The organism is Mesorhizobium sp. M5C.F.Ca.ET.164.01.1.1 (assembly GCF_004792125.1).
GTDB classification, from domain to species: Bacteria; Pseudomonadota; Alphaproteobacteria; order Rhizobiales; family Rhizobiaceae; genus Mesorhizobium; species Mesorhizobium wenxiniae.
In genome coordinates, this window is sequence record NZ_SRTG01000001.1 from 3,244,613 (window position 1) to 3,301,394 (window position 56,782).

51 protein-coding genes, 1 other RNA gene and 1 pseudogene (2 of these 53 cut by a window edge) are annotated in these 56,782 nt (G+C 63.0%); 39 read left to right on the forward strand and 14 right to left on the reverse strand.

Translation table 11 applies throughout. From position 1 onward, the window contains the following. Positions 1–365: the 3' portion of an MOSC domain-containing protein gene (locus tag EN807_RS16000; RefSeq protein WP_135935629.1), read on the forward strand. The gene continues 253 nt to the left of window position 1, outside the view; 365 of the gene's 618 nt are visible here — the last part of the coding sequence; its start codon lies beyond the left edge, outside the window; the stop codon is at positions 363–365. An 11-nt stretch (positions 366–376) separates the two neighbouring features. On the opposite strand, the gene EN807_RS16005 is transcribed toward EN807_RS16000, so the two are convergent. The 3 genes from EN807_RS16005 to tsaA all read right to left on the reverse strand — a co-directional run bounded on the left by EN807_RS16005 (position 377) and on the right by tsaA (position 2,289). Then, complete coding sequence (locus EN807_RS16005; protein WP_135935630.1) at positions 377–1,336, reverse strand: D-amino acid aminotransferase; 960 nt, start codon at positions 1,334–1,336, stop codon at positions 377–379. A gap of 102 nt (positions 1,337–1,438) precedes the next feature. Then, positions 1,439–1,750 carry a DUF2293 domain-containing protein gene (locus EN807_RS16010; protein ID WP_065010335.1) on the reverse strand — a complete coding sequence of 104 codons (312 nt, stop codon included), beginning with the start codon at positions 1,748–1,750 and terminating at the stop codon, positions 1,439–1,441. Then, a complete protein-coding gene (gene tsaA / locus EN807_RS16015; RefSeq protein ID WP_135935631.1) occupies positions 1,747–2,289 on the reverse strand; it encodes a tRNA (N6-threonylcarbamoyladenosine(37)-N6)-methyltransferase TrmO in 543 nt (180 codons plus the stop codon). The genes EN807_RS16010 and tsaA overlap by 4 nt, the downstream gene beginning before the upstream one ends. Before the next feature lie 141 nt (positions 2,290–2,430). Between tsaA and EN807_RS16020 the strand changes: the two genes are divergently transcribed. Then, positions 2,431–3,453: a metalloregulator ArsR/SmtB family transcription factor gene (locus EN807_RS16020; protein WP_135935632.1), complete on the forward strand. Its 1,023-nt coding sequence runs from the start codon at positions 2,431–2,433 to the stop codon at positions 3,451–3,453. Next, entirely contained in the window at positions 3,453–4,370 is a 918-nt protein-coding gene (metF, locus tag EN807_RS16025) for a methylenetetrahydrofolate reductase [NAD(P)H] (protein ID WP_135935633.1), read from the forward strand. The genes EN807_RS16020 and metF overlap by 1 nt, the downstream gene beginning before the upstream one ends. A 482-nt stretch (positions 4,371–4,852) precedes the next feature. Here metF and EN807_RS16030 read toward each other — a convergent pair whose 3' ends face one another. Then, positions 4,853–5,773 carry a DMT family transporter gene (locus tag EN807_RS16030; protein ID WP_135935634.1) on the reverse strand — a complete coding sequence of 307 codons (921 nt, stop codon included), beginning with the start codon at positions 5,771–5,773 and terminating at the stop codon, positions 4,853–4,855. A 230-nt stretch (positions 5,774–6,003) separates the two neighbouring features. Here EN807_RS16030 and EN807_RS16035 point away from each other — a divergent pair, with 230 nt between their 5' ends. Beyond that, positions 6,004–7,224: an alanine racemase gene (locus EN807_RS16035; protein WP_135935635.1), complete on the forward strand. Its 1,221-nt coding sequence runs from the start codon at positions 6,004–6,006 to the stop codon at positions 7,222–7,224. A gap of 12 nt (positions 7,225–7,236) precedes the next feature. Here the strand turns inward: EN807_RS16035 and EN807_RS16040 are convergent, their stop codons facing one another. Continuing rightward, positions 7,237–7,968 (reverse strand): SDR family oxidoreductase, encoded by a 732-nt coding sequence (locus EN807_RS16040; protein WP_135935636.1) that lies wholly within the window; start codon positions 7,966–7,968, stop codon positions 7,237–7,239. Between the two features lie 131 nt (positions 7,969–8,099). Between EN807_RS16040 and EN807_RS16045 the strand changes: the two genes are divergently transcribed. Beyond that, positions 8,100–8,993: a LysR family transcriptional regulator gene (locus EN807_RS16045; RefSeq protein ID WP_135935637.1), complete on the forward strand. Its 894-nt coding sequence runs from the start codon at positions 8,100–8,102 to the stop codon at positions 8,991–8,993. Between the two features lie 6 nt (positions 8,994–8,999). Here EN807_RS16045 and EN807_RS16050 read toward each other — a convergent pair whose 3' ends face one another. Together EN807_RS16050 and EN807_RS16055 are read right to left on the reverse strand one after the other, a co-directional pair. Continuing rightward, complete coding sequence (locus EN807_RS16050; RefSeq protein ID WP_135935638.1) at positions 9,000–10,178, reverse strand: lytic murein transglycosylase; 1,179 nt, start codon at positions 10,176–10,178, stop codon at positions 9,000–9,002. A gap of 80 nt (positions 10,179–10,258) precedes the next feature. After that, positions 10,259–11,050: a GH25 family lysozyme gene (locus EN807_RS16055; protein WP_135935639.1), complete on the reverse strand. Its 792-nt coding sequence runs from the start codon at positions 11,048–11,050 to the stop codon at positions 10,259–10,261. 309 nt (positions 11,051–11,359) lie between these two features. Here EN807_RS16055 and EN807_RS16060 point away from each other — a divergent pair, with 309 nt between their 5' ends. Then, a complete protein-coding gene (locus EN807_RS16060; protein WP_135935640.1) occupies positions 11,360–12,739 on the forward strand; it encodes a serine hydrolase in 1,380 nt (459 codons plus the stop codon). 4 nt (positions 12,740–12,743) lie between these two features. Here the strand turns inward: EN807_RS16060 and EN807_RS16065 are convergent, their stop codons facing one another. The 3 genes from EN807_RS16065 to EN807_RS16075 form a co-directional block, all read right to left on the reverse strand. Beyond that, positions 12,744–13,430 (reverse strand): class I SAM-dependent methyltransferase, encoded by a 687-nt coding sequence (locus tag EN807_RS16065; protein ID WP_135935641.1) that lies wholly within the window; start codon positions 13,428–13,430, stop codon positions 12,744–12,746. Then, positions 13,427–14,725, reverse strand: coding sequence for a DUF3419 family protein (locus EN807_RS16070; RefSeq protein ID WP_135935642.1), 1,299 nt, complete (start codon positions 14,723–14,725; stop codon positions 13,427–13,429). Before EN807_RS16070 ends, EN807_RS16065 begins: the two co-directional genes overlap by 4 nt. Before the next feature lie 157 nt (positions 14,726–14,882). Next, a complete protein-coding gene (locus EN807_RS16075; protein ID WP_135935643.1) occupies positions 14,883–18,758 on the reverse strand; it encodes a hydantoinase B/oxoprolinase family protein in 3,876 nt (1,291 codons plus the stop codon). 200 nt (positions 18,759–18,958) lie between these two features. Here EN807_RS16075 and EN807_RS16080 point away from each other — a divergent pair, with 200 nt between their 5' ends. The 7 genes from EN807_RS16080 to EN807_RS36585 all read left to right on the forward strand — a co-directional run bounded on the left by EN807_RS16080 (position 18,959) and on the right by EN807_RS36585 (position 23,094). Next, on the forward strand, positions 18,959–19,156 hold the full coding sequence (locus EN807_RS16080) for a hypothetical protein (RefSeq protein ID WP_127318891.1): 198 nt from the start codon (positions 18,959–18,961) through the stop codon (positions 19,154–19,156). Between the two features lie 293 nt (positions 19,157–19,449). Then, positions 19,450–20,169: a DnaJ family molecular chaperone gene (locus EN807_RS16085; RefSeq protein ID WP_127318893.1), complete on the forward strand. Its 720-nt coding sequence runs from the start codon at positions 19,450–19,452 to the stop codon at positions 20,167–20,169. Beyond that, on the forward strand, positions 20,166–20,927 hold the full coding sequence (locus EN807_RS16090) for an N-acetylmuramoyl-L-alanine amidase (protein WP_135935644.1): 762 nt from the start codon (positions 20,166–20,168) through the stop codon (positions 20,925–20,927). The genes EN807_RS16085 and EN807_RS16090 overlap by 4 nt, the downstream gene beginning before the upstream one ends. 183 nt (positions 20,928–21,110) lie before the next feature. Next, positions 21,111–21,890 (forward strand): transglycosylase SLT domain-containing protein, encoded by a 780-nt coding sequence (locus tag EN807_RS16095; RefSeq protein WP_135935645.1) that lies wholly within the window; start codon positions 21,111–21,113, stop codon positions 21,888–21,890. A gap of 58 nt (positions 21,891–21,948) precedes the next feature. After that, positions 21,949–22,345: RNase P RNA component class A (gene rnpB, locus EN807_RS16100), an RNA gene on the forward strand. 175 nt (positions 22,346–22,520) lie between these two features. Further along, a complete protein-coding gene (locus tag EN807_RS16105) occupies positions 22,521–22,805 on the forward strand; it encodes a type II toxin-antitoxin system ParD family antitoxin (RefSeq protein WP_135935646.1) in 285 nt (94 codons plus the stop codon). Between the two features lie 109 nt (positions 22,806–22,914). Next, entirely contained in the window at positions 22,915–23,094 is a 180-nt protein-coding gene (locus tag EN807_RS36585; RefSeq protein WP_246684120.1) for a type II toxin-antitoxin system RelE/ParE family toxin, read from the forward strand. Between the two features lie 9 nt (positions 23,095–23,103). Here EN807_RS36585 and EN807_RS16115 read toward each other — a convergent pair whose 3' ends face one another. Continuing rightward, complete coding sequence (locus EN807_RS16115; protein ID WP_135935647.1) at positions 23,104–24,219, reverse strand: cystathionine gamma-lyase; 1,116 nt, start codon at positions 24,217–24,219, stop codon at positions 23,104–23,106. Between the two features lie 407 nt (positions 24,220–24,626). On the opposite strand from EN807_RS16115, the gene mraZ reads away from it, so the two are divergent. The 23 genes from mraZ (at position 24,627) to EN807_RS16230 (ending at position 51,663) form a co-directional block, all read left to right on the forward strand. After that, positions 24,627–25,085: a division/cell wall cluster transcriptional repressor MraZ gene (gene mraZ / locus EN807_RS16120; protein ID WP_135935648.1), complete on the forward strand. Its 459-nt coding sequence runs from the start codon at positions 24,627–24,629 to the stop codon at positions 25,083–25,085. Further along, complete coding sequence (gene rsmH / locus EN807_RS16125) at positions 25,082–26,113, forward strand: 16S rRNA (cytosine(1402)-N(4))-methyltransferase RsmH (RefSeq protein ID WP_135935649.1); 1,032 nt, start codon at positions 25,082–25,084, stop codon at positions 26,111–26,113. Before mraZ ends, rsmH begins: the two co-directional genes overlap by 4 nt. Positions 26,114–26,117: 4 nt before the next feature. Next, complete coding sequence (locus tag EN807_RS16130; protein ID WP_065010317.1) at positions 26,118–26,513, forward strand: hypothetical protein; 396 nt, start codon at positions 26,118–26,120, stop codon at positions 26,511–26,513. After that, the gene (locus EN807_RS16135; RefSeq protein ID WP_189522428.1) at positions 26,510–28,234 is read left to right on the forward strand and encodes a penicillin-binding protein 2; all 1,725 of its coding nucleotides are present in this window, start codon (positions 26,510–26,512) and stop codon (positions 28,232–28,234) included. Before EN807_RS16130 ends, EN807_RS16135 begins: the two co-directional genes overlap by 4 nt. A gap of 54 nt (positions 28,235–28,288) precedes the next feature. After that, positions 28,289–29,743, forward strand: coding sequence for a UDP-N-acetylmuramoyl-L-alanyl-D-glutamate--2,6-diaminopimelate ligase (locus tag EN807_RS16140; RefSeq protein ID WP_135935650.1), 1,455 nt, complete (start codon positions 28,289–28,291; stop codon positions 29,741–29,743). Further along, a complete protein-coding gene (locus EN807_RS16145; RefSeq protein WP_135935651.1) occupies positions 29,740–31,173 on the forward strand; it encodes a UDP-N-acetylmuramoylalanyl-D-glutamyl-2,6-diaminopimelate--D-alanyl-D-alanine ligase in 1,434 nt (477 codons plus the stop codon). Before EN807_RS16140 ends, EN807_RS16145 begins: the two co-directional genes overlap by 4 nt. Before the next feature lie 24 nt (positions 31,174–31,197). Beyond that, on the forward strand, positions 31,198–32,280 hold the full coding sequence (mraY, locus tag EN807_RS16150) for a phospho-N-acetylmuramoyl-pentapeptide-transferase (protein ID WP_127318909.1): 1,083 nt from the start codon (positions 31,198–31,200) through the stop codon (positions 32,278–32,280). 8 nt (positions 32,281–32,288) lie between these two features. Continuing rightward, complete coding sequence (gene murD, locus EN807_RS16155) at positions 32,289–33,692, forward strand: UDP-N-acetylmuramoyl-L-alanine--D-glutamate ligase (RefSeq protein ID WP_135935652.1); 1,404 nt, start codon at positions 32,289–32,291, stop codon at positions 33,690–33,692. Beyond that, positions 33,692–34,843 carry a putative lipid II flippase FtsW gene (gene ftsW / locus EN807_RS16160; protein WP_029351459.1) on the forward strand — a complete coding sequence of 384 codons (1,152 nt, stop codon included), beginning with the start codon at positions 33,692–33,694 and terminating at the stop codon, positions 34,841–34,843. The genes murD and ftsW overlap by 1 nt, the downstream gene beginning before the upstream one ends. A gap of 1 nt (position 34,844) precedes the next feature. Next, complete coding sequence (gene murG, locus EN807_RS16165) at positions 34,845–35,972, forward strand: undecaprenyldiphospho-muramoylpentapeptide beta-N-acetylglucosaminyltransferase (protein ID WP_135935653.1); 1,128 nt, start codon at positions 34,845–34,847, stop codon at positions 35,970–35,972. Continuing rightward, complete coding sequence (murC, locus tag EN807_RS16170) at positions 35,969–37,375, forward strand: UDP-N-acetylmuramate--L-alanine ligase (protein ID WP_135935654.1); 1,407 nt, start codon at positions 35,969–35,971, stop codon at positions 37,373–37,375. Before murG ends, murC begins: the two co-directional genes overlap by 4 nt. Beyond that, complete coding sequence (gene murB, locus EN807_RS16175; RefSeq protein ID WP_135935655.1) at positions 37,372–38,337, forward strand: UDP-N-acetylmuramate dehydrogenase; 966 nt, start codon at positions 37,372–37,374, stop codon at positions 38,335–38,337. Before murC ends, murB begins: the two co-directional genes overlap by 4 nt. 300 nt (positions 38,338–38,637) lie before the next feature. Continuing rightward, positions 38,638–39,564 (forward strand): D-alanine--D-alanine ligase, encoded by a 927-nt coding sequence (locus EN807_RS16180; protein ID WP_135935656.1) that lies wholly within the window; start codon positions 38,638–38,640, stop codon positions 39,562–39,564. After that, a complete protein-coding gene (locus EN807_RS16185) occupies positions 39,552–40,493 on the forward strand; it encodes a cell division protein FtsQ/DivIB (RefSeq protein WP_135935657.1) in 942 nt (313 codons plus the stop codon). The genes EN807_RS16180 and EN807_RS16185 overlap by 13 nt, the downstream gene beginning before the upstream one ends. After that, positions 40,490–41,797, forward strand: coding sequence for a cell division protein FtsA (ftsA, locus tag EN807_RS16190; protein WP_135935658.1), 1,308 nt, complete (start codon positions 40,490–40,492; stop codon positions 41,795–41,797). The genes EN807_RS16185 and ftsA overlap by 4 nt, the downstream gene beginning before the upstream one ends. A gap of 67 nt (positions 41,798–41,864) precedes the next feature. Then, positions 41,865–43,529, forward strand: coding sequence for a cell division protein FtsZ (gene ftsZ, locus EN807_RS16195; protein WP_135935659.1), 1,665 nt, complete (start codon positions 41,865–41,867; stop codon positions 43,527–43,529). A gap of 272 nt (positions 43,530–43,801) precedes the next feature. Then, positions 43,802–44,749 carry a UDP-3-O-acyl-N-acetylglucosamine deacetylase gene (gene lpxC, locus EN807_RS16200; protein ID WP_135935660.1) on the forward strand — a complete coding sequence of 316 codons (948 nt, stop codon included), beginning with the start codon at positions 43,802–43,804 and terminating at the stop codon, positions 44,747–44,749. A gap of 202 nt (positions 44,750–44,951) precedes the next feature. After that, positions 44,952–45,821, forward strand: coding sequence for an outer membrane protein assembly factor BamD (locus tag EN807_RS16205; protein WP_135935661.1), 870 nt, complete (start codon positions 44,952–44,954; stop codon positions 45,819–45,821). A gap of 13 nt (positions 45,822–45,834) precedes the next feature. Then, positions 45,835–47,505, forward strand: coding sequence for a DNA repair protein RecN (gene recN / locus EN807_RS16210; protein ID WP_135935662.1), 1,671 nt, complete (start codon positions 45,835–45,837; stop codon positions 47,503–47,505). A gap of 140 nt (positions 47,506–47,645) precedes the next feature. After that, positions 47,646–49,850, forward strand: a complete 2,205-nt coding sequence (gene ligA / locus EN807_RS16215; protein ID WP_135935663.1) for an NAD-dependent DNA ligase LigA — start codon at positions 47,646–47,648, stop codon at positions 49,848–49,850. Next, on the forward strand, positions 49,850–50,542 hold the full coding sequence (locus EN807_RS16220) for a TIGR02453 family protein (protein WP_135935664.1): 693 nt from the start codon (positions 49,850–49,852) through the stop codon (positions 50,540–50,542). Before ligA ends, EN807_RS16220 begins: the two co-directional genes overlap by 1 nt. 99 nt (positions 50,543–50,641) lie before the next feature. Then, on the forward strand, positions 50,642–51,370 hold the full coding sequence (locus tag EN807_RS16225; protein WP_135935665.1) for an AzlC family ABC transporter permease: 729 nt from the start codon (positions 50,642–50,644) through the stop codon (positions 51,368–51,370). Next, positions 51,367–51,663, forward strand: coding sequence for an AzlD family protein (locus tag EN807_RS16230; RefSeq protein ID WP_135935666.1), 297 nt, complete (start codon positions 51,367–51,369; stop codon positions 51,661–51,663). Before EN807_RS16225 ends, EN807_RS16230 begins: the two co-directional genes overlap by 4 nt. A gap of 30 nt (positions 51,664–51,693) precedes the next feature. Here the strand turns inward: EN807_RS16230 and EN807_RS16235 are convergent, their stop codons facing one another. Continuing rightward, positions 51,694–53,538, reverse strand: a complete 1,845-nt coding sequence (locus tag EN807_RS16235) for an aminopeptidase P family protein (protein WP_135935667.1) — start codon at positions 53,536–53,538, stop codon at positions 51,694–51,696. Positions 53,539–53,808: 270 nt separating this feature from the next. Here EN807_RS16235 and EN807_RS16240 point away from each other — a divergent pair, with 270 nt between their 5' ends. Continuing rightward, positions 53,809–53,994 carry a hypothetical protein gene (locus tag EN807_RS16240; RefSeq protein ID WP_135935668.1) on the forward strand — a complete coding sequence of 62 codons (186 nt, stop codon included), beginning with the start codon at positions 53,809–53,811 and terminating at the stop codon, positions 53,992–53,994. A gap of 35 nt (positions 53,995–54,029) precedes the next feature. Here EN807_RS16240 and EN807_RS16245 read toward each other — a convergent pair whose 3' ends face one another. Together EN807_RS16245 and EN807_RS16250 are read right to left on the reverse strand one after the other, a co-directional pair. Continuing rightward, a complete protein-coding gene (locus tag EN807_RS16245) occupies positions 54,030–54,902 on the reverse strand; it encodes a 50S ribosomal protein L11 methyltransferase (RefSeq protein ID WP_135935899.1) in 873 nt (290 codons plus the stop codon). 65 nt (positions 54,903–54,967) lie between these two features. Beyond that, positions 54,968–55,546: an SCO family protein gene (locus tag EN807_RS16250; RefSeq protein WP_135935669.1), complete on the reverse strand. Its 579-nt coding sequence runs from the start codon at positions 55,544–55,546 to the stop codon at positions 54,968–54,970. A gap of 204 nt (positions 55,547–55,750) precedes the next feature. Here EN807_RS16250 and EN807_RS16255 point away from each other — a divergent pair. Together EN807_RS16255 and EN807_RS16260 are read left to right on the forward strand one after the other, a co-directional pair. Continuing rightward, positions 55,751–56,253: pseudogene (locus EN807_RS16255) on the forward strand (CreA family protein). 70 nt (positions 56,254–56,323) lie between these two features. Further along, on the forward strand, positions 56,324–56,782 hold the 5' portion of the coding sequence (locus tag EN807_RS16260) for a DapH/DapD/GlmU-related protein (protein WP_135935670.1). 183 nt of this gene lie beyond the right edge of the window; the window shows 459 of its 642 coding nt (coding positions 1–459); the start codon lies at positions 56,324–56,326; its stop codon lies off the right edge, out of view.

The window sequence follows — 56,782 nt, forward strand, 5'->3', positions numbered from 1 at the left end:
CGGCGGGCGAGCTGGCGATCGTCGCCCAGCGGATGGGCATCGCCGAGATCAAGCCGGAGTGGATCGGCGCCAATCTGTTGATCGAAGGCCTGCCGCATCTCTCCATGCTGCCGTCCGGCACGCTGCTGTTCTTCAAAGGCGGCGTCACCATCAAGGTCGACGCGCAGAACGGGCCTTGCCGCATCGCCGGGCGATCGGTCGCCGAAAATGCCGGAATGGCCGACCGCGAGGGCGGCGCTTTGCTGTTCCCGAAGGCGGCAAAGCGGTTGCGCGGCCTCGTCGCCTGGGTCGAAAGACCAGGCCGCATCACGACCGGCGAGGAGATTTCGGTGCGTGTGCCCGAGCAGTGGATTTACCGCGCGTAGCCACCCTCGGGTCAGGGATAGCGCACCAAGCTGGACCAGGCCTGGTCTTCGTGCTTTTGCCAATAGATCGCCATGAGGCGTGTGGTAATCGCACCGACCTTGCCGTCCGCGACCGGAACACCGTCAATCATTGTCACCGGCATGATGCCGCCGGCAGTCGAGGTGATGAAGACCTCGTCGGACTGACGCAGCGCAGCAACGCTGACATCGGCCGCTGTGACGGCAAGCCCTGCCTCCGCGCAGAGATCGAAGACGGTGCGACGGGTGATGCCGGGCAGCACGCCGACAGCAGGCGTCGACAGTTTGCCGTCAATCACGCAAAAGACGTTGAAGCCGGGGCCTTCCGCGACATTGCCGTTGAAATCGAGGACCAGCGCGGTCTCGGCGCCGCGGTCATAGGCGTCGTAGAGACCTCGCACCAGATCAAGCCAATGATAGTTCTTGATCGCCGGGTCGATCGAAGCCGGTGGGATGCGCACCTTGTCGCTGATCGCCACATGCAGGCCGCGCTGCAATTGCTCGGCATTGGCGACCGAGCCGAAGCGAACGGCGAAAGCCATGAAGCGGTTGATTGCTTCGCGCGGGTCGCGGCTGAAGGTCGGCGAGGCCCCGCGCGTGCACAGCATCTCGACATAAGCGGCGCGATAGCCCGACAGCGCCACGCAATTGTGGAGGATTTCGGCCACGCCCTCGCGCCCGAATGGGATTGTCATGCGCAGCTTTTCCAGCCCGCCGAAGAAGCGATCGAGATGCAGATCTAGGCGGAAGAAGCGGCCGTCCCAGACATGCACCGTGTCGTAGGTGGCGTCGGAATGCAGGAAGCCCCAATCCAGCACCGAGATCTTGGCTTGCGACATCGGCAGGTATTGCCCGTCTAGGAAGGCAACACCTTCCGGATAGGAGTGCGGGTCTATGTGATGGGCGGAGAGCGAGGGCAGTGGTTTAGTGTGCCGATCGGCCGGCTTGCTCATCACGTCCTCCGTCGGATCGTTTTTCGCCGATCAGATGGCGGGATAGAGCGGCAGAGTACAAGACACAGGCTGGGCTTGCCGCTGGGCCATCGAGAGAAGTTGTTAGTCCTCATCGTCATCCTCGAGCAGACGCGTGGCGCGCCAGCGGGTCAGCACGATGTTGGTCTGTTCCATGACGAAGAAACGCGCCGAGTCGCGGTCGTAGCCTTCGGCCAGCAGTTTTTCGTAGTCGGTGTGCACATGACGGATATGAGCTGTCGTCGCCAGCCACACGGCGATCGTCGGCGGCAAGCTCTTCATATGCACCGCGCCGGCGTCGGCGCGGATCTTTTCCATGTCAGCATAGGGCGCCAACGGCAAAAGTGCTGTCAGCGCCTTGGCGATGGCGCGGCGACGGCCGGTTGGCGCGCTCATTGCCCGTTCTGTCCCGGGGGCCCGTCCCGTCCGGGGGGCTCGTCCCGCCCGGCCATGGTCGCCTCGGCAAAGGCATCGGTCGAAGCGAAATAAGGCTTGATGTCGATGACCGGCGTGCCGTCGAGCACGTCGATCGCATCGATATCGATACGGCCCGTGTCGATGTCGAGGGAGACGAGCTTGGCGATATGCAACCCGACAGGGTTCGGCCGGGCAGGGGAGCGCAACGAAAAAACGCCTTTCGGTTCAGCCGCATGGCGGGGTTTCTGAACAATCAGGGTCCGCGGTGCGTGGTGCAGCCAGGACAGGATGATGACGTGGCTGGCGCGTTCCAGCCCGAGCAGGCCGTTACGATAGCGCTGGTCGATCGTGAGAACCGCCGGCTGTCCCGTTTCCCGCGCGGCTTTCATGTTCTTGGGGCAAGTTTCCCGCGTGGTCCAGAGCGAGGCGATGCGGCCGATGAAGACGACATGGCCGTCCGGCGGCATAACAGCCGGATCGGTTTCCAGAAGCTTTTCGCCGTTGCGCGTTTCGAACATGGTTGTCCCCGATCATGCTTCCGGCTTTGCGCGATCCACCACGCATGCGTCATTTTCTTGTCCGGAAGCGACATAGCGCTTGCAAGGCAATCAAAATCGACATAAACATATGTTTATATCTTTTTCAAAGAGAATGCTCACATGCATGTCGCACTCGATACCATGGTAGATACATTGAAGGCGGCGGCCGAATCCAGCCGGTTGCGCATCCTGGCGTTGCTGTCGCGCGGCGACCTGACCGTTTCCGATCTCACCGAAATCCTCGGCCAGTCACAGCCGCGCGTCTCGCGCCACCTGAAGCTTTTGCTGGAGGCGGGACTGATCGGCCGTTACCAGGAGGGCTCATGGGCCTTCTTCCGGCTGTCGGATTCGGATGCGGCGCGGGATTTCGTGCTCAGGCTGGTCTCCGGCATCCGGGCTGCCGATCCGCAGGTCGAGCGTGACCTCGAGCGATTGGCGGCGGTCAAGCGCAAGCGGCAGGATCGCGCCGCCGAATATTTCTCGATAAACGCCGCGAGCTGGGACCATATCCGCTCGCTGCATGTGCCGGACCGCGCGGTGGAGGCGGCGCTGCTCAAGCTCGTCGGCAAGCGGCCGTTCCAGTCGATGCTCGATCTCGGCACCGGCACTGGGCGGCTGCTCGAGATCTTTTCGCCGCTCTACCGGCGCGGCATCGGCATCGACATGTCGCGCGAGATGCTGACGGTGGCGCGCGCCAATCTCGACAAAGCCGGCGTTTCGAATGCGCAGGTGCGCCAGGGCGACATTTTTGCGCCGCCGGTCGAGCGCGACGCCTTCGATCTCGTCACCATGCACCAGGTGCTGCACTATCTCGACGATCCCGCCCGCGCCATCCGCGAGGCAGCAAGGCTGCTGCGCCCGGCAGGCCGGCTGGTGATCGTCGATTTCGCTCCGCACGCGCTGGAATTCCTGCGCGACGCGCACGCGCATGTGCGGCTCGGCTTTTCCGACCGGCAGATCACCGAGTGGTTTTCCGATGCCGGGCTCGACCTCGAGGACAGCCAGGAATTCGAGCCGCGCGGCGGCAACGAGGCCAGCCTCACCGTAAAACTGTGGCTCGGCCGTGACCAGCGCATGCTGATCGCCGATCCTTCCAACCACGCACAACCGGCCAATGCCTATCCGATAGGGGAAACCGCCTGATGAACCAGTTCCGCTTTTCCCGCCGCCCTGACATTGGCGACAAGATCCGGGTTTCGTTCGAGTTCTTCCCACCGAAGAGCGATGAAATGGAAGCACGGCTGTGGGACACAGTTACCCGGCTGCAGCCGCTCAAGCCGAAATTCGTCTCCGTCACCTATGGCGCCGGCGGTTCGACCCGCGAGCGCACGGCACGCACGGTCAAGCGCATCCTCAACGAAACGGCGCTGACGCCGGCGGCGCACATGACGTGCGTCGATGCGGCGCGTCACGAGGTCGATGAGGTCATTCAGGAATTCGCCGAGATGGGTGTCACTCGCTTCGTCGCCTTGCGCGGCGACCCGGCCGAGGGCGTCGGTGCAGCCTATCGTCCGCATCCGGACGGCTATGCCAATGGCGCCGAACTGGTGGGGGCGCTGAAAGGCGTTGGCGATTTCGACATCTCGGTCTCCGCCTATCCGGAAAAGCATCCGGAGAGCCCGGATTTCGCCACCGACATCGACATGCTGAAGCGCAAGGTCGACAATGGCGCGACGCGGGCGATCACCCAGTTCTTCTTCGACAACGACCTCTACGAGCGCTATGTCGAGCGGGCACGGCGGGCCGGCATCTACATCCCGATCGTGCCGGGCATATTGCCGGTCCACAATTTCACCCAGGTCGCCAATTTCTCGTCGCGCTGCGGCGCGCTGTTGCCGGCATGGCTGGCCGAGCGCTTCGACGGGCTGCAGAAGGACCCGCAGACGCATGCGCTGGTGGCGTCCGCGGTGGCGGCCGAGCAGGTGCTGGACCTTGTCGAGCGCGGCGTCGGCGATTTCCATTTCTACACCATGAACCGGGCCGATCTGGTCTTCGCCGTCTGCCACATGATCGGCATCCGCTCGCATGAGGCTGAAGCTGCGGGGTCTGCTGCGGCGTAAGTCTCGGTCGAGTCTATGGAAATGCAAAAAAGGCCGGGTAAAAACCCGGCCTTTTCAATGACTTGGACTATTCGGTGCGGATCTTCCGTTGCTTTGGCGGGTCTACGGAAGAAAGCCCATAATGAGGGCTCCGATGAATGCAAACGCAGCACAAATCATCAATGCGTTGATTGGCCTCGTGAGTCCCATGTCATAGCCTCCTCTTAAAGAGCTATGGCCAGAGTCTAGGGTCATTTGTGCCACAGGCAAGCGGAAAATATGTTGCAATGCGACGACATTGTGGAATTTACGACCGGCTCTTTGCCGTTAGGCATTGAAACTCTTCGGCAAAATCCCGCTTCGGACCTGTGCATAAAATGTGACGAAGCTGGGGCAGCGATGGATTATGGCAGCGCTGCCGCCGCCGAAAATCGGAATCGATTTTCGGGTCGATGCGAAGATTCAACGAGTTAGAGCTTCGTTTGCGCCTCCAATACGAAGCTCTAACGCTGGCGGCCGAACAGGCGGCCGTCGATGGTGACGAGGCCGAGCGCGATCAGTGCCATGCCGCCGAGCTCGAACAATTCGAGCCGTTCGCCCAGGAACAGAAAGCCGAGCAGGATGGCACTGGCCGGCACGATCAGCGTGACCAGCGAGGCGTTGGTGGCGCCGGCCGAGGCGACGAGGTTGAAATAGAGGATGTAGGCGAAGGCGGTGGACAGCAGGGCCAGCGCCAACACCGCTGTCCACACCGGCGGCGAGGCCGAAAACAGGTTGGCAGTGCCGTGGCTAAGCAGCACGATCGGAATCATGATGATGGTCGAGGCGGTCAATTGTCCCGTGGCGATGACCGGTGAAGGCACGCCCTTGAAGCGGCGGGCAATCATCAGGGCGACCGCATAGGACAGCGACGCACCGACCAGCGCGAATTTCGCCCAGACCGGTCCGCCCAGCCCGGCAAGCAGGCCGGGACCGATCATCACCGCCGTGCCGACGATGCCGAGCGCGATCCCGGCAAGCTTGTTCCAGGAGAGTTTTTCGTCTGATGTCAGCGCGTTGGCGAGGATCAACGTCCAGAACGGCGTCGTCGAATTGAGCACCGAGGCGACACCGGCGCCAAGTTCAGTCTGGCCGGCGAAGATCAGCGAGAAGGGAATGACGTTGTTGACGAGCGCCAGCAGGAAGAACAGACCGGCATGCGGCAAGGCGAGGCGGAACGACGGACCGCGCAGGCCGAGATAGAGATGCAGCGCCAGCGCCGCGATGGCGACGCGGAACAGCACCAGCACCAGCGGCGGAATCTCGGCAACCGCAATGCGGGCAAAGAAGAACGAGCCACCCCAGATCGCGCCGAGCAGCAGAAGCTGTGCCCAGTCTTTCAGGGCCATGGGTCCGCGCATTGCAGTCGTGGTTGTGATCGCCATGGATTGTCCTCCCAGATAGCTCTGAATGCCAAGCCAATCAGGCGTCTGTTCAGGCCATATCCTGTTCAATGGCAAGGGCCACCCGAAACCAGATAGGTAGGCTAGCTTTCCTGTCCTCTGGCCTGTCATCTGGCGTAGCGCCGTGGCGTTTGGGCCGCGAGACACAGAATTGTTTTCATTCCCGCATAGGTTGGATTAATTGTGCGCAGTCTAGGTCAAGGGATTCGTCCATGCAGCGATTCGAAAATGCGCGCGAAGCGGCGTTGGCGCTTCGCCCGGACGATCCGATCTATTGCTTCCGCCCGCAGGTGCTGAAGGCGGACGCGAGGCAGTTCATGGGCATGTTTCCCGGCAAGACCGCCTATGCGGTCAAGACCAACGGCGAGCAGATCGTGCTGAACGCGCTGGCCGAGGCTGGCGTCAATGCCTTTGACGTGGCCTCGCCCGGCGAATTCGCCGCCGTGCGCGCGGTCTCGCCCGACGCCGAGATGCTCTACATGCATCCGGTCAAGGCACAGTCGGACATCAAGCTGGCGCTGGAGAAATATGGCATCCGGGTCATCTCGCTCGACCATGAGGACGAGATCACCAAGCTGACCCGCGTGGTGCGGGCGCTCGATATCGATCCGGGTGCGATCACCGTGTTCGTGCGCATCCAGACGAAGGGATCGGCCGCCTACGAACTGTCGAAGAAATTCGGCGCTGGGCCGGCCAATGCGGTCGAGCTGGCCGAACGGCTGAACCGGACGGGCTACAAGGTCGGCCTGTGCTTCCATGTCGGCAGCCAGATCGAGGATCCCGACACCTATGAGCGGGCGCTGGCCTCGGCCGACTGGGTTCGCAACCGCGTCAGCTTCGACATTGCCGGGCTCGATGTCGGTGGCGGTTTTCCCGCCGAATATGGCCATGATCCCAACCGCAAGCTGATCGAGATGCCGTCGCTCGGCCAGATCATGTCGCGGCTGTCGGGCGACTTGAAGGAATACCAGTTCGACCAGATGCCGCTGGTGGCGGAGCCGGGCCGGGTGATCGTGGCGCGCTGCCTGTCGCTGATCGTGCGCGTGCTGCTGCGCAAGGGCAAGCGGCTCTACATCAATGACGGCATCTGGGCGTCGCTGTCGGATTCATGGACCGGCAAGATCACGCTGCCGGCGCGCTTCATCCCAGACCCGGCGATCCGTTCGCGCAATGGCGAGGAGAAGACAATTGTGCCGTTCAAGGTCTGCGGCGCGACCTGCGATTCCGTCGACATCCTGTCGCGGCCATTCTGGCTGCCGGAAACGGTCGATACCGGTGACTGGATCGAGATCGGCCATATCGGCGCCTATTCGCTGTCGCTGAGGACACGGTTCAACGGCTTCTATCCCGATACCTTCGTCGAGGTGACGACGCCGTTCGACGAGGGCGATGCGCCGGAAGGATTTGCCAGCTTGGAGACGATGGCGGACTAGGCCATTTGTAGGTCAGGCCACTCCGCCGCCGGCCTGGATGTTCTCGCCGGTCAGCCAGCGGGCCTGGTCGGAGGCGAGGAAAACCGCGACATCGGCAACATCGCGCGGCGCTCCGATCCTGCCGAAGGGCGACATGCCGGCGGCGATCGCGCGATCTCGCTCGGGCAGAAGGTCGGTGTCGGTAAAGCCTGGCGAAAGCGCATTCACGGTGACGCCGCGTGGCCCGAGCTCGCGCGAGAGGACGCGGACGAATTGCTCGACGGCTCCTTTGCTGCCGAGATAAAGGGCCGTCTGCGTGAAGAACATCTTGGTTCCACCGGTAGAGACGGCGATGATGCGGCCACCGTCGCGCACGCGGCGCGCCGCTTCCTGAAGCGTGAAGAAGGTGCCTCTGGCGTTGGCGCCGAAGACGTGGTCGAAGTCGGCTTCGGTGGCCTCGACCAGCGGCTTTATGACGGCGACGCCGACATTGGCGACAACGATGTCAATTACTCCCATCTGCTTTTCGGTTTCATCGAACAGCCGGCGGATATCGGAAATGCTGGAGATATCGGCCTGAATGGCAACAGCTTTTCCGCCATTCTTCTCAATGGCAGCGACGGCTTCCTGGGCGGCTTTCTCGTTACCGATATAGTTGACGACGACGATCGCGCCGTTTGCAGCAAGCCCCTCGGCGATGGCGCGTCCGATGCCGCGCGAACTGCCCGTCACGAGCGCGGTTTTGCCTTCAAGCGAGTGATACATGAAGCATTCCTTTCGACTGGTGTTGCGGCCGCTTCAATAGAGCGACGGTTCCATCTGACGAAAGCTAGGAGCATGCTATTGATCAAATAATAGGCTATTATCTAAGTAACTCGTTAAGCTGGAGGTGCATAATGCGAGGAACCGAGTTTTCCGAGCTGAAGGCGTTTGCAGCGATCGTCGAGGAAGGCAGCTTTATCCGGGCCGCAGCCAGGCTCAGGGTTTCGCCGCCGGCGCTCAGCCAGACGATACGCGGGCTGGAAGAACGTGTCGGTGTTCGGCTGCTCAATCGCACAACCCGCAGCGTGTCGCCGACCGTCGCAGGCGAAACGCTGTTTGCCCGTCTCGCGCCGGCTTTCAGCGAACTGGAAGGTGCTGTCGCTGACGTGCATGCCTCACGTGATCGACCGGCAGGTTCGCTGCGCATCAATGTTCCACGCATCGCCGCCATGCGTTTCATCGCTCCGATCCTCGGCGATTTTCGCCGCGCCTATCCCGATATTGCCCTCACCATAATCGTCGACGACATGCTGACCGATATTGTCGAGGGGCGATTCGATGCCGGAATCAGGCTTGGTGAGCGGCTGCATAAGGACATGGTGGCGGTGAAACTCAGCGACGAGTTGGAAATGGCCGCGGTGGCGGCGCCCAGCTATCTCGAGGACCACCCCATACCCCGCCATCCCGCGGACCTGCATCATCACCAATGCATCAATTTCCAGTGGCCCGGCGGGGGCAACATCTATCGATGGGAGTTCGCGCGAGGCCAACGCGCTTTGGAAATAGCCGTCAACGGCGGTTTGACGGTCAACGACACGGAGCTGATGATCAGGGCGGCCCTGGATGGGGTCGGCGTGGCTTACATGCTGGATTACCAGGTTCGGCCGTGGATCGAAGCCGGCAAGCTCATCCGTTTTCTCGAAGCCTGGTCACCCCGATTTCCGGGGTTTTACTTATATCATACGAGCTCTCGGCAAGTTCCGCCGGCCTTGCGTGTCTTCATCGACTTCCTGCTTGCCAGGCGATGACCCGCTTTAAAGCTTCGCCAGCAACTCCGGTGTCGGCCAGCCGTCGACCGGCAAGCCTAGCCGCATCTGCTCCTTGCGGATCGCCTCGCGGGTGTTGGTGCCCAGGATGCCGTCAACCGTTCCCACGTCATGGCCTTTGGCTTCGAGCTTTGTCTGCAATGCCCGCATCTGGTCGCCGTTGAGGCCGGGTTCGGGATTGCGCGGATCGAATTGCGGCGCACCCGCCAGCCGCGCGGCGAGATTTGCCGCGGTCAGCGCATAGGTGAAGGACTGGTTCCACTCGAGGTAGACGTCGAAATTGTCGTAGACGAGGAAGGCCGGCCCCTTGCGGCCCATGGGCAGCGCGAGGCCTGCCTTTAGGCCGTTGTCGACAAGCGGCGTGCCGTTGGGGTTGGTGACACCCCACTGAGCCCACTGCGTCAGCGGCAGCTTGTTGGTGCGGCCGGTCTGGTCCCATGGCATGTCCTCGGGCACGCGGACTTCCTCGATCCAGGGCTGGTCGCGTTTCCAGCCGCGCGACATGATCTTGTTGGCCGTGGTCATGATCACATCCGGCGCGCTGCTGCGCAGGTCGACCAGACCGTCGCCGTCGCCGTCGACGCCGCGGCCGAGATAGTCGGACGGCAGCATCTGTGTCTGGCCGATTTCCCCCGCCCAGGCGCCGGTGACATCGGCCGGCACGACGCCGCGATCGATGAGGGTCAGCAGCGGCGTGATCTGCGGGCGAAAGAGTTGCGGGCGGCGGCAGTCATGCGAGAGCGTGACCAGTGCGTTCAGCGTGTGGAAATCGCCCTGCACGGCGCCGAAATCGGTTTCCAGCGCCCAGAAGGCGGCGATGATCGGCGGCTGGACGCCGAATTCCTGATCAGCGCGGGCAAAGACGTCGGCGTATTTTTTCAGATTGGCGGCGCCCTGCTTCAGCCGGTATGCCGAAATCATCCGGTTCGAGAATTCGATGAAGGTCTGGGTAAAGACGCCCTGGGCGCGGTCGCGCGCCAGCACCTTCTTGTCAGCGGTGGCCTTTTCCAGCGCCTCAAGGCCGGCAGTGCCGACCCCGGCGTTCCTGGCCTCCGCCGCTACACCCTGCTTCCATGCCTCGAAATCGCCGCCGCATTGCTGTGCCACCGCCGGCGCCGCCGTAGCGGCCAGAAGCAGCGCCGCGAGAATTTCCAAGTGCAATCGCATCGCCATCCCCCAAGAAGATCACCAGCGGTTGCAAGCATCCTTCATTTGGCTGTGTCGAAAAGCAGGCGGCAGGCCCGCTGTCAACGGGTGTTCTGCCGCAGCCACTTGTTCCAGGCGGCTTCGTTGCCGTTGAACACGTTGATATCGGCCTTGCCGGGGATGCCCGGCACAATACCGGTTCCGGTGTACTGCCAGAAGGTGAACGGGTGGCTGCCGTATCTCTTGCGCGGGTGGCCGGCCACCGAACGCAGCCAGTAGGGATAGCCACGGAAGGCCGATAGGCCGTTGTCGTCGAAGAAATCGATCGAGGTGTAGATGATCGGCTTCTTGCCATAGTGTTTTTCGATGATTTCGAGGAATGTGCTCATCTCGCTGCGCACCGTGGCCGCATCGGGCCGCAGCTTGCAGGTCGGCGATTGCGGGTTCCATTCCATGTCGAGAACCGGCGGCATTGCGGACCGGTCTCTAGGCACGTTCTGGATGAACCAGCGCGCCTGCGTGGCGGCCGGCGTGCAAAAATAGTAGAAATGATAGGCCGCGCGGGGGATTCCTGAGGCTTTCGTGCGGCTCCAATGCTCGTTGAAATACTCGTCGAAGCGATCGCCGCCTTCCGTCGCCTTGATGAAAACGAAGGAAATGCCGCTGGCCCTGGCCGCCGGCCAATCGACCGAGGTCTGGTATTTCGAGACGTCGGTGCCGTGAACGGCATAGCTCCACGGCGCCCCGCTTTCCCACTTATGGGGGTCGGAGTCGTCAAAACGGGGTGCGCGCACCGTAACGGTCGGGGCGCTCGGCAGCGACGGCGCAAGATCGTCGACGGTCGAGCAGGCGCCCAGCAGCGTCAGCATGATGAAAGCCGCGAAACGGCGCATCGCTACTCCTGAACCGGTTTCAGCCGGCCGCTGATGGGTTGTTGCTGCAGGTGGGCCCCTCGACCGTACCCCCAAGCGATCGCCCCACAGGACCGCTCCCATATTAAAGCGCGCCCTTCGACGCGCTTTAATCTTGTTTTTTATGCATGTCGGTATCCCAAAACCGCTGCGCACTTTTGGGCGGCACGCATCAGTGATCGCCGATCATGGTTGATATTCCGTTGACGGCGCTCGACAGGAACCGCGATTTTGCCGAAGCAATGGCGGCAAATCGATGGCATAAATGAGCGTCCGGGGGGAGTCGGAAAAATGCAGATTGTTCTGAGGCTGGTGAAATGGCTGCTCGGGCTGGCCGTGCTGGCGGTCGCAGCACTCGCCGCCTGGCTTTACATCGCGCCGCCGGAACTGATCCGCGTCGGCTCGGGTTATACGGCCAAGATCGTCTGCTCGAATGTCTTTATCACCGGACGCGATGCCGACACGGTGCTCGCCGTCGACGTGCAGGCGCCGGGCCATCCGCTGCTGCGGCTGATGAGGGTCTCCGTCGACAAGGAGCAGGGCACTGTCTCGGCCGGGCTGTTCGGCGTGTTCGGCAAAAGCGTCGCGGTCGTTCGTGACGGGCTCGGCTGTGCTTCGGTTCCGGATGGCGACATTGCCGCGGCCAAAGCAGTCGCCGGGCCGGCGCTGACACCGGCGCCGCCGCTCGATGCACTCTGGCCGGGCGGCGACAAGGTCGATGCCTCGCAGAACCCCGAAATAGCGAAAATCCTCGACGACCCTGCAATGACCGGCGCCGGTATGCGGGCGGTGGTAGTAGTCAAGAACGGCCGCATCATCGCTGAGCGTTATGGCGACGGCTTTACCGAAAAGACGCCGCTGCTTGGCTGGTCGATGACCAAGACGGTAAATGCCGCGATCGTCGGCACGGTGATGAAGGACGGTAAGATGGTGATGACGAACCAGGGCCTGTTCGGACCCTGGAAGGCGGACGGCCGCGCCGCCATCAGTCTCGCCGACATGATGGCGATGTCGAGTGGGCTGGAGTTCAACGAGGATTATGGCGACGTCACCGACGTGACGCGGATGCTCTACCTCGAGCCTGATATGGCGGGCTTTGCCGGATCCAAGTCGCTGACCGGCGAGGTAGGCAAAATGTTTTCCTATTCGAGCGGCACGGCAGTGATGCTGTCGCGGCTCTGGCAGGATGCGATCGGCGACAAGAACAAGGCGCTGGCGTGGCCGAGGGTTGCGCTGTTCGACCCGCTGGGCATGAAGAGCGCGGTGCTGGAGGCCGACGAGTACGGCACCTTCGTCGGCTCGTCCTATCTCTACGCCACAGCGCGCGACTGGGCGCGCTTCGGCCAGTTCCTGCTGCAGGATGGTGTATGGAACGGCCAGCAGCTCCTGCCTGGCGGCTTCGTCGCCTGGATGCGGGAAGCCGCACCGGCCTCGAAAGTCTACGGCAGGGGCCAGTTGTGGATCGAGGGGCCGGGCGACGAGCAGAGCCCCGGCGCCGGCATCGCTGCGGGCCTGCCGCAGGACACGTACTGGATGGAGGGGCATGACGGGCAAACGGTCGCCATCATCCCCTCGGAGCAGCTAGTGGTTGTGCGGCTCGGGCTGACGCCGGCCAAGCTCGGCTACCGGCCGCAGATCATGCTGGCAGCGCTGGTGACGGCGCTGCACTAGAAAGCTATTTGCGCGGTCCGACGACAGCGAGCCACGCATAGCCACGATACAGTGTTCTGAACTGAAGGCATGCGCCAATCCGCTCGGATTCCGATGCCAGAACCGCGCGCAGGGCCTCACGAGGCTCGACATGGAATTTTCTCAGCCAGCCGCGCAACAGCGTGCGAAACCAGCGGGGCAGGGCCTCCTGTTGGCCGAAATCGACGACGTGCAGCGAGCCGCCGGGTGGCAGGGCTGCAAGTGCCGCGGATACGGTCTTCTCCCAGCCGGGAATCATCGACAGCGAATACGAGACAAAGATGCGGTCGAAACTTTCGATGGCAAACAGGGCCGTCGCGTCGAAATCAGTGGCGTCGCCGCGCGCCAGCTTGACGCGGCCGGACAGGCCTTCGCGGGCAATGGCAGCCGTGGCCGTTTCCAGCATTTCGGCTGAAATATCGAGACCAAAGAAGCGGGCGTCGGGATAGCGGCGGGCGGCGAGGACGATGTTGCGGCCAGTGCCGCAGCCGAGTTCGAGTACGGTGCCGCCAGCGGGCACATCCAGCCCTGCGATCAGCCGGTCGCGGCCGAGCAGGTAATATTTGCGGGTCAGGTCGTAGATGTGGCGCTGCCAGCGGTAAACGCCGTCCATCAGTTCGGCGTGCCTGGCCGGCGGTTCGGCGTGCCTGGCCGGCAATTCGGTCGTGCTCATGCGGCCTGCTTCACATAGAGATGGAAGCCGCCATAGATGGCCGACCGGTCGCGGGCCGAGAATTCGCGCGACGCCTCGTCCGCATAATTCCACTGGTCGAGCAGCGAATTCGAGACCCGGCCGGGCAACAGGCTGGGTTCGGCCGCGGTGCGGAAGATGACGCGGGCATCAGTGGATGCTGTCCGGGTAATCTCGGCCCACAGCGCATTGAGCTGGTCGTCGGTCATCCAGTCCTGCGCGTCGAGCAGGACGAAGCGGTCGACCGAACCGGCATCCTTGCCGGCGAGGAATTCGATCAGATTGGCATGGTGGATGGCGACGCGGTCGACATTGTTGCGGATCGTGTCGTAGTTGCGCTTTTCGAGATAGGCGGGCAGCGCCGCCTCGCCGGGATTGGGATAGCGGCGGGCAAAAGCCTGCCAGGCGAAATAGTTGTTCTGTAGCGGAAAATCGCAGGCAAGCTTTTCCAGCCGGGCCTTCAGCACGCTGGCCATGGTGCCGTCGCCCGAGGTGATCAGCGAATCGTACTGGGCCGGCGGAATGCCGAGGCCGAACAGCGAGGCTTTTCGCGAGGTGGCCCATTTCAGCAACGGCTTTTCGAAGACCGGCGCCAGTTCCTCGTCGAAGAAGCGGCGCTGGTCGGCGAGGCTTTTGGCTTGCATGATGCCGGCCGGATCGACACCGAAGAATTTGGCGGTGCGGTGACCCATGGCGATAAACAGCCCGAGCAGCCCCGTCTGGTAGAAATTGCGGTCGAAGACGGCGATGCGGCGACGGCGGAGCCAGTTGCGATGTTCCCAGTAATGGCGGCTGACCGGGTCGAGATGCGGCGCGATGAAGCGGTCGTAGGCTTGCGAATTGTGACGGGTCTCGGCAGCGCCGAAGAAACGGAACAAGTCACCCTGGGACGGCAGATGGCGCACCGCTTCGAGCTTCATCCGGTTCAGCGCGATGTGGGCAGCGTTGAGATCGACGGCGTCGATCCTTTCGGGCGACCGGGTGAGATAGGCGAGGATGTTGCAGCCACCCGAGGCGATAGTGACAATGCTGTGGCCCTGGCCAAGCTGCATCGCGTCGATGTCGACATCGGGGTCTTCCCAGATCTGCGGATAGACGAGGCCGGAAAACAGTAAGGCGAAGAGCCGTTCGGAGAGGCCGGCCTTCGACAGCGGGCGGTTCTGATAAACGGCTTTGCCAACTTCCTTGCCGCGGCGAAAAACCAGTTCTCCGGAAAGATCCGTCATGACAAGGCGATTCCCCATTTGCTTTGCCGCAAGCGGGTAGCGCAGGGTCATGACAGGCCGGTGACAGTCGGAGGCATCTATAATTCTCCGGCGGCCATCTGATGCGGTTTTCTGCGCTTCCGATGCTCACGGACCCAAATGTCCGCTCCGCTTCGGTTCTTGAAAACCACCCCACCTGACTCGCCGGAGCGAATTCTGGATGCCTCCTCTAGGAGCGGCCAAATCCGCCTGGCGTCGGTGTCGACACAATGACGGCTTCACCGGCCTCCAGCACCGTCTGGTCGCACGCCTTCAGGATTTCGACGCGGCCATCCTTGCGGCGGACCGTGGTCGAGCCGGCCTCGCCATCGCCGCCGCCATCCAGGCCTAGCGGCGGGCGATCGCGGTGCGAGGACAGGATGGCGCATTCCATCCTTTCGAGGAAACGGATGGTGCGCTTGGTGCCGTCGCCGGCACTCCATTTGCCTTTGCCGCCGGAGCCTTCACGGATGTGGAAATCCTCAAGCAGGACGGGAAAGCGCAATTCCAGCACTTCCGGATCGGTCAGGCGCGAATTGGTCATGTGGGTGTGGACGCCGGAGGTGCCGGCAAAGCCGCGGCCTGAGTTCATCCGGCCTGCCGGCGAGCCGGAGCAGATCGTCTCGTAATACTGGTACTGCTGGTTGCCGAAGGTGAGATTGTTCATCGTGCCTTGCGCGTTGGCCATCGCGCCCATGGCGCCGAACAGCGCATTCGTGACATGCTGGGAGGTCTCGACATTGCCGGCGACGACCGCCGCCGGATAGGCCGGTTTCAGCATCGAGCCATCGGGAATGATGATGTTGATGGGTCTCAGACAGCCGGCATTCATCGGGATCATGTCCTCAACCATGACGCGGAAGACATAGAGCACGGCTGCGCGGGCGACCGGCTCGGGGGCGTTGAAATTGTTCTTCATGACCGGCGAGGTACCGGTGAAGTCGACAGTCGCCTCACGCTTTTTCCGGTCGACCGAGATCTTCACCTTAATGACTTGGCCGGTGTCGGTCGGATACTCGTATACGAAACTGTCGGGCAGCCGCTCCAGCACGCGGCGCACGCTTTCGGCGGCGTTGTCCTGGACATGACCCATATAGGCTTCGACCACACCAAGGCCGAAATGCGCGACCATTTTGCGCAGTTCGGCAACGCCCTTTTCGTTGGCGGCAATCTGCGCCTTGAGGTCTGCGACGTTCTGGTGCGGATTGCGTGCCGGGTAGGGGTGGTCCGTGAGCAGCGTCTCCAGTTCCTTCTCGCGGAACCGGCCGCGGTCGACGATGTGGAAATTGTCGAACAGCACGCCTTCCTCGTCGACCGTGGTGGCGAGCGGCGTCATTGAGCCGGGCGCCGTGCCGCCGATGTCGGCATGATGACCGCGTGAAGCGACGTAGAAGAGGATCTCCTCCCCCCTTGAGGGGGAGATGCCGCCGGAGGCGGCGGAAGGGGTCTCCTCAGAAGACACCGCCGGAACGTCGAGCACTGCCGCAGCGTCCCCACTCGGCCGCTCCGCGGCCACCCTCCGCTCAAGGGGGAGGGAGAAGACCGGCGTCACCACGGTGATATCAGGCAGGTGCGTGCCGCCATTATAAGGGGCATTCAATGCAAATACGTCGCCGGGGTGAATGTCGCCCGAGTTGAGCCGGATGATGGTTTCCACCGAACGGTCCATGGAGCCGAGATGCACCGGCATATGCGGCGCATTGGCGACCAGCGCGCCATTGCGGTCGAAGACGGCGCAGGAGAAATCCAGCCGTTCCTTGATGTTGACCGAATAGGCGGTGTTTTGCAGCGTCACGCCCATCTGTTCGGCGATCGACATGAACAGGTTGTTGAACACCTCCAGCATGACCGGATCGGCCTCGGTACCGAGCGCCGCCTGCCGGCGCTTTTTTTCGATGCGGCGCAAGAGCACGTGGTTATTGGCGGTGATTTCGGCCTGCCACCCCGGTTCGACCACGATGGTCTGGTTCGGTTCGATGATCAGGGCAGGGCCGGCAATCCTGTGCCCCGGTTTGAGCGCCTCGCGGCGGAAGATGCCGGCGTCGCGCCAGGTGCCGTCGGCGAAGATTTGCCGACGCTCCGAAGGGTTTGCCGCCATGTCCTCAAGGACTGACTCACTTTCCTCGCGGCTGGTGCCGCCGGTGTCCATGCCTTCGACGCCGACCGATTCCACGATCATCGGCCTGTCGTCATAGACGAAACCGAACTGCGCCTTGTGGGCGGCTTCGAATTCGCCCTTGGCCCGTGCGATCGAGCCGTGCTCGAAATTCACCGGCAGCGCCGTGTCGGTGCCGTCATAGCGGATCTGCAGCACCGGTTTCGAGGCGACGGCGTCCTCGGCGATGCCTTGTGCGGCGAGCTCGTCGATGACGGCTTTGCGCAATGTCGCGATAAGCTCGTCGATCGCCGGCTTGGAGTCTTCCGCCAGTGGTTTCAGCAGCGCCTGCTGGCGCGACGAAAAAATCGAGGACAATCCAATGCCGTATGCCGACAGCAGGCCGGAGAAGGGATGGATCAGCACCGCTTCCATGCCGAGTGCGTCGGCAACAAGGCAGGCGTGCTGGCCGCCGGCGCCACCAAAACAGTTCAAGAGATATTCGGTGACGTCGTAGCCGCGCTGCACGGAAATCTTCTTGATCGCGTTGGCCATGTTTTCGACGGCGATGGTGACGAACCCTTCGGCCACCGCCTCCGGCGTGCGGCCGTCGCCGATTTCGGCGGCGAGTGCTGCGAATTTCTCGCGCACGGTTTGCACGTCGAGCGGCTCGTTCTGGCTGGGTCCAAAAATGGCCGGGAAGAAGTCGGGCTGCAGCTTGCCCAGCATGACGTTGGCGTCGGTGACGGCCAGCGGACCGCTGCGCCGGTAGGCGGCCGGGCCGGGATTGGCGCCGGCCGAATCTGGCCCGGCGCGGAAGCGGCCGGCCTCGTAATGCAGGATCGAGCCGCCGCCGGCGGCGACAGTATGGATGCGCATCATCGGCGCACGGATGCGCACGCCGGCAACCTCGGTGTCGAAGGCGCGCTCATAGTCGCCGTCATAATGGGCGACGTCGGTTGAGGTGCCGCCCATGTCGAAGCCGATAACCTTGTCGAAACCAGCGAGTTTCGCCGTCTCGACCATGCCGACGACGCCGCCGGCCGGACCGGACAGCAACGCGTCCTTGCCCTGGAACATATCGGCGGCGGTGAGACCGCCCGACGACATCATGAACATGAGGCGGGGGGATTCCCTCCCCCTCGAGGGGAGGGTGGCGGCGAAGCCGCCGGGTGGGGCCGTTGCGGCAGTGCTCGACATTCCTCGAGGCCTCGCGCTGCCTTGGGCGACCCCCTCTGGCCGCTTCGCGGCCATCTCCCCCTCGAGGGGGGAGAAAACGCCTAGCTCTTCCGCCACCCTCTGCACATAGCGCGACAGTATCGGCGACAGATAGGCGTCGACCACGGTAGTGTCGCCGCGGCCGACCAGCTTGATAAGCGGCGAGACCTCGTGGCTGACCGAGACTTGGCGAAAACCAAGACTTCTGCAGACTTTTGCAACGGCCTTTTCGTGGTCGGGATATTTCCAGGCATGCATGAAGACGATCGCCACGGCGTCGATGCCGTCGGCCTTGGCCTGTTCGATGGCTGGGCGCAAGGCGGCGATGTCGAGCAGCCGTTCGACGCAGCCGTCGGCGCGCGCGCGCTCATCGACCTCGATGACGCGCTCGTAGAGCTGCTCGGGAAGAATGATCTCCTTGGCGAAGATGTCGGGCCGTGCCTGGTAGGCGATCCTCAGCGCGTCGCGAAATCCCCTGGTGATGAGCAGCAGCACGCGGTCGCCCTTGCGCTCCAGAAGCGCGTTGGTGGCAACGGTAGTGCCCATCTTGATGTCGCCGATCAGGCCGGACGGGATCGGCGCGCCGGATTTTAATCCGAGCAGATCGCGAATGCCCTGGATGGCGGCGTCGGCATAAGCTTCAGGATTCTCGGAAAGCAGCTTGCGCGGGTGCAGCCCGCCTTCCGGATCACGGCCGATGACATCGGTGAAGGTGCCGCCGCGGTCGATCCAGAAATCCCATTTGGCGGTCACGGCAGCTCTCCCAGGCACTTTATTGATTCAATATGTTAATTCGCCATGGCTTGGTGTTAGTTCGCCACGGCTTCGCCGGCAACGGCAAGAGCAGATGATGTTACATGCCGAAACGCAACGTTATGAAACTCATAAGCGCCTGATGCATTCTGTCCTCGATCGTCACCCGGTAGCGGGGGCGTGATTAGAGGAGAGATGTCATGAAGAAACTCATTCTTGCGTCGGTTTCGGTGCTTGCCCTGCTTGGCGTTGCGGCTTGCAGCGACAGCGGCACGGGCGGGGACGCCACAACGACGCAGAGCACCAATCCGCCGGCGAATGAACAGCCGATGCAGCCGGCTCCTGACGCGACGAAGCCGGCCGAGCCGGCTCCGGCACAGCCTGCGCCGGCGCAGTAATTCTCATGTGAATGAACGGAAGGCCGGCATCATGCCGGCCTTCTGACTTCAGGACGCGCTCCTTTCGGCCGCCGCAAGCCCAGTTTCGCCCGGTACTTTTTCGCCCAGCAGAAGGGGCCGAATGGCAAGGCGACGAAGGCTGGCAGTTTCGCGCGCTGTGGCCGCCGCTGCCTGCTGATTTTCCATGATAGACGGTTGCGCCAACTGGTCAGGCGGCCGCGAAATCGGCTGGGCCGGCCCTGCGGCATTGTCTTCGCTTGATAGCGGTGGCCAGTTAGCCCTAATAGGTGCCCATGTCGATTTGGGATCGCCTTGGCGACTTCATCACGCGCGTTTCGTCCTCAACCTCGTCCGGCGTCGCCGACGTGGTCGAGGCTGTTCGCACGGTTTTCTCCGGCGATCCGGATCTGCGCCGGCGCGTCGCCTTCTCGGTAGCGATGATCGCACTGTCGGCCAAGATGGCCAAGGCCGACGGCATCGTCACGCAGGACGAGGTGCGCGCCTTCCAGCAGATATTCGAAGTGCCGAAGGAACAGACGCGCAATGTGGCGCGGCTCTACGATCTTGCCAAGCGCGACATTGCCGGATTCGAGACCTATGCCGCGCGCATGGCGCAGCTTTGCGGCTCCGGTCATTCGAACTGCAAGATGCTGGAGGACATTCTCGACGGGCTGTTCCACATCGCCAAGGCCGACGGGCTGGTCCACGAGCGCGAAGGCCAGTTCCTGCATCGTATTGCCGAGATCTTCCGGATCGAGGAGGCGCATTACCAGAGCATTCTGGCCCGGCACGTCGACCTGGGTGCGGCCGATCCCTATGTCGTGCTTGGCATCGACAGGGGAAAAACGTTCGAGGAGGTCAGGAAGCGTTATCGCAAGCTGGTTTCGGACAACCATCCCGACCGGCTGATCGCACGCGGGCTGCCGCAGGAATTCATCAAGATCGCAACGAGCAGGATAGCGGCGATCAACGCGGCCTATGAGATGATCGAACGAGGCCTGCGGCACGCATGAGCGGCTTCCCGCCCGACGAGCCGAGCGCCGAGGTAAGGGTATCGCCGAATTTCGGTCCACGACGCGAGAAGCCCGACATGATCGTGCTGCACTACACCGGGATGGAGACTGGCGCCGGCGCCGAAGCATGGCTGTGCGATCCGGCCAGCGAGGTTTCGTCGCATTATCTCGTCCATGAGGACGGCCGCATCGTCCAAATGGTCAGGGAAAGCGATCGTGCCTGGCATGCCGGCAAGAGTTCCTGGTTCGGACGCAGCGACATCAACTCCTGTTCGCTCGGCATCGAGATCGTCAATCCGGGGCATTCGCTGGGCTATCGGAGTTTTCCGAAACCGCAGATCGATGCCGTCATCGGCCTGTGCAAGGGAATTGTTCAGCGCCATTCGATTCCAGCCCAACGGGTGCTTGCCCATTCCGACGTGGCGCCGGGACGCAAGATCGACCCCGGCGAGAAATTCCCTTGGAAAGCGCTGTTCGAGGCCGGTGTCGGCCATCTCGTCGAAGCGGCACCCCTCAGGCGCGGCGCGGTGCTGAAGGCCGGCGATGCGAATGCCGAGGTCGAGGCGTTGCAATCGATGCTGGCGCTCTACGGTTATGGCGTGGAGATATCAGGCTATTTCGACCGGCATACGGAAATCGTGGTCGAGGCTTTTCAACGGCACTTCCGCCAACGCAAAGTAGATGGCGTGGCCGACGGATCGACAATCCGCACGCTGGAAAGGCTGCTTGCTTCCGTGAGGGCAGTTCCGTCCAAGTAGTCTTTTGTTAGCTATTAAGTTACAGCCTGTCACTCAAAGTGACTTGCCCCGCCTTTTTTGCCGCCAATTCGGCCGTCAAAGGCGATCCGTGCAAGTTGTCGGACCTACAGCCCCCAGATGTTCCGATGTTGATTAGCGTAGCTGCGTGAAGTTCTTCGCGCGGTTCAAACAGAACAGGATCCCATGCAGAAATTGACCGTTTTAACGGCAGCTGTTGCTGCCGGCGTAATGACTTTTGCCATCGGTGCTGCCAATGGCGCGCCGCTGAGCCAGCGGGCCGACCAGGGTTTCATTACCGTGTCCGATAAAACCGCCACGCCGAAAGCCGGCCAAGATGCAAAGGAAAAAAGGACAGCCTCCGCAAAGGCGGTAAAAGCTGCTGCGGTAAAGGTGAAAAAGCCAGCATCCGCAAAGGCGGAAAAAGCTGGGGTAAAGGTAAACAAGCCAGCCTCCGCAAAAAATGCAGTCTCCAAACGGCACGTGAAGCGCAACAGGACCCGCATCGACCAGGCGACGACGGCGTCGATCGGCCGGCAAAGCCGGGCGGCGGCGCCGAAGGCGGCGACCGCTGGCGGCAGTGGCCAGTATTCGGCGATTATCGAGCGTCATGCCGCCAGCAATGGTGTGCCGGTCTCGCTCGCCAAGGCCGTCATCATGATCGAAAGCAACTTCCGGCCGGACCAGGTCGGCAGCGCCGGTGAGATCGGCCTGATGCAGATCAAGCCGTCGACGGCGCGGATGATGGGTTACAGCGGCTCGATCAAGGGCCTCTACGATCCCGAGACCAACATCAAATACGGCATGAAATATCTCGCCATGGCGCAGAACCTCGGCGGAGGCACGACCTGCGGCACGATCCTCAAATACAATGCCGGCCATGGCGCCAAGCGGATGAACCCGATTTCCGCGGCCTATTGCGGCAAGGTCAAGGTGCAGTTGGCCGCGCTTGGAGCGCCGGCGTAATAAGCCCGAACCTGCTTTTTTCTTGCGTTTTCGGCCTTGAACCCCTTTATACGCCTTGCCAGTTGGCCGGGCGGCCGCACCCGCGAAGCCGAAAGGCTGCGGGTGAGGAAAGTCCGGGCTCCATGGAGACACGGTGCCGGTTAATGGCCGGCGGGGGCGACCCTAGGGAAAGTGCCACAGAAAGCAAACCGCCACGATCCGTCGTGGTAAGGGTGAAAGGGTGGGGTAAGAGCCCACCGCGCGACTGGCAACAGGAGCGGCACGGTAAACCCCACCGGGAGCAAGACCGAATAGGGACGGTGCGAGGGGAAACCCTCGAGGGCTGTTTCCGGCTCACCGTCCGGGTAGGTTGCGTGAGGTGCATGGCAACATGCGCCCAAGATGAATGGCCGCCACGTTCTCGCGCCGCAAGGGGCGAGGCCATACAGAACCCGGCTTACAGGCCAGCTGGCAATTTCTTCCAGATTACAAGGAAAATCCTTGATATCAGCAGGTTGCGTCTTCAGGCGCGCCTGCTGGTTCAGGCGCTTCATTGATTGAATCAGCTTTGCTGATTGTGCGCGGAACAAGCGTTTTTTGAAGTCGGTGCGATTAAATCGTACCATTTGTACGGGCAATATCAGGCGCATCATGGGTCAGGTCGACAAACGCAGTATCACGCTTTCGCCGGAACTGGCGGCGGCGGTCGACGATGTGGTCGCCGCCGGCGAGTACGCTTCGGCGAGCGAGGTGATCCGCGACGCGCTCAGGCAATGGAAGGACCGGCGCGATCTGCACGGCTATACCGTCGAGGAGTTGCGCAAGCTGGTGCAGGAGGGGATCGACAGCGGGCCGGCGCTGGACGGGCCGCCAATCCTGGAACAATTGCGCGCCAAATATCTGAAAATGGCCGAGGCCAAAGGCCTTGAGGAGTGAAATACCGCCTGCTTCCTCAGGCGTTGATCGACCTCGAAATTATCGGCGACTACATTGCCGGATACAATCCTAATGCGGCAATCCGCATCGTGGATACCTTGGAGAGGCGTTGGGATTGCTGACCCTGCACCCCTTCTCAGGCGCGCCGCGCGAAGACATTGCGCCTGGCATCCGCCACTTGATCGTCGGCGAGTATCTAACCTTGTACCGTGTTGGCGAGGATGCCGTCGAGATCCTGCGAGTGCTGCATGGCCGGCGCAATATCGAAGCTGACGATCTGGCTTCCTGATCGGTTCGTTCAGCCGCTGATACCGTCCAGCGACGCTTCGATCGCCTGCCAAAGCTCTTCCACCGGCTCGCAGCCGACCGACAGGCGAACGAAGCCGGGCGGAACGACATCACCCCAGCGGGCGCGCCGCTCGGCCGAAGAGTGGACGCCGCCGAAGGAGGTCGCCGGCTGGATCAGGGCGCAGGCGCCGATGAACGCTTCGGCCTTGGCTTCACTCCCCAGGTCAAGGCCGATAAGAAAGCCGAAACGCCCCATCTGGGTGATCGCCAGATTGTGCGAAGGGTCATCTTCCAGTCCAGGAAAGCGGACGGATTTCACGGCCCGATGATTTGTCAGGCGTCGGGCGATCAGTTCGGCCGACGTGCACATGCGGTCGAAGCGGACTTCCAGCGTCTCGAGGCCTCGATGAACCAGCCAGGCTTCGAACGGTCCGGGGATGGAGCCCGACAGTTTCCGCCAGTCACGGATGGCAGTTATGATCTCGGCGTCCCGGCTGGCGACATGGCCAAACAGCGCGTCGGAATGGCCATTGGGCGCCTTGGTGTCAGCAGCAACGACGATATCGGCACCGAGATCGAGCGGGCGCTGACCGTAAGGCGTCATCGTGGTGTTATCGGCGAAGACCAGCGCGCCGGCCTCGTGCGCAAGGCGCGCCACGCCGGCCATGTCGCAAATGTCCAGCCCGGGATTGGATGGGGTCTCGACGAACACCAGCCGGTAGCCGGAAAAACCGCCGTCCAGAAAGGACTTGGTCGGTCTTGTGTCGAACGAGACGTCGAAAGGTTTGAGGAAGCGCTCGGCAAGCACGCGCGGCGTGTAGTAACCATCGGACGGCAACAGGATGCGATCGCCTGCCTTGAGCAGCGCGAAAAAGACCGCCGCGATCGCGGCCATGCCCGACGGGAACGCTACCGACGGCGCGTCCTCAAGGTGGCCGAGCATGTCTTCCACCGCGTCCCATGTCGGGTTGTCGGAGCGTCCGTACTGGCTGACACCGGCCGGGTTGCCAGGCAGATGGAAAGTTGTCGTCATTATCAGCGGCAGCGAGACCGGGTCGCCCTTAGCGAGCTTGACGCTGCGCAAATGGGCAAGGGTGGCGGCGCGCGACTTCGCTGTTTCGGACATCGTTTTTCGAACCCTGACTTTGAGGAGAAGAATGCGCAGACGCTATGCCGGGACTCACCGGCAGGCAAGCGCCGAACCGCGCCGGCAAACCGCTCTAAACGCTTCGTTAGGCTTAATGGAGCATAAAGACGGGAGTGCCGTCAGAGCTGCTCTCATCGGTTGTGCCGCGCGCGTTTGTGAAGCCTATTCCCGTTGACGCCCATAGCGCCCCATGATATCCCATTTCGTTATTCAAGCCTTCGTTCCGCGTCAGGGTGAAGCGTACGCCAATCGGCCAGCCGCGGCGGCTGCGCGTTCGCCTGTTTTCGCCTTTCAGAACGAAGTGAGTTTTGGGCAGGGACCGCGCCGCGGCGGCGCGGGCGGGAAGATGCAGAGGGGTGCGGCGGCGCAAGCGGCCGTAACGCGTAATGGACCGGTTTCTGTCAAGCGCGGTGAACAGGATCGATGCGAAGGGGCGGGTGTCCGTTCCAGCGCATTTCCGTGCGGTTGTGCAGAAACGCGGCTATTCGGAACTCTATGCGCTGCGCTGCCTGGACCGTCCGGCGATGGATGTCGGCGGGCTCGACCTGCTCGACCGCTACGAGCAGCGCATGGCGCAGGAAGACCCTTTCCTGCAGACGGCGGACGACATGTCGTTCTTCTGCCATGGAGATGGAACCTTTCTCAAGCTCGATCAGGACGGCCGCATCTCAATGACCGATTTCATCCGCGAGCACACCGGCATTTCCGCGGAAGCAGCGTTTGTCGGCCGCGGCAATTTCTTTCAGATCTGGGAACCTGGACGGCTCACCGCCTATGGGGCGGAAGCACGCGCCCGGCTTTTGCAGCTTCGGCAGGGGACGAAGCCTGGGGAGCGGCCGGAATGATGGCGGGCTACGGCGATGACCCTCACGCCGCTGGCGGACCGGCCCGTCACATTCCGGTCCTCCTTGCCGAAGTGCTGGAGGCGCTTTCGCCTAAAGCGGGCGAGGTGATCGTCGACGGCACATTCGGCGCCGGCGGCTACACCAAAGCCATTCTGGCATGCGGCGCCTCGGTCGTCGCCATCGACCGCGATCCCGATGCGATTGCCACCGGTCGTGCCCTCGAACAACAATCGGGCGGCAGGCTCCGGCTTGTTCAGGCGCCATTCTCGACGTTGGACGAGCATGTCGAAAGCGCCGAAGGCGTCGTGCTCGACATCGGCATCTCATCCATGCAGATCGACCAGGCGGAGCGCGGTTTTTCGTTCCGGGCCGACGGACCGCTCGATATGCGCATGGCCCAGGCTGGTCTCAGCGCCGCCGATGTCGTCAACAGCTTCAAAGTGGGCGACCTTGCCCGCATCTTCGGGTTCCTTGGCGAAGAGCGCCATGCCGGCCGCATCGCCCGCATGATCGAAAGCCGTCGCGAAAAGCATGCGTTCGAGCGCACGCTCGACCTTGCCGATGCCATCGAGACGCATGTCGGCCGCGCGCCGAAGGACAAGATCCATCCGGCGACCCGCGTCTTCCAGGCGCTGCGCATTTTCGTCAACGACGAACTCGGCGAACTGGCCAAAGCGCTGTTTGCGGCTGAACGCGTGCTGAAACCGGGCGGGCGGCTGGCCGTCGTGACGTTCCACTCCCTGGAAGACCGCATCGTCAAACGCTTCATCGCCGATCGCGCCGATGCGGCATCCGGATCGCGGCACCTGCCCGAGGCGCAGGCGCGCAGCGCCACCTTCAAAAAGGTGGGCAGCGGCGTGACGCCTGATGAGGCCGAGATATCTGCCAATCCGCGGGCGCGCTCGGCAAGGCTGCGCGCTGCGATCCGCACCGACCCACCGCCGCGCACCGGCGACTTTTCGATTTTCGGGCTTCCAAAGCTTCCTGAGCCAAGACTTCCCGGCGTCAATCGGCCGGGAGAAAGGTGAGCACGTGTTTCGTACCAGCGACATAGTCCTGATCGCCGTGATGGTTTCGGCTGCGGCCTTGACCTACAAGACCAAGCGCGAGGCCGAGGAGCAATTGGCGGCGGTGCACAAGATCCAAGCTCAGATCCGCTACGAGGAGGATACGATCGATCTCCTGAAGGCGGACTGGAGCCTGCTGACCCAGCCGTCGCGCCTGCAAAAGCTGGCCGAGATCTATAGATCGCAACTCGAGCTCGAGCCGGTCAGCGCCCGCCAGATCATCGGGCTGGACGATCTGCCAGCAAAACCCCTCACCATCGAGGACCTTTCGTCCGAGCGACTGGGTGGCATGGCCGACAATTCTGGCAAAGGACCCTTGGGCGGCAAGGACCCTGTGGTCACCGGAGGCATCGTCCAATGATTCCCAGACTTCCATTGATCGCCAGACTGCTGAAGCGCCCCGCCAAATCGGAAGACGGATCGATTGTGGTCGAAGGCGCCCGCAAAGCGACCGGCGGCAAGGGCAGGACCCGCATCGTAATGACGATGGCGGTGTTCTTCGGCATCTATTTGACCATCACCGGGCGGCTGGTCTATCTCGGTTTCCAGAATCCCGATCTGTCCGGTGGCCCGCAGAGCCGGGTGACGGCGTCACGACCCGACATCGTCGACCGCAACGGCGAAGTGCTGGCGACGGACATCAAGACGGCGTCGCTGTTTGCCGAACCGCGCCGCATCGTCGACGCCGACGAGGCGATCGAAAAGCTGGCGACGGTGCTTCCGGAAATCGACTACGAGCAGACCTACCATAAGCTGAAGAGCGGCGCCGGCTTCGTCTGGCTGCAGCGGCAACTGACGCCCAAGCAGCAATCGGATATCATGCAACTCGGCATTCCCGGCTTCGGCTTCCGCACCGAAAAGCGCCGCTTCTATCCGGCCGGCGAAACCTCGTCCTACATTGTCGGGCTCACCAACATCGACAATCAGGGCATCTCCGGCATGGAGAAATACATCGACGAACAGGGGCTGAGCGACCTTCAGGCGTCGGGACTTGCGGTGGCCAAGGATCTGAAGCCGGTGCAGCTCTCGATCGACCTGCGCGTCCAGCATATCGTGCGTGACGAGGTCGCCACCGGCATGGAGAAATACCGCGCAATCGCAGCAGGCGCCGTCGTTCTCAACATCAAGACCGGCGAAGTGATGGCGATGGCCTCGGTTCCGGATTTCGATCCCAACAACCCGTACAATGCGCAGGACAAGGACCGCTTGAACCGCATGTCGGCCGGCCTTTACGAAATGGGTTCGACCTTGAAGAGCTTTACCACCGCCATGGCGCTCGATTCCGGCAAAGTGACGCTGGAAAGCCGTTTCGACGCTTCGCGCCCGATCAGGATCGGCCGTCAGACCATCCATGATTTTCACGGCAAGGCCCGGGTGCTGTCGGTGCCCGAAGTGTTCATCTACTCGTCCAACATCGGTTCGGCCAAGGAAGCCGAAGCGGTCGGCATCGAGGGGCACCGCGAATTCCTGCATCGCCTGGGCATCCTCGAAAAGATGCAGACGGAACTGCCGGAGGTCGCCCGCCCGACCGAGCCCAAAATCTGGAAACAGGTCCATTCGATCACCATCGCCTTCGGTCACGGCGTGTCGACGACGCCGCTGCAGACGGCGGTCGGCTGTGCCGCGCTGGTGAACGGCGGCTATCTGATCCAGCCGACATTCCTGAGGCGCGCGCAGGAACAGGCGATGTCGGTGGCCAAGAAAGTTGTCAGAGACAAGACCTCCGAGAGCATGCGCTATCTCTACGCACTGAACGCCGAGAAAGGCTCAGGCAGGAACGCCAGGGTTCCTGGCTATCGCGTCGGCGGCAAGACCGGAACGGCAGAGAAGGTTGTCAACGGCCGCTACTCAAAGGACAAGAATTTCAACGCCTTCGTCGCAGCTTTCCCGATGGACGATCCGCAATACATCGTGCTTACGATCGTCGACGAACCGAAGCCGGAAAAACCCGGCATGGGTGCAACGGCCGCCTCGAATGCTGGTGTCATGGCTGCAAACATTATCCGACGTTCAGCTTCCATGCTTGGCGTGAAGCCAGATTTCAGCCATGAAAATGGCGCAACGCTGGTTTCCTATCAGTGATTCTTGGGGCGCGCCGGCAACTGCGCGCTATTTTGTTGCTATGAACGGGGTTCGATGAAGCTGAAAGATCTAGCCGGTATCCTGTCTGTCGAGGGGACAGCTTCCTTCGATACGGAGGTTACCGGGATTTCGTCGGATTCCCGCCAGGTAGCACCGGGCGTGGTCTTCTTCGCGCTCACTGGCACAAAGGCCGATGGCGCGGCCTATGCCGCCGATGCCGCCAGTCGCGGCGCAGTGGCGATCGTGGCCGGCAAGGGCAGCGTCGTCGCCGGACTGCCGGTGCCCGTTCTCGCCGTCGACGATCCGCGCCTTGCGCTGGCGCTGAGTGCCGCCCGCTACTTCGGCAGGCAGCCGCAAACCATGGTCGCGGTGACCGGTACCAGCGGCAAGACATCGGTTGCGGCCTTCACAAGACAGATATGGGAGCACTCAGGGTTTGCCGCTGCTTCGATAGGCACGACCGGCGTGGTGGCGCCGGGCCGCAACGAATATGGCTCGCTGACCACCCCCGACCCGGTAGATCTGCACAGGCTGCTGAAGGAACTGGCGGATACCGGCGTCACCCACGCATCGATGGAGGCCTCCAGCCACGGCCTCGACCAGCGCCGGCTCGACGGCGTGAAGCTCGCAGCCGGCGGGTTCACCAATCTCGGCCGGGACCACATGGACTATCATCCGACAGTCGAGGACTATCATCGCGCCAAGCTGCGCCTGTTCGACGCGCTGCTGCCGAAGGACGCGCCGGCCGTCATTTTTGCCGACGATCCGTGGTCGGAGCCGACGATCCGGGCGGCGAAGGCGGCAGGATTGGATGTGCTGACGGTCGGCCGCCACGGCGAGTTCCTGAGACTGAAGCGGGTCGAGCACGAGCGCCACCGCCAGCGCGCCGAAGTGGAAGTCGATGGCGTTCTCCACGAGGTCGACCTGCCGCTGGCCGGGGATTTCCAGATCGCCAATGCCCTGGTTTCGGCGGGCCTCGCCATTTCTACTGGAACGCCTGCCGCCAAAGCCCTGATGGCGTTGGAGAAATTGAAGGGCGCGCCGGGTCGGCTCGACCTCGTTGGGACAACATCCCATGGTGCGCCGGTCTATGTCGATTATGCGCACAAGCCGGACGCGCTGGAAAACGTGCTGGCGTCGGTGCGGCCGTTCACCACCGGCCGCGTCATCGTCGTGTTCGGCTGTGGCGGCGACCGCGACCGGGGCAAGCGTCCGATCATGGGTGAAATCGCTACGCGGCTCGCCGATGTCGTTATCGTCACCGACGACAATCCGCGTTCGGAAGTGCCTGAAACGATCCGCGCCGCGATCCTTGCCGCTGCACCCGGCGCCGTCGAGATCGGCGATCGGCGCAAGGCGATCCACGAGGCAGTCGCCATGCTCCACGGCGGCGATACGCTGATCGTGGCCGGCAAGGGCCATGAGGAAGGCCAGACCATCGGCGCCGAGACGCTGCATTTTTCCGACCATGAGGAAGTCCGCGCCGCGCTCCAGGAGCGCGCCCCATGAGCTTTCTGTGGACCTCCGAGGATCTCGTCGCCGCCATGGGCGGACGACCGCTCGGTCTGATGCCGCAGGGTATCAGCGGCATCTCGATCGACAGCCGCAGCCTTGAGCCGGGCGATGCTTTCTTCGCCATCAAGGGCGAGGCGATGGATGGCCATGATTTCGCGACCGCCGCCATCAAGGCCGGCGCCGGCGTGCTGGTCGTCGCCGAGGGCAAGCTGCCGTCGCTCGGGCGGCTGACGGCGCCGATGATCGTCGTCCAGGACGTGCTGGCGGGGCTGGAAAAGCTAGGGCTGGCCGCCCGCGCGCGCTCGAACGCCAAGATTATCGCGGTGACCGGTTCGGCGGGCAAGACCACCACCAAGGAAGCGCTGCGCCATGTGCTGTCCGCGGTCGGCAAGGTGCACGCATCGGCCCAGTCTTTCAACAACCACTGGGGCGTCCCGCTGACGCTGGCGCGGATGCCGGTGGATTGCGACTATGCCGTGTTCGAGATCGGCATGAACCATCCCGACGAGATCCGGCCGCTGGCCAAGATGGTCCGGCCGCATGTCGCCATCGTCACGCTGATCGCCGCGGCACATCTCGGCTTCTTCCGCAATCTGGACGAGATCGCCAGGGCCAAGGCCGAGATTTTCGAGGGGCTGGAACCGGATGGTGCTGTCCTTCTCAACCGCGACGACCCGCGCTGGAAGCTTCTGGACAAGATGGCAAGAGCCGCCGGCGTCCAGCACATTTACGGCTTTGGCGAGAATGCCCGGGCGACCTTCAAACTGCTCGAATGCGGGCTGCATGCAGATCATTCTATCATCACCGCCAAGATCGGCGGTCAGGAAATCACCGCCAGGGTTGGCGCGCCGGGCCGACATATGGTGCAGAACGTGCTGGCCGTGCTGGGCGCCGCGCATCTGGTCGGCGCCGACATCGCCAGGGTGGCGACGGCGCTGGCCGATCTTTCGGCCGAACGCGGACGCGGCAAGCGCCACGTGCTGCGTCACCCGAAAGGTCCGATCACGCTGATCGACGAGAGCTACAACGCCAATCCGGCGTCGATGAGCGCTGCAATGGCGCTGCTCAACGCGACGCCGGTGTCGGGCGAAGGGAGGCGCATCGCGGTGCTCGGCGACATGCTCGAACTGGGCGACCATTCGGCGAAGCTGCACGCAGCCCTTGCCGATCTCATTGCCGGCACCGAAACGCGCACGGTCTTTCTCGCCGGCCCGGAAATGCGGGCGCTGGCCGACACCCTTCCTGATGAGATCGAGACGGAGTATCGCGCCGGCGCAGAGGATCTGAAACTGGTGCTCCTGTCGGCGCTGAAGCCTGGCGACGTGGTGATGATCAAATCGTCGAAAGGCATCGGGTTTTCCAAATTGGTCGAGGCATTGCTCAGCAAATTTCCGGCGGTAGCCACAACCGCCAAACAGGCCTAGAGCCAGGTCCGGGGACCGAATCGCATGTTCACACTGCTCGTCGAATTCGCGGACAAGATCTCGGTCTTCAACGTCTTTCGCTACATAACCTTCCGTACCGGCGGCGCGCTGATCACCGCGGCGCTGATCGTCTTCATCTTCGGGCCGGCTATCATCAATTCGCTGAGGCTGCGGCAGGGCAAGGGCCAGCCGATCCGCGCCGACGGGCCGCAGACGCATTTCAAGAAGGCCGGCACGCCGACCATGGGCGGGCTGATGATCCTGTGTGGCATCATCGGCTCGTCGCTTTTGTGGGCGAACCTGTCCAGCATCTATGTCTGGGTGGTGCTGCTGGTGACCCTGGGTTTCGGCTCGATCGGGTTCTACGACGATTATCTCAAGGTGACGAAGCAATCGCATCTTGGGTTTTCCGGCAAGGCGCGGCTGGGGCTTGAATTCGTCATCGCCGGCATCGCCGCCTGGGTGATCATGCACAATGGCCAGGCGCCGTTCTCGTCGTCACTGACTTTCCCCTTCGCCAAGGAATTTCTCATCAATCTGGGCTGGTTCTTCATCCCGTTCTCGTGCTTCGTCATCGTCGGCGCCGGCAATGCGGTGAACCTGACCGATGGCCTCGACGGGCTGGCGATCGTGCCGATCATGATCGCAGCGGCGTCCTTCGGCGTCATCGCCTATCTCTCCGGCAATGCGGTATTCGCCGAATATCTGCAGATCCATTTCGTGCCTGGCACCGGTGAATTGGCGGTGGTCCTCGGCGCAGTGATCGGCGCCGGCCTCGGCTTCCTGTGGTTCAACGCACCGCCGGCGGCGATCTTCATGGGCGATACCGGCTCGCTGGCCCTGGGCGGCCTGATCGGCACGGTCGCAGTTGCCGCCAAGCACGAGATCGTGCTGGTCATCGTCGGCGGCTTGTTCGTCGTCGAGATCCTGTCGGTCATCATCCAGGTCGGCTACTTCAAGATGACCGGCAAGCGGGTGTTCCTGATGGCGCCGATCCACCATCATTTCGAAAAGCTCGGCTGGACCGAAAGTCAGGTGGTGATCCGCTTCTGGATCATCGCCGTCATCCTGGCGCTGGTCGGCCTGTCGACCCTGAAGCTCCGATAGGAGGCCGCTTGATCCCCGCCACATCCTTCGCAGGCAAGCGCGTTTCGCTCTTCGGGCTTGGCGGCTCGGGGATCGCCACGGCGCGCGCGCTGATCGAGGGCGGAGCGGACGTGCTCGCCTGGGACGACAATCCCGGCAGTGTCGCCAATGCCGCGGCCGTCGGGATCGCGACCGGCGATCTGCGCGGCGCCGACTGGGCGAAGTTCTCGGCCTTCGTGCTGTCGCCCGGCGTGCCGCTGACGCATCCGAAGCCGCACTGGACAGTGGAACTGGCGCGCGCTTCAGGCGTCGAGATCATTGGCGACATCGAGCTGTTCTGCCGGCAGCGGACGTTGCTGGCGCCGGCAGCGCCCTTCATCGCCATTACCGGCACCAACGGCAAATCGACGACGACGGCGCTGACGGCGCATATCCTGAAATCGGCCGGACGCGACACGCAGATGGGCGGCAATATCGGCCGCGCGGTGATGACGCTCGATCCACCGGAGCCTAGGCGGCATTATGTCGTGGAATGCTCGTCCTACCAGATTGACCTGGCGCCCTCGATCAATCCGACCGCCGGCGTCCTGCTCAATCTGACGCCGGATCATCTCGACCGTCATGGCACGATGCAGCACTACGCCGCGATCAAGGAACGGCTGGCGGCCGGCAGCGAAACGGCAATCGTCGGTGTCGACGATTCCTGGTGCGCCCAGGCCGCCGACCGGCTGGAGCGGGCGGGCCGGCACGTCATCCGCATTTCCAAACGCCTGCCGCTGACCGATGGCTATTTTGCCGACGGCACCAATCTGATGGAGGCGGTGCATGGCCGTTACAGCCGCGTTGCCTTTCTCGAAGGCATCGGCTCGCTGCGCGGCCAGCACAATGCGCAGAATGCGTTGGCCGCTATCGCCGCCTGCCTCAAGATCGGGCTCGAGCTGGGCGAGATCCAATCGGGGCTGGAGAGCTTTCCCGGGCTGGCGCACCGCATGGAGCAGGTCGGCCGCAAGGGCCATGTGCTGTTCATCAACGATTCCAAGGCGACCAATGCCGATGCGGCAGCGCCCGCATTGTCCAGCTTTCCGCGCATTTACTGGATTGCCGGCGGGTTGCCGAAAGAGGGTGGCATCGAGCCGTTGCGCGGCCTCTTTCCGCGCGTCGCCAAGGCCTATTTGATTGGTGAGGCCGCACCAGCCTTCTCGGCGACGCTCGGCGAGGCGGTGCCTTACGAGATCTCCGGCACGCTGGCCGCAGCAGTCGAGCATGCCGCAAGCGACGCGGCCAGGGATGATGACAACGGCGAGGTGGTGGTGCTGCTTTCGCCGGCCTGCGCCAGTTTCGACCAATTCAAGAATTTCGAAGTGCGCGGCGAAGCCTTCAGGCAAGCTGCGAGCACTATTGATGGCGTGAAGCTCATCGGAGGGGCACGATAATGCAAAGCCGTCTCGACAAAAGCCCGGTCGCCACCTGGTGGTGGACGGTCGATCGCTGGTTCCTGGCTGCGTTCCTGTCGCTGATGGGACTCGGCATCGTACTCTCTTTCGCGGCAAGCCCGGCGGTGGCCCAGCGCATCGGCCTGGACAGTTTCCACTTCGCCACACGGCAGATCATCTTCACCATTCCCGCACTTGGCGTGATGCTGGCCGTCTCCTTCCTGGAATCGCGGCAGATCAGACGCATGGCCCTGGCGATGCTGTGCGTCATGCTGGTGCTGATGGTGGCGGTACTCTACATCGGCGTCGAGGTGAAGGGCGCGCGGCGCTGGGTGTCGCTCGCCGGCGTGTCGATCCAGCCGTCGGAATTCCTGAAGCCGGCGTTCGTCGTCATCTGCGCCTGGCTGTTTGCCGAACACAAGCGCCAGCCCGACATTCCAGGCAATCTGTTCGCCATGCTGCTGCTGGCCCTCGTCATTTCGCTGCTGGTGGCGCAGCCTGATTTCGGCCAGACAATGCTGGTGCTCGGCACCTGGGGGGTGATGTTCTTCATGGCCGGACTGCCATGGCTGTGGATCATCGCGCTGGGCGCTGCCGGCATCGGCGGCGTGTTTGCCGCCTATACGGTGTTCCCGCATGTCGCCGGCCGCATCGATCGCTTCATGACCGGCGAGGGCGATACGTTCCAGGTCGACATGGGCCGCGATGCGCTGATCAATGGCGGCTGGTTCGGCGTCGGGCCGGGCGAGGGCACCGTCAAGCGGGTCATACCCGACAGCCATGCCGATTTCGTCTTCTCGGTGGCCGGCGAGGAGTTCGGACTGATCATGTGCTTCTTCATCATGACCATCTTTGCCTTCATCGTGCTGCGCGGCCTCAGCACCGCGCTCAAGGAGCAGGATGATTTCACCCGCTATGCGGTTGGCGGCCTGGTCACCGTTTTCGGTCTGCAGTCTGTCATCAACATGGCCGTCAATCTGCAGCTGATGCCTGCCAAGGGCATGACCTTGCCATTCATCTCCTATGGTGGCTCCTCGCAGATCGCCATCGCAATCTCGATGGGCATGGTGCTGGCGCTGACCCGCAAGCGGCCGGAAAAGCGCAAGCAGTTGGGCTTCGCACCGTCGCAGCGCGCCATGCCGGCGGAGTGAAATGTCCAAGGGCTCGATCCTTCTGGCCGCCGGCGGCACGGGTGGGCATCTCTTCCCGGCCGAGGCGCTGGCGCATGAGCTGATCAGGCGCGGCTGGACGGTGCATCTCGCCACCGATGCTCGTGCCGAGCGTTTTGCCGGGCAGTTTCCGGCCGCAGGCATCCATCCGATCCAGTCGGCGACGATGAGTTCGAAAAATCCTTTTGCCGTGCTCGCGGCCTTCTGGAAAATCTGGGGCGGCGTGCGGCAGGCATCCGCCGTGATCGGCCGGATCAAGCCAGCCGTCGTGGTCGGTTTTGGCGGCTATCCGACGCTGCCGCCGCTCTATGCGGCGACGCGGCGCAAGGTGCCGACGCTGATCCACGAGCAGAACGCGGTGATGGGGCGCGCCAACCGGGCGCTCGCCGGCCGCGTCGATGCCATCGCTGGCGGGTTCTTGCCGGGAGATTCGAGCGCTGCAGGCGCCAAGACAGTGACGACAGGCAATCCGGTCAGGCCGCAAGTGCTTGAGGCGGCAAAGATGCCCTATGCGGCGTCTACGGGCAAGCAGCCGTTCCGGTTTCTGGTATTCGGCGGCAGCCAGGGCGCACAGTTCTTTTCCGACGCAATGCCGGCTGCGATTGGAAAGCTTTCCGGCGCACAACGCAAGCGGCTGGTGATCACCCAGCAGGCGCGTGCCGACGATGTCGAGCGGGTGAAGGCTGCCTATGCCGCCCTTGGCGTCGAGGCTGAGGTATCGCCCTTCTTCACCGACATGGCGACGCGCATGGCTGCGGCGCATCTGGTGATGTCGCGGTCCGGCGCATCGACCGTATCGGAAATCGCGGTGATCGGCCGGCCAGCGCTGCTGGTGCCCTATCCGCACGCGCTCGACCACGACCAGGCAGCCAATGCCGCGGCATTAGCAGCGGCAGATGGCGCCGAAGTGCATCCGCAATCCTCGCTCTCGCCCGAGCGCATTGCTGCGCTCGTCGGCGCGTTGATGGAGGATCCGGAGCGGCTGACCACAATGGCAGCGGCGGCGAAATCGGCCGGAAAACCGGACGCGGCACGGTTGCTCGCCGATCTGACAGAGGTTATTGCGTCGAAGAAAGGCGTATCGGCATTCAGGAAGGAGACGCACGCATGAAGATGCCGCAGACGATAGGCCTCGTGCATTTCATCGGCATCGGCGGTATCGGCATGAGCGGCATCGCCGAGGTGCTGCACAATCTCGGCTATAAGGTGCAAGGATCCGACCAGGCCGACAGCGCCAATGTGCAGCGGCTGCGCGACAAGGGCATCGAGTGCTTTGTCGGTCATCACGCCGATAATGTCGGCGAAGCCGAAGTGGTTGTCGTCTCGACGGCGATCAAGAAATCCAATCCGGAGCTGAAGGCGGCGCGCGAGAAACTGCTTCCCGTTGTCCGCCGCGCCGAGATGCTGGCCGAACTGATGCGCTTCCGGCAGGCGGTGGCCATCGGCGGCACGCATGGCAAGACGACGACGACCTCGATGGTGGCGACGCTGCTCGAAGCCGGCGGGCTCGATCCGACCGTAATCAATGGCGGCATCATCAATGCCTACGGCACCAACGCCCGGATGGGCGACGGCGAATGGATGGTGGTCGAAGCCGATGAGAGCGACGGCACCTTCCTGAAGCTGCCGGCCGAGATTGCCGTCGTCACCAACATCGATCCCGAGCATCTCGATCATTACGGCTCCTTCGACAAGGTGCGCGAGGCCTTTCGCCAGTTCGTCGAGAACGTGCCGTTCTACGGCTTCGGCGTCATGTGCACCGACCATCCGGAAGTGCAGGCACTGGTCAGCCGCATCGAGGACCGTCGCGTCATCACCTATGGCGAGAACGCGCAGGCCGATGTGCGTTTCACCAATCACCGCATGGACGGCCCGACCTCGGAATTCGACGTGGTGATCCGCGACCGCAAGACCCGCGGCCAGTCGACGATATCAGGCCTGCGCCTGCCGATGCCCGGCCGTCACAATGTCTCCAATGCGACGGCGGCGATCGCTGTCGCGCATGAGCTCGGCCTTTCGGCCGAGGCGATCAGGAAGGGCCTGTCGTCCTTCGCCGGCGTCAAGCGGCGCTTTACCCGTACCGGTTCGTGGAACGGCGTCGATGTGTTCGACGATTACGGCCACCATCCGGTCGAGATCGCGGCGGTGCTGAGGGCGGCGCGCGACGCCACCAAGGGCCGCGTAATCGCCATTGCCCAGCCGCACCGCTTCACCCGGCTGCATGATCTGTTCGGCGAGTTTTCCGTCTGCTTCAACGACGCCGACACGGTGATGGTGGCGCCAATCTATGCGGCAGGCGAAGAGCCGATCGACGGGGTGACGTCCGAGGCATTGGTGTCGCGCATCCGCTCCGGCGGCCATCGCGACGCGCGCTACATCGAAGGCCCCGCGGCGATTGCGCCGGTTATCCGCGACCTGGCGAAACCAGGCGATTTCATCGTCTTTCTCGGCGCCGGCAACATCACGCAATGGGCTTACGCGCTGCCCAGGGAACTCGGCGGTACCGCCTCATGATGCGTGGCCAGGCATTGATCGACAAGCTCGGCGGCCGGCTTGACGGCCTGCGCGGCCGCATTACGCCCAACGCCGAGATGGACAAGATCACCTGGTTCCGCGCCGGCGGGCTGGCCGACGCACTGTTCCAGCCGGCCGACGAGGACGACCTCGCCGCGTTCCTGAGGGCGGTACCCGAAGAGATACCGCTGACCATCGTCGGCGTCGGCTCGAATTTGCTTGTCCGCGACGGTGGCATTACTGGCTTCGTTATCCGGCTTTCGGCCAAGGGCTTTGGCGAAGCCGAAGTGATTGCGCCGACCACAATCAAGGCGGGCGCCGCCACGCCCGACAAGCGCCTTGCCGCTGTCGCCTATCACGCTGGTATAGGCGGCTTTGAATTTTACCACGGCATTCCGGGTGCCGTCGGCGGTGCGCTGAGGATGAACGCCGGCGCCAATGGCGTCGAGACGCGCGAGCGCGTCGTCGAGGTGCGGGCGCTCGACCGCAAGGGCAACGTGCATACGCTGAGCAACGCCGGTATGGGCTACGCCTATCGCCATTCGGCAGCCCCTGCCGGGCTGATCTTCACATCGGCTGTGTTTGAAGGGGTTTCGGCAGACAAGGCCGCGATCAAGGCGGCAATGGACGCCGTCCAGCACCATCGCGAGACCGTCCAGCCGATCCGCGAAAAGACCGGCGGCTCGACCTTCAAGAATCCGGAGGGCACCTCGGCCTGGAAGGAGATCGACAGGGCGGGCTGTCGGGGGCTGATGATCGGCGGCGCGCAGATGTCGCCGATGCATTGCAACTTCATGATCAACACGGGAACCGCGACCGGCTACGACCTTGAATATCTCGGCGAGACCGTGCGCACGCGCGTGCTCGAACGGTCGGGCATCCGGCTGCATTGGGAAATCAAGCGCATCGGTAATTTCCGGCCGGGGCACGAGGTCCAGGAATTCCTCGGACAGTTGCTCTAAAGACTCACAACACAGTTTTCGCTGCCGTTTTTGCCGAAAGTGAATCTCTCGGAATCGTAAGGACTTGCCAGCGATTCAACTCTCTGATTCTCTGGCCTGAAGCGTTTCCTGATTTGAGTCGTTTCGACGCGTCACCAGCGTTTTTTCGTCAGGGGCAACCTGCCGGGAGACTCGGGGACTCGATGTTGCGGAATCATGGGGGCAGGGACTGCTCCGAGCGTTTGAGTGTGTGGCCCTTTCCGGGCATGTGAGATGCAGACCCACCGTAAGAGGGCCCGCCGTGAGAGGAAATGACGGGAAATGAAAAGCAAGCACGTGGCCGTCCTTCTGGGTGGATTCTCGTCCGAGCGGCCCGTGTCTTTGTCTTCGGGGAAAGCCTGTGCTGACGCGCTCGAGAAGGAAGGTTACCAGGTCACTCGCGTCGACGTCTCGCGCGATGTCGGATCGGTGCTGGCTGAGCTCAAGCCGGATGTTGCGTTCAATGCGCTGCATGGCCCGTTCGGCGAGGACGGCACCATCCAGGGCATCCTCGAATATCTTGCCATCCCCTACACCCATTCCGGCGTGCTCGGCTCGGCGCTTGCCATGAACAAGGAACAAGCCAAGAAGATCGCCAAGTCCGTCGGCATCCCGGTTGCCGAATCGAAGGTGGTCAATCGCTTCGCTATCCAGAACAAGCACCCGATGAAGCCGCCATATGTCGTCAAGCCGGTCAATGAGGGATCGAGCTTCGGCGTCGTCATCGTGCACGAAGGTCAATCGCATCCGCCGCAGGTCATCGGTTCGTCCGACTGGAAGTATGGCGATATCGTCATGGTGGAGCGCTATGTGCACGGGCGGGAGTTGACCTGCGCGGTGATGGGCGACGTGGCGCTCGGCGTCTGCGAAATCATCCCGACCGGCCATTCCTTCTACGACTATGATTCAAAATACGTCGCGGGCGGATCAAAACATGAATGCCCTGCAAAAATTTCACCGAATATTTACCAAAAAATACAGACACTGACGCTCAAGGCTCACCAAGCTATCGGCTGCCGGGGCGTTTCCCGGTCGGACTTCCGTTATGATGATCGACACTCCGAGAACGGCGAAGTTGTCTGGCTCGAGATCAACACTCAGCCGGGCATGACGCCCACATCCTTGGTGCCTGAAATCGCCGCGCAGGCGGGACACTCGTTCGGCGATTTGTTGAGTTGGATGGTGGAGGACGCTTCGTGTCTGCGTTGAAGTGGGGACAGGGCAAGGGGAGGGGCGCGGCCGGGCCGACGCTGTTCGGTGTGTCGTTGTCGTTCGACCATTTTGTGCTGCCGCGTCTGCTTCGCCGGCCGGCGCGCGTGCTGGCGCGCCTGGGCGAGGGCGACTTCGAGGTGCCGCCGTTTTCCGCAGCCATGCTGTCGGCGGCGCTGCTCGTATCGGGCAGTGCCTATGGCGCCTATCTCGGCGGACATGTCGACGGTGTCGTCCAGGGCATCACTGCCCGCGCCGGCTTTGCCGTCGACCAGATCAAGGTCGTCGGCAACCGCGCAACCTCCGAGATCGACATTCTCGACAGGATGCAGCTCGATGGCTGGACGTCGCTGATCGGCTTCGATGCCGAAGCCGCGCGGGAGCGCATAGCCACGCTGCCCTGGGTCGAGGTTGCGGCGGTGCGCAAGGTCTATCCGCACACGCTGGAGGTGCGCATCGAGGAGCGTGAGCCTTTTGCGCTCTGGCAGCAGGGCAACGAGCTTTCCGTCATCGAGCGGTCCGGTGCCGTGATCGCGCCATTCTCCGGCGGCAAGCAGTCGCTGCTGCCGTTGATCGTCGGCACCGGCGCGCCGGCCAAAGCGCCCGATTTCCTGGCCAGGATCAAAAAGCATCCAGAGCTTGCCGCGCGGGTCAAAGGCTATATCCGCATCGGCGAACGGCGTTGGGATCTGAAGCTGGAGAACGGCATCACCGTCAAGCTTCCTGAGGATGGCGAGGACCAGGCGATCGCCGATCTGGTCAGGATGGACCGCGAGAACGGGCTGCTGACGCGCGACATCGCCGCCATCGACATGCGCTTTTCCGATCGCCTCGTCGTCCAATTGACGCCGGAAGCGGCGACGCAGCGTCAGGCCACGCTTAATGAAAAGCCGAAAATGCCGAAGCGCAAGGCGGAGACGAAGATATGAGCTGGCTTGGCGGCAACAGCGATGCCTCGTCGCGCCGGTCCGGCATCATGACGGTGCTGGATATCGGCTCGAGCAAGGTCTGCTGCGTGGTGGCCAAGCTCAAGCCGCGCGAGGACGGCATGCTGCTGCGCGGGCGCTCGCATCGCATCCAGGTGATCGGCATCGGCCACCAGAAATCGCAAGGCGTGAAATCGGGTGTCGTCATCGATCTCGACAGGGCCGAGCACGCCATCCGCCTTGCCGTCGATGCCGCCGAGCGCATGGCCGGGCTGACCGTCGATTCGCTGATCGTCAACATGACGGCCGGCCGGCTGAAGAGCGAAAGCTTCTCGGCAACCATCAACCTCGGCGGCCATGAGGCCGACGAGGCCGACATCAAGCGTGTGCTTGCCGCCGGCGCCAAGCAGGCGCTGCGGGCCGAGCGCGAAGTGATCCATTCGCTTCCCGTCGGCTTTTCGCTGGACGCCGAGCGCGGCGTGCGTGATCCGCGCGGCATGGTCGGCGACCAGCTCGGCGTTGACATGCATGTGCTGACGGGTGATGCGGCACCCTTGCGCAATCTGGAGCTTTGCATCAACCGTTCGCACCTCTCGGTCGAGCGCATGGTGGCGACCCCCTATGCCAGCGGGCTTGCCGCACTGGTCGACGACGAACTCGAAATGGGCGCGGCCTGCATCGACATGGGCGGCGGCACCACGACGATCTCGGTGTTTTCGGAAGGCAAGTTCGTTCATGGCGACGCCATCGCCATCGGCGGCAACCACGTCACGCTGGACATGGCCAAGGGCCTGTCGACCTCGCTCGACGCCGCCGAGAGGCTGAAAGTGATGCATGGATCGGCGCTGCCCGGCAGTGCCGACGACCGCGACCTGGTCTCGATACAGCCGATCGGCGAGGATGGCGAGGTGCCCCTGCAGATACCGCGTTCGGTGATGACGCGCATCATCCGTGCGCGCATCGACGAGACGCTCGAACTGTTGCGCGACCGGCTGAACAGGTCCGGCTACGGCAACGCCGTCGGCAAGCGGGTCGTGCTGACCGGCGGCGCCAGCCAGCTTTCCGGCCTGCCCGAGGCAGCGCGCCGCATTCTCGGACGCAATGTGCGCATCGGCCGTCCGCTCGGTGTGGCGGGCCTGCCGGAGGCGGCCAAGGGGCCGGCTTTCTCGACGCCGGTCGGGCTTCTGATCTACCCGCAGATGGCGAATTTCGAGAGCCATCCGGCGAAGGGAATTTCTGGTCTCAGGATGACCGGAACGGGCGGAAAACTGCATCGAATGAGTCAGTGGTTGAGAGACAGTTTTTAAATTGACGGGGACAGCCCCATAGGCGGCCGCAGCGGCGAAGCGGCGGGAAAGGCAAAGGACGGAGACAATGACCATCAATCTGCAGAAGCCGGATATCACCGAGCTCAAGCCGCGTATCACCGTGTTCGGTGTCGGCGGCGGCGGCGGCAATGCCGTCAACAACATGATCACTGCTGGCTTGCGCGGCGTCGAGTTCGTGGTCGCCAATACCGACGCGCAGGCGCTGACCATGTCCAAGTCGGACCGCCTGATCCAACTCGGCGCGCATGTTACCGAGGGCCTGGGTGCGGGATCGCAACCGGAAGTCGGGCGCGCGGCGGCGGAGGAATGCATCGACGAGATCGTCGACCACCTCTCCAACACCCATATGTGCTTCGTCACTGCCGGCATGGGCGGCGGCACCGGCACGGGGGCCGCGCCGGTCGTTGCACGTGCTGCGCGTGAGAAGGGGATTCTCACCGTCGGCGTCGTCACCAAGCCATTCCATTTCGAAGGCCAGCGCCGCATGAAGACGGCGGATCTGGGCATCGAGGAATTGCAGAAATGCGTCGATACCCTCATCGTCATCCCCAACCAGAACCTGTTCCGGCTGGCCAATGACAAGACGACCTTCGCCGACGCTTTCGCCATGGCCGACCAGGTGCTCTATTCCGGCGTCGCCTGCATCACCGACCTGATGGTCAAGGAAGGGCTGATCAACCTCGACTTCGCCGACGTCCGCTCGGTCATGCGCGAGATGGGCAAGGCGATGATGGGGACGGGCGAAGCTTCCGGCGAGGGCCGCGCCATGGCCGCCGCCGAAGCCGCGATCGCCAACCCGCTGCTCGACGAGACCTCGATGAAGGGCGCCAAGGGCCTGTTGATCTCGATCACCGGCGGCCGCGACCTGACCCTGTTCGAAGTCGACGAGGCGGCGACCCGCATTCGCGAGGAGGTCGACCAGGAGGCCAACATCATTCTGGGTGCGACGTTCGACGAGGACCTCGAAGGCGTCATTCGCGTCTCGGTGGTCGCCACCGGCATCGACAAATCGGCGGCCGAAATCGCCGCCGCGCCGATCGCCATCCGCACGGCTCCGCCAAAGCCGGTCAGTCGCCCGGCCGCTCCGGTCACGGAAAACCGTCCGGCGCCTGTCCAGCAGGCGGGCTACGAGCCACGCACCGTCGATCCTGTAGCAGAGGCGATCCAGCTCGCCGAGGCGAATGCCGCGGCGATGGCGCGTCCCGCGCCGGCTGCCCAGGCGGAAGATTTTCGTCCGCAGAGCAAGATCTTCCAGGCGCCGCCGGCCCAGCCGCAGCCGATGGTGCAGCCAATGGTTCAGCAGGTGATGCAGCCTGCCCCGCAGCGTGAAGTGCTTCAGCCGGCAGCCGCAGCGCCCCAGCGCATGCCGCGCGTCGAGGACTTTCCGCCGGTGGTGAAAGCCGAAGTGGAAGCCAAAACCCGTCCCGCCGACCACGAGAACAGCGGACCGATGGGACTGCTCAAGCGCCTGACGAACGGCCTTACCCGCCGCGAAGAAGAGCCCGCACGACTGCAGCCGGCGCAGCCGCGCGAGCCGAAACTGCGCCAGGCGGCACCCGAAGTGCGCCGCCTTGCCAGCCAGGATCCGCAGCTTTACGCGCCACGCCGCGGCCAGTTGGATGACCAGGGCCGGCTGACGCCGCAGAGCAGGGCTGTCCAGGAAGACGATCAGCTGGAGATTCCGGCGTTCCTGCGCCGCCAGGCGAATTGATCTGTTAACGGTCCGTAATGGTTATTAACAGGCAGACAAGAAGTTGTTTGCCTGTTAATCTTAAAAGCGATTGCAAAACAGGGTGTTACGAGACTATACCCGCCCCGGATCCCGGTTACACAGAGTAAGAAACCGTGATTTGGAGACTTCCTGCCGGGCAACTATCTTCGCCCGAGCAATGTCGGTTTGCTGGGATTCGGGGAAGTGGCCCTGCCTGCCGATCAAAGAGCCGCGCCCTCGGGCTGATGAAGCGGACGAAGGCAGTTTGGGCTATGGGGTTTGTTTTGCACGACTATCAGACGACACTTAAATCGCGTGCGACGCTGACCGGCGCCGGCGTTCACAGCGGCAATTCCGTTACCATTCATTTCCTGCCGGCAGACGCTGATACGGGTGTCGTGTTCCAGCTTTCGAATGGAAGCGAAGACCGGGAGTTCCGTGCGCTCGTTTCCGAGGTCGGCGCTACCGATCTCTGCACCATGCTCGGCGATCCGGCAGGTGAGCACATCGCCACCGTCGAACATCTGATGGCCACGCTTTTCGGGCTCGGCATCGACAATGTCGTCATCGAGATCGACGGCCATGAGGTTCCGATCCTTGACGGCAGCGCCATGGCCTTCGTAGAGGCTATCGACCAGGCGGGCATCGATACGCTGCCGGTCAAGCGCCGCTATATCCGGTTGGTCAAGCCGGTTCGCATCGAGAACGGTGCCTCCTGGGCGGAGTTCAGGCCCTATGACGGCACGCGCTTCGAGATCGAGATCGATTTCGAAAGCCCTGCGATCGGCCGTCAGCTCTTCGCATCCGACATGAATGCCGACATTTTCCGCCGCGATATCGCGCGGGCCCGTACCTTTGGTTTCATGAAGGACGTCGAGCGGCTGTGGGCAGCCGGTTATGCGCTCGGCTCCTCGCTGGAAAACTCCCTGGTGATCGGCGACGACAACCGCGTGATCAACATGGGAGGCTTGCGCTATCCCAACGAGTTCGTGCGCCACAAGACGATGGACGCCATGGGGGATCTGGCGCTGGCCGGCGCCCGGTTCATTGGCTGCTTCCGGTCCTATCGCGGTGGCCACAGGCTGAATGCGGCAGCGCTGCGCCGCCTTTTGTCGGACCGTTCGGCGTTCGAGATCGTCGAGACGACACGCCGCGAGCGCGGTCGTACCGCCGAGATGAGCGCCGTCTATGCACCTGTCTACGCACCCTGGATGATCTGATTCTTAACGTTTTTCGGGTTTTATGGCCGCCGGCCTGTGTTGCATGAATGCACCATTGGCCGGCGAAATCACGCAAGTGTGCGGGCTGCGCCAGGCTGCCACAAAAATGTGCGATTGGCCGGAGATAGCGTTGCCGGGCACAGCGATTATGGTTATGCCTGCTGCCGACGCTGAAATGACGCCGAAAGGGCGGAATCCAATCATGTTCTTCAAGCGAATTGGTCAATCGAAAGCGCCGCATCGGGCTGTTTTCCTGGCGCTTTCGGTGGTTGTTCCATCGCTGTTCCTGTCGGCCTGCATGTCGTCCGAGAAGGATGTCGACCTGTCGACCTATGTCGAGCAGACCGAGCCGGCCGACGTTCTCTACAATCAGGGCCTCGCCAATCTCAATGCCGGCCGCCTGCAGGAGGCGAGCCGCAAATTCGGTGCGGTCGACCGCCAGCATCCCTATTCCGAATACGCCCGCAAATCGATGGTGATGGGCGCCTTTGCCGACTATCGCCAGGGCAACTATATCGAGGCGATCGGTTCGGCCAAGCGCTATCTCACGCTCTATCCGTCGACCGACGACGCGGCCTATGCCCAGTACATCATCGGGCTCAGCTACTACCGGCAAATCAGGGATGTCACCCAGGACCAGAAGGAAGCGCGTCAGACCGTGCAGACGATGCAGGATCTGGTGACGCGCTGGCCCGATTCCGAATATGTCGACGACGCCAAGGAAAAGATCCGCTTCGCCAACGACCAGCTCGCCGGCAAGGAGATGCAGATCGGCCGCTACTATCTCGAGCGCCGTGAATACATCGCCGCCGTCAAGCGGTTCCGCGTCGTGGTGGAGACCTATTCCAACACGCGCCATGTCGAGGAAGCGCTCGCGCGCCTTACCGAAACCTATTATGCGATGGGGCTGACATCGGAAGCGCAGACTGCCGCGGCTGTGCTCGGCACCAACTATCCCGACAGCGTGTGGTACAAGGATTCCTACAAGCTCCTGCAGACTGGTGGGCTCGAGCCGCGCGAGAATGCGGGCTCGTGGATCGCCAAGGCCGGGAAGCTGATCACCGGCGCCTGAGCGGCGCGTCACGATGCTTTCCAGACTGTCGATCCGCGATATCGTTCTGATCGAGAAGCTGGACATCGACTTCTCGTCCGGTCTTTCGGTGCTGACCGGCGAAACCGGCGCCGGAAAATCCATCCTGCTCGACGCGCTGTCGCTGGCGCTTGGCGCCCGCGGTGACGCCTCGCTGGTGCGGCATGGCGCGGCACAGGGCCAGGTCATCGCCGTGTTCGACGTGCCGCGCAACCATCCTGCCCGCATGCTGCTTGCCGATAACGCTATCGAGGACGATGGCGACATCATTCTGCGCCGCGTGCAGACGGCGGATGGCCGTACCCGCGTCTTCGTCAACGACCAGCCTTCCAGCGTGACACTGATGCGCGACGTCGGTCACGCGCTGGTTGAGATCCACGGCCAGCATGACGAGCGTGCCCTGGTCGATCCCGGCGCCCATCGCGAATTGCTGGACAGCTTCGGCGGTCATCTCGGCGCTGTGCGGGCGACCGGCGAGGCATGGCGGCACTGGCGGGCGTGCGAGCAGGAATTTTCGCGACATCGCGCCAAGGTGGAAGCGGCGGCCCGCGAGGCCGACTATCTGCGCGCCGCGGTCGCCGAATTGACGAAGCTCGACCCCCAGCCCGGCGAGGAATCCGACCTTGCCGAACTGCGCGCCTCGATGATGCGCGCGGAAAAGATCGCCTCGGAAATCCATGACGCGCAAGATGTGCTCTCGGGCCCGTCCTCGCCCTTGCCGCAACTGGCCAGCCTGTTGCGGCGGCTGCAGCGCAAGGTGACCGAGGCGCCCGGCCTGCTCGACGACGTGGTCAAATCGCTCGATGAGGCGATGCTGTCGCTCGACGCGGCGCAATCGGGCGTGGAAGCGGCACTTCGCGCCACCGAATACGATCCGCGGCGGCTGGAACAGGCCGAGGAGCGGCTGTTTTCGCTGCGCGCCGCCTCACGCAAGCACAGTGTTGCAGTCGACGATCTGGCCCAATTGCGCGACACGATGGCCGCCGATCTCGCCGATCTCGACGCCGGCGAGGAGCGCCTGCACGGGCTGGAGAAGCAAGCTGCCGCCGCGCGCGAGACCTACGACATTTCTGCAGCACAGCTTTCGTCGCTTCGCCATGCGGCGGCGGTCGGCTTGACCAAGGCGGTGATGGCCGAACTGCCGGCACTGAAGCTCGAACGGGCAGCCTTCATCGTCGAGACGGCAAGTGAGGCCGAGAGCCGCATGGAAGACGGCATCGATCAGGTCGAATTCTGGGTGCGCACCAATCCCGGCACAAGACCGGGCCCGATGATGAAGGTTGCCTCCGGTGGCGAACTTTCGCGGTTCCTGCTGGCGCTGAAGGTGGCGCTGGCTGACCGCGGCTCGGCGCCGACCTTGGTCTTCGATGAAATCGACACCGGCGTTGGCGGCGCGGTGGCGGACGCCATCGGCCAAAGGCTGGCGCGGCTGTCGAGGCGCGTGCAGGTGCTTTCGGTTACGCACGCGCCGCAAGTGGCGGCACGCGCGGCGACGCATTTCCTGATCTCCAAATCCGGTGGGGCCGATCGTGTCGCCACCGGCATTGCCGAGATGGACCGGGCGGCGCGCCAGGAAGAGATCGCGCGGATGCTTGCCGGGGCGACCATCACCGACGAGGCGCGTGCGGCGGCCGAGCGGCTGCTTCGCGAAAACACCGCAGCCTAGCGGAGCTCACGCTCGGCGTTATGGATCGAGTCAGGATGTGGCTCCATCCTGCTGTTCAGGAATGGTTTTCTCGTACCCGGTCTCTCCCTCATGGGAGAATCCTGTTCTATTGTGTCGCGCCACCGGGAAGGGAGCAATGCATGGCCGAAAAATCAGTTGATTCGCTCAGCGAAAGCGAAGCCGCAAGCGAGCTAAAGCGGCTGGCGGCGGAGATCGCCGAGCACGACCGGCGCTACCACACCGAGGACGCACCGCTTATAACGGACGCGGAATATGACGCGCTAACGCAGCGCAACCTCGCCATCGAACAGCGCTTCCCCGCTTTGGTGCTAGAAGATTCGCCATCGCGCCGAGTGGGCGCGCCACCGGCGGAAGGCTTTGCAAAGGTACGCCATGCGGTGCCGATGCTCAGTCTTGCCAAGGCCTATACCGACCAGGATGTCACCGACTTCATCGAACGCGGCCGGCGTTTCTTTAACCGCGACAAGGGTCTGGACATTGCGTTCACGGCTGAGCCGAAGATCGACGGGCTATCGGCTTCGCTGCGTTATGAAGGCGGTGTGTTCGTGCAGGGAGCAACGCGCGGTGACGGCGCCGTCGGCGAGGACATCACCGCCAATCTCAGGACAATCGCCGACATCCCCAAGCATTTGAAAGGCTCGGGCTGGCCTGATGTGATCGAGATACGGGGTGAGGTCTATATGACCTATGCGGAATTCGAGGCTTTGAAGGAACGGTCGGCGGCGGTTGGCGGCCAGGACTATGTCAATCCGCGCAATACGGCGGCCGGATCCCTGCGTCAGAAGGATCCGTCCGTTACCGCCAGCCGCAACCTCAAGTTCTTAGCCTACGCCTGGGGCTACACGTCTGAGGATCCCGCTCCGACTCAATACGATTCAGTGCAAAAATTCGCTGAGTGGGGGTTCAAGATCAGTCCGCTGATGGTGCGGGCGAAGTCGGTCGACGAACTGGTCGCGCACTATCACCTGATCGAGGCCCAGCGCTCGTCGCTCGGCTACGACATCGACGGCGTCGTCTACAAGGTGGACCAGTTGGAATTGCAGCGCAGATGGGGTTTCGCCACTGGCGAACCACGCTGGGCCATCGCTCATAAATTTCCTGCCGAACAGGCAATGACGACCGTGCTCAGGATCGACATTCAGGTCGGCCGCACCGGCACTCTGGCGCCCGTTGCACGGCTTGCGCCCGTCACGGTTGGCGGCGTGGTGGTCGAAAATGTCACCCTTCACAATGAAGACTACATCAAGGGTCTCGACAGCAACGGCCAGCCAATCCGCGACGGCTGCGACGTGCGTATCGGCGACACAGTCGTCATCCAGCGGGCGGGCGACGTCATTCCGCAGATCGTCAGCGTCGTTATCGACAGGCGCCCGGCTGATGCCGTGCCCTACGAATTCCCGCACACCTGTCCGATCTGTGGCTCACCCGCAACGCGCGAGATCAACGAAAAGACCGGCAAGGAAGATTCCCGCCGACGCTGCACCGGCGAACTGATCTGTCCCGCGCAGGCCGTGGAAGGATTGCGCCACTTCGTGTCACGTGGCGCCATGGATATCGAAGGCCTGGGCGCCGAAAACATAGACCTGTTCTTCAATGCGGGATTGATCAAAACAGCCGCCGATATCTTTACTCTCAGGGATCGCCGCCCCGCCGTGACCAAGGCGCTGGCTGAGCGGCGCGAGGAGCAGGCCAGGCAGCGCGAGGCCGCATCGGGCAAGACGCGCAAGAATGTGCGCGGTGTCGAGGAACGCAACTACGAAGGTCTCGACAAGCTGTTCGCCGCCATCGACGCTCGCCGCGAACCGGAACTCGATCGCTTTATTTTCGCGCTGGGTATCCGCCATATCGGCGAGACCACGGCCGCTGTACTTGCCCGAACCTTCTCAACCATTGAGGAGTTGATCCGTATCGGCAAGGAGACTGCGGCGGCGACCGATCCACACACCGTTTTCCCATCGATCAATGGCATCGGCGACACGGTGATAGGCGCGCTTCGCGATTTCTTCGGCAATGAGCGCAACGACGACGTGCTTGAAGAGTTGCTCGCGCAGGTCCGGCCGAAGCCGTACATTGTCAACGTCTCAGCCGACAGCGTGGTTGCCGGCAAGACAATCGTGTTTACAGGCACGCTGGAAAAGATGACACGCTCCGAAGCCAAGGCGATGGCCGAGCGCCTCGGCGCGAAGGTCGCGGGCTCGGTTTCCGCGAAGACCGATCTGGTCGTAGCCGGGCCGGGGGCGGGATCCAAGCTGAAGCTTGCCACCGAACTCGACATCGAGGTGATCGATGAGGACGCCTGGCTGCAGCGGATCGGCAAGGCGTGATGGCCGGCACGTTCAACGGTTTCGGCCAGAAGGCCATTCCATTTCTCAAGGCGCTCGATTTTCACCAGAGCCGGGAGTGGTTTCAGGAGAACCGAGACCTCTACGAGCGCGAGCTTTATGAGCCGTTCGGAGATCTGGTCGAAACGCTCTCCGAGCGCTTCGCGGCGGCGGGACTGGGTTTGCGCGGCGATCGCAAGAAGTCGCTGTTCCGCATCAACCGCGACGTGCGCTTTTCCAAGGACAAACGGCCCTACAACAGCCATCTGTCGGCCATCCTGTCGCCGGACGGCACCAAGATGGAGCAGGGCGTGTTGTTCGTTTTCATTGGGCTCGACCGTTGCTTTGCCGGCGTTGCCTGGTGGCAGCCTGGCCCGGAGCTGCTTCAGGCCATGCGAAAGGCGATCGCTACGAAACCGGCGGAATTCCGCAGCCTGGTTGGGACACTGAAGAAAGCCGGCCTCGAACTCGACACGGAAGGATGCATGAAGCGCGCGCCACGCGGCTTCGAGCATGTCACGGAAGCCGATCTCGCCCAAGCTATCCGCAACCGGCATTTCGCCGTCCGCCACACTATCGATCCGGCCGGAATCCACACGCCGGCCCTGGTCGAAGAGCTTGTCGATTTCAGCTTGCGCGCCAAGCCGCTGCTCGGCTGGGGCAGGGCGATCCAGGGCATGGTCTCGGAGGTTTAGGGCGCGGCGATCATTTCCGCTGATCGTTTGGCTCAAGCGAATTGGTGTGACAAGGCAGGCGGCGCTACCTACATACGACCATTCTCGAGGGAGTGGTCGATGTCGGCGGAAGCAATCTCCGAAAACCGCGCGAAGAGCGATTTCTGGCAAGGCGTGCGGCTCTCGATGCCCGTCGTGGTGGCGGCGGCGCCGTTTGGACTGCTGTTTGGGGCGATTGCCGTCGACAACGGTTTTTCGGTGCTTGAAGCCTCCCTGATGAGCGCGATGGTTTTCGGCGGCGCCAGCCAGATGGTGGGCATCGAACTGTTCGGCCAGCATGTCGCGCCATGGCTGATCGTGCTATCGATCTTCGCCGTGAATTTCCGCCATGTGCTTTATTCCGCCGGCATCGGCCGGCGCATCGCGCATTGGCCGCTGGTGCAGCAGGCGGTCGGCTATTTCATTCTGACCGATCCGCAGTTCGCGGTGGCCGAGCGCAGGGCCGAGGCTGGCGAAACCGTCGGCTTCGCTTGGTATTTGGGGCTTGGCCTGCCGGTCTATGTGTTCTGGGTGACCGAAAGCGCGCTCGGCGCGGTGTTCGGCAAGCTCATTCCCGATACGCATGCGCTGGGCATCGATTTCCTGCTGCCGATCTATTTTCTTGGACTCGTCATGGGCTTTCGCAAACGGCCGTTGTGGCTGCCGGTGGTCGTCGCCAGCGCCGCCGCCTCCATCATCGCCTACAAGACGGTGGGCTCGCCCTGGCATGTCTCCATTGGCGCTGTAGCCGGCGTGCTGCTCGCGGCCATCCTGCCGCCGCACCACAGCGGTGTGGAGGCGCGGCGATGAGCACAACCTTGTGGATCATCATCGCCGGTGCGATCGCGACCTATCTCACCCGCATCGGCGGGCATCTGGTGATCTCGCGCTTCGAAAACATCCATCCGCGCGTCGAGGCCGGGCTGAACGCCGTGCCGGCGGCGGTGCTGACCACGCTGGTGGCGCCGGCGGCACTTGGTGCCGGGCCGGCGGAATGGGCGGCATTGATCGTCGCCGGGCTGGTCTCGCTGCGCGGCGGGCTGATGGCGATGTTTTTGGTCGGCGCCGCCGTGCTGGTGTTCGCCAGGCAGTTCGTCGAGTAGACGAAACCTGCCCACCGCCTCTCCGAGAAATCAAATCTTCTGGTCGTGCGGCAGTGGCGCGGTTGCCTTCTCCAGCCAGGCCAGCGTCTCGCCGTCGAGCATCGGTCCGATCTCGGCCAGCACGCGGGCGTGGTATATGTCGAGCCAATGCAGCTCGTCGCGCGTCAATAGGTCGGATCGCACCAGCCTGACGTCGATCGGCGCCAGCGTCAGTGTCTCGAAGCCGTGCATGGCGATGTCGCCGCCCTCTATCGGCTCGGCCGGCGTCACCAGGACGAGATTCTCGATGCGGATGCCGTAAGCACCTTCCTTGTAGTAACCCGGCTCGTTGGAGACGATCATGCCTGCCAGCAGCTTTTCGGTGCCGGTCCTGGCGATTCGCTGCGGGCCCTCGTGCACGGCCAGATAAGAGCCGACGCCATGGCCGGTGCCGTGGGCGAAATCGCAGCCGTGTTTCCACAGCGCCAGCCGCGCCACGGCATCGATCTCGGAGCCGCGCGTCCCCGGGGGAAAGCGAAGCATGGAAATGCCGATCATGCCTTTCAGCACCAGCGTGAAGCGCTGGCGCATTTCCTCGGTCGGCTTGCCGATCGGCACGGTGCGGGTGATGTCGGTGGTGCCGTCCTGGTACTGCCCGCCGGAATCGAGCAGGAATAGCTCGCCATCCCCCAGTTTTCGGCTGGTGGCGCGGGAAACGCGGTAGTGCATGATAGCGCCGTTCGGGCCGGCGCCAGAGATGGTATCGAAGGACACGTCGCGCAGCGGCATCTGCGTTTCCTCGCCGGTGCTGCGGCGGCACTCCTCAAGCTTGGTGACGACTGCGATCTCGTCGAGCTTGCCAGGTTCCTGACGGTCGAGCCAGCAAAGCAGCTTGGCCACGGCGGCGCCATCGCGGCGATGCGCGGCGCGGGCGCCGTTGATCTCGGCCTGGTTTTTCGTCGCGCGTGGAATGCGGGCAGGATCAGGTGCAGTGATGACGGTGCCGCCATTGTCCTCGACCAGCATTCTCAGTTTCTCCGCCGCCAGCACCGGATCCAGCGAGATTCTTGCGCCACCCTTGGCCAATCCTGCGATCGCCGCTTCGAATTCACTGGGTTCGTGCAATTCGGCGAGCTGCGTCAGATAGGCCGCGACGGTTCGCGAAAATTTGCGCTGATCCATGAAAAGCAGGTGCGACCCGTCGGCGGCGAGCACAGCGAAGCCGAGCGCCAGCGGCGTGTGCGGCACGTCGCCGCCGCGGATGTCGAAGACCCAGGCGATGGAGGACGGGTCGGTCAGCACGGCATGGGTGGCGCCATCCTTACCGATAGCCTCGGCCAGCCGTGCGAGCTTGTCCTTGGCCAGTTCGCCGGCAAACGCGATCGGATGGAGCTCGACCGGCGCCAGCGGTGGTTCGGGCTGGTCCTTCCAGATGGCATCGATTGGATTCTTCTCGAGCGGCACCAATGTCGCCCCCGATTTTTCGGCCGAAGCTTTCAGCGCCTTGACGTCGCCGATCGTCTGCAGCCACGGATCGAAGCCAAGCCGCACGCCCTTGCCGAGATTGTCCTTGATCCAGGTGGGGGGCGGATTGTCGACCAGGCTTTCGATCGAAAAGACGTCGGGATCGACCTCCTGGCGCACCTGCAGCGTGTAGCGCCCGTCGACGAACATGAAGGCGCGGTCGCCGAGCACTATGGCGACCCCGGCCGAGCCGCTGAAGCCAGTCAGCCATTTCAGCCGTGCCGAGCGGTCGGCGACATATTCGCCCTGATGCTCATCGGCACGAGGTACGATGAAGCCATCCAGCCCGTTGGCCGCCAGCCATTGGCGCAGCAACGCCACACGCGGCTTGCCGACGCCGGGGTCGCCGGCGGAATCAAAGGTCTGGAACATGAGGGCCTCTCCTCGGATGTTGGCGCGACCGTAGCGCATGACCCGGAAAATCGGAATCGACTTTTGCTGCGCAGATCTTCGGTTCGGAGAAAATGAGCGCAAGATCAAAGTGCAACAGCGTCAGCCGCCTGACAATCGGCAGGATTTGGTCCAGCAGTATCGCTTTTGCGCATAGACGCCATGCAGAATCAGCGATTTTCAAATGGGTCAGCAGACCTTACCTTTTTGACGTGGAGGAACGAGTCTTACTGCCCTGCAAAGAAGACCATCATGTCCGCGATTTCAGCCAGACGCGGTTTTTTCAGAAGCGCTGTGAATGCTCTCATCGAAGCACGCCAGCGCGAAGCGAGCCGCTATGTGAGCGGCGTTCTGCTTGGCTTTGACGACGAAACGCTGAAGGCGAACGGCTACGATCGCGAAGAACTGAAGAAGGCGGCAAGGTCGCGCTACGTCTGAGCGAATTTACGGCCTGCGTTTGAAGGCGCTGCGCGTTATCGCTTAAGGTGAATCGTCACCCAGCCTTCGCGATGCAACGTCCTGACATGGCGGAACTGCTGGCCGACATAGGCCGAAATCACCGCGTCGCGCTGCCGGTCGAGGATACCTGACAGCACGATCGAGCCGCCCAAAGCGATATGCCTGGCCATTTCTGGCGCCAGCCGCATCAGCGGCCGCGCCAGTATGTTGGCAACGATGAGATCGAAGGGGCCGCGCGCGGCAAAAATCGGATGGTGGAAGCCCGGCGCCGTCACCGTTTCGACAAGCGCCTTGACGTGGTTGAGCCGCGCATTGGCGGCGGCGACCTTTGTGGCGACCGGATCGATGTCGGTCGCCAGCACCGGGATATGGGCGAGCTTGGCCACCGCGATGGCCAGCACCGCACTGCCGGTGCCGAGGTCGAGCGCGTTGCGCGGGCGCTCGCGCCGCACGACCTGTTCCAGCATTTCAAGGCAGCCGGCGGTGGTGCCGTGATGGCCGGTGCCGAAGGCGAGGCCCGCCTCGATCTCGATGGCGAGCTCGCCGCTGTGGCGCTTCCTGCGGTCATGCGCGCCGTGGACGAAGAAACGGCCGGCGCGCACCGGCTTCAGTCCCTCCAGCGAACGCGTCACCCAGTCGATATCCGGCACGGGCTCGCGCGCAATCGGCCTCGACAAGGCCAGCCCGGCGAGGATCTCTTTCACACGAGCCTCGACGGCGTCGACATCGCCGTTGGCATAGAGCGACACTTCGTGGATGTCGCGATCCTCGTCGACTTCGAGGATGGCAATCGGCAGACCCTCGTCTTCGAAGGCTGCTTCGAACGCCGCGAAGATACGGTCGGCCTCGGTCTTTCCAGTGGTGAAATAGAGCCGCGTTTGGGTCATCAAACGATGGTCTTGTTTGAGCATGATCTTATCCGAAAACCGGTTCCCACTTTCGGGATCATGCACTAGCCTTCCGCCGCCAGCCGCTTGAGCTTGGCGATGGCGGTCTCCGAGCTTTCGCCATAAGCGATGGTGCCGGCGAAGTCGCCCCGGGCGTTGAGCAGCAGCACCGAAGCGGTGTGGTCCATCGTGTAGTCGCCGTTGCCCGTGTCGACCTTCTTCGAATAGATGCCGAAGGATTTGGCCATGGCTTGAACCTTGTCGGGGTCGCCAGTGATGCCGAGGATGCGGTCGGAGAAGTTGCTGATATAGGCGTTCATGATTTCCGGCGTGTCGCGCTCCGGGTCGACCGTCACGAAATAGGCGCGCAGGTTCTTGCCGTCGTCCCCCATCGTCTTTAGCCAACCGGCCAGTTCGAACAGCGTGGTCGGGCAAACTTCCGGGCAATGGGTGAAGCCGAAGAAGACGACGCTAGGGTGGCCGCGAAACGCAGCCTCGGTGATCGGGGCGCCCTTCTGGTCGACCAGCGTGAAGGGCGCGCCGAACGGCTCACCGCCATAATGCCCGCGGTACCAGTCGAAGGTGAGCCAGCCGATGCCTGCTGCCATCAGGACGAGAATGCCGACCAGTATTGAACGCATCATCAATTGGTGTCCGTCGCGATTTTCATTGGCGCCGTATCGGCGTCATGCAGCCTGTTTGGCGAACACTCTTATCGGTTTGATCTCGTGCGCGCAAAGATGTCGCGTTGCCGCAACCGGCTTTCCTGTCAAAAAATGATCCGCTTGCAAAGCGCTGCCGCCCGTCCCACCTGAGGTCGGCAAAACTCGAACCGCAGGAGGCTTCCCTTGCAAAGACTGATTGGGCGAAAACTGATCGGCGGCGCTTTGGCCGCATGCCTCGTCATCGGTGCCGGCGCAGCCGCCGCTCAGGAGGTCGGCAAGGTCGGCGTCGACTGGCTTGGCAACGACATCATTGTCGAGGCGATCAAGGATCCGAAGGTCGAAGGCGTGACCTGCCACTTCTCCTATTTCGACCGCGGCGTGATCGATCGCCTGCAGAAGGCAACTGGTTCGAGGATCCGTCCGATTCCTCGATCTCGTGCCGCCAGACCGGGCCGATCACCATCGGCGACATCGACATGAGCGAGGCCGGTGAGGAAGTGTTCAAGCAGGGCATCAGCCTGATCTGGAAGAAACAGGTGGTGAACCGCATTTACGACAAAACCAACGAGACCCTGATCTATCTGTCGCATTCGCGCCAGGTGCAGGACGGTTCAGCGAAAATGTCGGTCACCACCGTGCCGCTCTATGGCCAAAACGTGGTGTGGACCAACGGCAAGCCGAAATAGGCTCTGGAAACAGGTGACGGGCGATTGGTCCCGCTTGCGGGACCAATCGCTCGGGCGTAAAGCCGCCGGGATGGACCGTCCCGAAAATCTTGTGCTGAAAGACCCCGAGCCGCGCATCCATCCGACTGCGGAATTGAAGGCGTGCAAGCTTGGGCGCTACGCCTCGATCGGCGAGCGGGTCATCCTGCGCGAGGTATCGGTCGGCGACTTCTCCTATTTCGAGCGTCACGCCGAGGCGATCTACACGACCATTGGCAAATTCTGTTCGATCGCCGCCAACAGCCGGATCAACGCGCTGGAGCATCCGATCGAGCGGCTGACCCAGCACAAGGTCAGCTACCGCCCGAACGAATATTTTCGCTGGCTGGGCGTCGACGGGGCGTTTCGGGAAAGGCGGCGGGCGCAGTCCGTCAGCATCGGCCACGACGTCTGGATCGGCCATGGCGCGGTGATCATGCCTGATGTGACTATCGGCAATGGCGCGATCGTCGGCGCCAACGCTGTGGTGACGCGCGACGTACCTGCCTAC

Bases quoted from the DNA above. Each gene is read 5' to 3' on its own strand.
- EN807_RS16005 (WP_135935630.1), bottom strand. From the start codon at position 1,336: ATGAGCAAGCCGGCCGATCGGCACACTAAACCACTGCCCTCGCTCTCC.
- EN807_RS16010 (WP_065010335.1), bottom strand. From the start codon at position 1,750: ATGAGCGCGCCAACCGGCCGTCGCCGCGCCATCGCCAAGGCGCTGACA.
- tsaA (WP_135935631.1), bottom strand. From the start codon at position 2,289: ATGTTCGAAACGCGCAACGGCGAAAAGCTTCTGGAAACCGATCCGGCT.
- EN807_RS16020 (WP_135935632.1), top strand. From the start codon at position 2,431: ATGCATGTCGCACTCGATACCATGGTAGATACATTGAAGGCGGCGGCC.
- metF (WP_135935633.1), top strand. From the start codon at position 3,453: ATGAACCAGTTCCGCTTTTCCCGCCGCCCTGACATTGGCGACAAGATC.
- EN807_RS16030 (WP_135935634.1), bottom strand. From the start codon at position 5,773: ATGGCGATCACAACCACGACTGCAATGCGCGGACCCATGGCCCTGAAA.
- EN807_RS16035 (WP_135935635.1), top strand. From the start codon at position 6,004: ATGCAGCGATTCGAAAATGCGCGCGAAGCGGCGTTGGCGCTTCGCCCG.
- EN807_RS16040 (WP_135935636.1), bottom strand. From the start codon at position 7,968: ATGTATCACTCGCTTGAAGGCAAAACCGCGCTCGTGACGGGCAGTTCG.
- EN807_RS16045 (WP_135935637.1), top strand. From the start codon at position 8,100: ATGCGAGGAACCGAGTTTTCCGAGCTGAAGGCGTTTGCAGCGATCGTC.
- EN807_RS16050 (WP_135935638.1), bottom strand. From the start codon at position 10,178: ATGCGATTGCACTTGGAAATTCTCGCGGCGCTGCTTCTGGCCGCTACG.
- EN807_RS16055 (WP_135935639.1), bottom strand. From the start codon at position 11,050: ATGCGCCGTTTCGCGGCTTTCATCATGCTGACGCTGCTGGGCGCCTGC.
- EN807_RS16060 (WP_135935640.1), top strand. From the start codon at position 11,360: ATGCAGATTGTTCTGAGGCTGGTGAAATGGCTGCTCGGGCTGGCCGTG.
- EN807_RS16065 (WP_135935641.1), bottom strand. From the start codon at position 13,430: ATGAGCACGACCGAATTGCCGGCCAGGCACGCCGAACCGCCGGCCAGG.
- EN807_RS16070 (WP_135935642.1), bottom strand. From the start codon at position 14,725: ATGACCCTGCGCTACCCGCTTGCGGCAAAGCAAATGGGGAATCGCCTT.
- EN807_RS16080 (WP_127318891.1), top strand. From the start codon at position 18,959: ATGAAGAAACTCATTCTTGCGTCGGTTTCGGTGCTTGCCCTGCTTGGC.
- EN807_RS16085 (WP_127318893.1), top strand. From the start codon at position 19,450: ATGTCGATTTGGGATCGCCTTGGCGACTTCATCACGCGCGTTTCGTCC.
- EN807_RS16090 (WP_135935644.1), top strand. From the start codon at position 20,166: ATGAGCGGCTTCCCGCCCGACGAGCCGAGCGCCGAGGTAAGGGTATCG.
- EN807_RS16095 (WP_135935645.1), top strand. From the start codon at position 21,111: ATGCAGAAATTGACCGTTTTAACGGCAGCTGTTGCTGCCGGCGTAATG.
- EN807_RS16105 (WP_135935646.1), top strand. From the start codon at position 22,521: ATGGGTCAGGTCGACAAACGCAGTATCACGCTTTCGCCGGAACTGGCG.
- EN807_RS16115 (WP_135935647.1), bottom strand. From the start codon at position 24,219: ATGTCCGAAACAGCGAAGTCGCGCGCCGCCACCCTTGCCCATTTGCGC.
- mraZ (WP_135935648.1), top strand. From the start codon at position 24,627: ATGGACCGGTTTCTGTCAAGCGCGGTGAACAGGATCGATGCGAAGGGG.
- rsmH (WP_135935649.1), top strand. From the start codon at position 25,082: ATGATGGCGGGCTACGGCGATGACCCTCACGCCGCTGGCGGACCGGCC.
- EN807_RS16135 (WP_189522428.1), top strand. From the start codon at position 26,510: ATGATTCCCAGACTTCCATTGATCGCCAGACTGCTGAAGCGCCCCGCC.
- EN807_RS16140 (WP_135935650.1), top strand. From the start codon at position 28,289: ATGAAGCTGAAAGATCTAGCCGGTATCCTGTCTGTCGAGGGGACAGCT.
- EN807_RS16145 (WP_135935651.1), top strand. From the start codon at position 29,740: ATGAGCTTTCTGTGGACCTCCGAGGATCTCGTCGCCGCCATGGGCGGA.
- mraY (WP_127318909.1), top strand. From the start codon at position 31,198: ATGTTCACACTGCTCGTCGAATTCGCGGACAAGATCTCGGTCTTCAAC.
- ftsW (WP_029351459.1), top strand. From the start codon at position 33,692: ATGCAAAGCCGTCTCGACAAAAGCCCGGTCGCCACCTGGTGGTGGACG.
- murG (WP_135935653.1), top strand. From the start codon at position 34,845: ATGTCCAAGGGCTCGATCCTTCTGGCCGCCGGCGGCACGGGTGGGCAT.
- murC (WP_135935654.1), top strand. From the start codon at position 35,969: ATGAAGATGCCGCAGACGATAGGCCTCGTGCATTTCATCGGCATCGGC.
- murB (WP_135935655.1), top strand. From the start codon at position 37,372: ATGATGCGTGGCCAGGCATTGATCGACAAGCTCGGCGGCCGGCTTGAC.
- EN807_RS16180 (WP_135935656.1), top strand. From the start codon at position 38,638: ATGAAAAGCAAGCACGTGGCCGTCCTTCTGGGTGGATTCTCGTCCGAG.
- ftsA (WP_135935658.1), top strand. From the start codon at position 40,490: ATGAGCTGGCTTGGCGGCAACAGCGATGCCTCGTCGCGCCGGTCCGGC.
- ftsZ (WP_135935659.1), top strand. From the start codon at position 41,865: ATGACCATCAATCTGCAGAAGCCGGATATCACCGAGCTCAAGCCGCGT.
- lpxC (WP_135935660.1), top strand. From the start codon at position 43,802: ATGGGGTTTGTTTTGCACGACTATCAGACGACACTTAAATCGCGTGCG.
- EN807_RS16205 (WP_135935661.1), top strand. From the start codon at position 44,952: ATGTTCTTCAAGCGAATTGGTCAATCGAAAGCGCCGCATCGGGCTGTT.
- recN (WP_135935662.1), top strand. From the start codon at position 45,835: ATGCTTTCCAGACTGTCGATCCGCGATATCGTTCTGATCGAGAAGCTG.
- ligA (WP_135935663.1), top strand. From the start codon at position 47,646: ATGGCCGAAAAATCAGTTGATTCGCTCAGCGAAAGCGAAGCCGCAAGC.
- EN807_RS16220 (WP_135935664.1), top strand. From the start codon at position 49,850: ATGGCCGGCACGTTCAACGGTTTCGGCCAGAAGGCCATTCCATTTCTC.
- EN807_RS16225 (WP_135935665.1), top strand. From the start codon at position 50,642: ATGTCGGCGGAAGCAATCTCCGAAAACCGCGCGAAGAGCGATTTCTGG.
- EN807_RS16230 (WP_135935666.1), top strand. From the start codon at position 51,367: ATGAGCACAACCTTGTGGATCATCATCGCCGGTGCGATCGCGACCTAT.
- EN807_RS16235 (WP_135935667.1), bottom strand. From the start codon at position 53,538: ATGTTCCAGACCTTTGATTCCGCCGGCGACCCCGGCGTCGGCAAGCCG.
- EN807_RS16240 (WP_135935668.1), top strand. From the start codon at position 53,809: ATGTCCGCGATTTCAGCCAGACGCGGTTTTTTCAGAAGCGCTGTGAAT.
- EN807_RS16245 (WP_135935899.1), bottom strand. From the start codon at position 54,902: ATGACCCAAACGCGGCTCTATTTCACCACTGGAAAGACCGAGGCCGAC.
- EN807_RS16250 (WP_135935669.1), bottom strand. From the start codon at position 55,546: ATGATGCGTTCAATACTGGTCGGCATTCTCGTCCTGATGGCAGCAGGC.